Origin of the sequence: Streptomyces sp. NPDC046859, from assembly GCF_040645135.1 — a bacterium.
Taxonomy (GTDB): domain Bacteria; phylum Actinomycetota; class Actinomycetes; order Streptomycetales; family Streptomycetaceae; genus Streptomyces.
In genome coordinates, this window is the sequence record NZ_JBEYXR010000040.1 from 1 (window position 1) to 49,724 (window position 49,724).

General features: G+C 72.8%; 44 protein-coding genes and 2 pseudogenes. 26 read left to right on the top strand and 20 right to left on the bottom strand.

What is annotated here, in order from left to right:
• On the bottom strand, nucleotides 1-1,185 hold a 1,185-nt coding region (locus ABZ899_RS34335), incomplete at its 3' end, for a transposase (protein ID WP_361354205.1).
• A gap of 14 nt (nucleotides 1,186-1,199) precedes the next feature.
• Here ABZ899_RS34335 and ABZ899_RS34340 point away from each other — a divergent pair.
• From ABZ899_RS34340 to ABZ899_RS34365, 6 genes and pseudogenes are all read left to right on the top strand, one after another.
• Nucleotides 1,200-1,358: an Arc family DNA-binding protein gene (locus ABZ899_RS34340; protein ID WP_361350634.1), complete on the top strand. Its 159-nt coding sequence runs from the start codon at nucleotides 1,200-1,202 to the stop codon at nucleotides 1,356-1,358.
• A 216-nt stretch (nucleotides 1,359-1,574) separates the two neighbouring features.
• Nucleotides 1,575-2,181, top strand: a pseudogene (locus ABZ899_RS34345) (molybdopterin-dependent oxidoreductase).
• A gap of 2 nt (nucleotides 2,182-2,183) precedes the next feature.
• The gene (locus ABZ899_RS34350) at nucleotides 2,184-2,894 is read left to right on the top strand and encodes a ferredoxin reductase (RefSeq protein ID WP_361354207.1); all 711 of its coding nucleotides are present in this window, start codon (nucleotides 2,184-2,186) and stop codon (nucleotides 2,892-2,894) included.
• Nucleotides 2,895-2,932: 38 nt separating this feature from the next.
• Nucleotides 2,933-3,208, top strand: coding sequence for a DUF6510 family protein (locus ABZ899_RS34355; RefSeq protein ID WP_361354210.1), 276 nt, complete (start codon nucleotides 2,933-2,935; stop codon nucleotides 3,206-3,208).
• Between the two features lie 32 nt (nucleotides 3,209-3,240).
• Nucleotides 3,241-3,417, top strand: a complete 177-nt coding sequence (locus ABZ899_RS34360; RefSeq protein WP_361354213.1) for a hypothetical protein — start codon at nucleotides 3,241-3,243, stop codon at nucleotides 3,415-3,417.
• 474 nt (nucleotides 3,418-3,891) lie between these two features.
• Nucleotides 3,892-4,776, top strand: a complete 885-nt coding sequence (locus ABZ899_RS34365; protein WP_361354215.1) for an NAD-dependent protein deacetylase — start codon at nucleotides 3,892-3,894, stop codon at nucleotides 4,774-4,776.
• A gap of 27 nt (nucleotides 4,777-4,803) precedes the next feature.
• On the opposite strand, the gene ABZ899_RS34370 is transcribed toward ABZ899_RS34365, so the two are convergent.
• From ABZ899_RS34370 to ABZ899_RS34385, 4 genes are all read right to left on the bottom strand, one after another.
• A complete protein-coding gene (locus ABZ899_RS34370; protein WP_361354218.1) occupies nucleotides 4,804-5,061 on the bottom strand; it encodes a hypothetical protein in 258 nt (85 codons plus the stop codon).
• 111 nt (nucleotides 5,062-5,172) lie between these two features.
• The gene (locus ABZ899_RS34375) at nucleotides 5,173-6,003 is read right to left on the bottom strand and encodes a MerR family transcriptional regulator (RefSeq protein ID WP_361354221.1); all 831 of its coding nucleotides are present in this window, start codon (nucleotides 6,001-6,003) and stop codon (nucleotides 5,173-5,175) included.
• A 46-nt stretch (nucleotides 6,004-6,049) separates the two neighbouring features.
• Nucleotides 6,050-6,472: a nuclear transport factor 2 family protein gene (locus tag ABZ899_RS34380; protein ID WP_361354224.1), complete on the bottom strand. Its 423-nt coding sequence runs from the start codon at nucleotides 6,470-6,472 to the stop codon at nucleotides 6,050-6,052.
• A complete protein-coding gene (locus ABZ899_RS34385; protein ID WP_361354227.1) occupies nucleotides 6,469-7,242 on the bottom strand; it encodes an SDR family oxidoreductase in 774 nt (257 codons plus the stop codon). Before ABZ899_RS34385 ends, ABZ899_RS34380 begins: the two co-directional genes overlap by 4 nt.
• Before the next feature lie 123 nt (nucleotides 7,243-7,365).
• Between ABZ899_RS34385 and ABZ899_RS34390 the strand changes: the two genes are divergently transcribed.
• A complete protein-coding gene (locus ABZ899_RS34390) occupies nucleotides 7,366-7,935 on the top strand; it encodes a DUF6328 family protein (RefSeq protein ID WP_361354230.1) in 570 nt (189 codons plus the stop codon).
• 88 nt (nucleotides 7,936-8,023) lie between these two features.
• On the opposite strand, the gene ABZ899_RS34395 is transcribed toward ABZ899_RS34390, so the two are convergent.
• Nucleotides 8,024-9,085 (bottom strand): LacI family DNA-binding transcriptional regulator, encoded by a 1,062-nt coding sequence (locus ABZ899_RS34395; protein ID WP_361354233.1) that lies wholly within the window; start codon nucleotides 9,083-9,085, stop codon nucleotides 8,024-8,026.
• 301 nt (nucleotides 9,086-9,386) lie between these two features.
• On the opposite strand from ABZ899_RS34395, the gene ABZ899_RS34400 reads away from it, so the two are divergent.
• The 4 genes from ABZ899_RS34400 to ABZ899_RS34415 all read left to right on the top strand — a co-directional run bounded on the left by ABZ899_RS34400 (nucleotide 9,387) and on the right by ABZ899_RS34415 (nucleotide 14,251).
• Nucleotides 9,387-10,697 (top strand): extracellular solute-binding protein, encoded by a 1,311-nt coding sequence (locus tag ABZ899_RS34400; RefSeq protein WP_361354236.1) that lies wholly within the window; start codon nucleotides 9,387-9,389, stop codon nucleotides 10,695-10,697.
• Between the two features lie 86 nt (nucleotides 10,698-10,783).
• Nucleotides 10,784-11,779, top strand: coding sequence for a sugar ABC transporter permease (locus tag ABZ899_RS34405; RefSeq protein ID WP_361354239.1), 996 nt, complete (start codon nucleotides 10,784-10,786; stop codon nucleotides 11,777-11,779).
• 12 nt (nucleotides 11,780-11,791) lie between these two features.
• Nucleotides 11,792-12,715 (top strand): carbohydrate ABC transporter permease, encoded by a 924-nt coding sequence (locus ABZ899_RS34410; RefSeq protein ID WP_361354242.1) that lies wholly within the window; start codon nucleotides 11,792-11,794, stop codon nucleotides 12,713-12,715.
• A 96-nt stretch (nucleotides 12,716-12,811) separates the two neighbouring features.
• Entirely contained in the window at nucleotides 12,812-14,251 is a 1,440-nt protein-coding gene (locus ABZ899_RS34415; protein WP_361354244.1) for a GH1 family beta-glucosidase, read from the top strand.
• A 184-nt stretch (nucleotides 14,252-14,435) separates the two neighbouring features.
• On the opposite strand, the gene ABZ899_RS34420 is transcribed toward ABZ899_RS34415, so the two are convergent.
• Complete coding sequence (locus ABZ899_RS34420; protein ID WP_361354247.1) at nucleotides 14,436-15,458, bottom strand: LacI family DNA-binding transcriptional regulator; 1,023 nt, start codon at nucleotides 15,456-15,458, stop codon at nucleotides 14,436-14,438.
• A gap of 138 nt (nucleotides 15,459-15,596) precedes the next feature.
• Between ABZ899_RS34420 and ABZ899_RS34425 the strand changes: the two genes are divergently transcribed.
• The 4 genes from ABZ899_RS34425 to ABZ899_RS34440 are packed head-to-tail and all read left to right on the top strand — an operon-like array spanning nucleotide 15,597 to nucleotide 21,058.
• The gene (locus ABZ899_RS34425) at nucleotides 15,597-16,898 is read left to right on the top strand and encodes an extracellular solute-binding protein (protein ID WP_361354250.1); all 1,302 of its coding nucleotides are present in this window, start codon (nucleotides 15,597-15,599) and stop codon (nucleotides 16,896-16,898) included.
• A 10-nt stretch (nucleotides 16,899-16,908) separates the two neighbouring features.
• Complete coding sequence (locus ABZ899_RS34430) at nucleotides 16,909-17,865, top strand: sugar ABC transporter permease (RefSeq protein ID WP_361354253.1); 957 nt, start codon at nucleotides 16,909-16,911, stop codon at nucleotides 17,863-17,865.
• On the top strand, nucleotides 17,862-18,680 hold the full coding sequence (locus tag ABZ899_RS34435; RefSeq protein WP_361354256.1) for a carbohydrate ABC transporter permease: 819 nt from the start codon (nucleotides 17,862-17,864) through the stop codon (nucleotides 18,678-18,680). The genes ABZ899_RS34430 and ABZ899_RS34435 overlap by 4 nt, the downstream gene beginning before the upstream one ends.
• On the top strand, nucleotides 18,677-21,058 hold the full coding sequence (locus ABZ899_RS34440) for a glycoside hydrolase family 3 N-terminal domain-containing protein (RefSeq protein ID WP_361354259.1): 2,382 nt from the start codon (nucleotides 18,677-18,679) through the stop codon (nucleotides 21,056-21,058). Before ABZ899_RS34435 ends, ABZ899_RS34440 begins: the two co-directional genes overlap by 4 nt.
• A 71-nt stretch (nucleotides 21,059-21,129) precedes the next feature.
• Here ABZ899_RS34440 and ABZ899_RS34445 read toward each other — a convergent pair whose 3' ends face one another.
• A complete protein-coding gene (locus ABZ899_RS34445; protein WP_361354262.1) occupies nucleotides 21,130-21,300 on the bottom strand; it encodes a hydrophobic protein in 171 nt (56 codons plus the stop codon).
• Nucleotides 21,301-21,984: 684 nt separating this feature from the next.
• Between ABZ899_RS34445 and ABZ899_RS34450 the strand changes: the two genes are divergently transcribed.
• Nucleotides 21,985-23,169 (top strand): type III polyketide synthase, encoded by a 1,185-nt coding sequence (locus ABZ899_RS34450; RefSeq protein WP_361354266.1) that lies wholly within the window; start codon nucleotides 21,985-21,987, stop codon nucleotides 23,167-23,169.
• Between the two features lie 12 nt (nucleotides 23,170-23,181).
• Here the strand turns inward: ABZ899_RS34450 and ABZ899_RS34455 are convergent, their stop codons facing one another.
• Nucleotides 23,182-25,338, bottom strand: a complete 2,157-nt coding sequence (locus ABZ899_RS34455) for a SpoIIE family protein phosphatase (protein WP_361354269.1) — start codon at nucleotides 25,336-25,338, stop codon at nucleotides 23,182-23,184.
• Nucleotides 25,339-25,556: 218 nt separating this feature from the next.
• Between ABZ899_RS34455 and ABZ899_RS34460 the strand changes: the two genes are divergently transcribed.
• From ABZ899_RS34460 to ABZ899_RS34470, 3 genes are all read left to right on the top strand, one after another.
• Nucleotides 25,557-26,513, top strand: coding sequence for a helix-turn-helix domain-containing protein (locus ABZ899_RS34460; protein WP_361354272.1), 957 nt, complete (start codon nucleotides 25,557-25,559; stop codon nucleotides 26,511-26,513).
• Nucleotides 26,514-26,623: 110 nt separating this feature from the next.
• Entirely contained in the window at nucleotides 26,624-27,622 is a 999-nt protein-coding gene (gene gap / locus ABZ899_RS34465; RefSeq protein WP_361354274.1) for a type I glyceraldehyde-3-phosphate dehydrogenase, read from the top strand.
• A gap of 407 nt (nucleotides 27,623-28,029) precedes the next feature.
• On the top strand, nucleotides 28,030-28,689 hold the full coding sequence (locus ABZ899_RS34470) for an NAD(P)-binding domain-containing protein (RefSeq protein WP_361354277.1): 660 nt from the start codon (nucleotides 28,030-28,032) through the stop codon (nucleotides 28,687-28,689).
• Nucleotides 28,690-28,705: 16 nt separating this feature from the next.
• On the opposite strand, the gene ABZ899_RS34475 is transcribed toward ABZ899_RS34470, so the two are convergent.
• The 9 genes and pseudogenes from ABZ899_RS34475 to ABZ899_RS34515 form a co-directional block, all read right to left on the bottom strand.
• On the bottom strand, nucleotides 28,706-29,053 hold the full coding sequence (locus tag ABZ899_RS34475; RefSeq protein ID WP_361354280.1) for an SRPBCC family protein: 348 nt from the start codon (nucleotides 29,051-29,053) through the stop codon (nucleotides 28,706-28,708).
• Nucleotides 29,054-29,169: 116 nt separating this feature from the next.
• Nucleotides 29,170-29,400 (bottom strand): annotated as a pseudogene (locus ABZ899_RS34480) (oxidoreductase); the annotation flags it as partial.
• Nucleotides 29,401-29,455: 55 nt separating this feature from the next.
• On the bottom strand, nucleotides 29,456-29,971 hold the full coding sequence (locus ABZ899_RS34485) for a flavodoxin domain-containing protein (protein ID WP_361354283.1): 516 nt from the start codon (nucleotides 29,969-29,971) through the stop codon (nucleotides 29,456-29,458).
• Nucleotides 29,972-30,000: 29 nt separating this feature from the next.
• Nucleotides 30,001-30,732 carry a CBS domain-containing protein gene (locus tag ABZ899_RS34490; protein ID WP_361354285.1) on the bottom strand — a complete coding sequence of 244 codons (732 nt, stop codon included), beginning with the start codon at nucleotides 30,730-30,732 and terminating at the stop codon, nucleotides 30,001-30,003.
• Nucleotides 30,729-33,440, bottom strand: coding sequence for a GNAT family N-acetyltransferase (locus tag ABZ899_RS34495; protein ID WP_361354288.1), 2,712 nt, complete (start codon nucleotides 33,438-33,440; stop codon nucleotides 30,729-30,731). The genes ABZ899_RS34490 and ABZ899_RS34495 overlap by 4 nt, the downstream gene beginning before the upstream one ends.
• A gap of 75 nt (nucleotides 33,441-33,515) precedes the next feature.
• Nucleotides 33,516-34,421 carry a universal stress protein gene (locus ABZ899_RS34500; RefSeq protein WP_361354291.1) on the bottom strand — a complete coding sequence of 302 codons (906 nt, stop codon included), beginning with the start codon at nucleotides 34,419-34,421 and terminating at the stop codon, nucleotides 33,516-33,518.
• 162 nt (nucleotides 34,422-34,583) lie between these two features.
• The gene (locus ABZ899_RS34505) at nucleotides 34,584-35,192 is read right to left on the bottom strand and encodes a hypothetical protein (protein ID WP_361354294.1); all 609 of its coding nucleotides are present in this window, start codon (nucleotides 35,190-35,192) and stop codon (nucleotides 34,584-34,586) included.
• A 227-nt stretch (nucleotides 35,193-35,419) separates the two neighbouring features.
• Nucleotides 35,420-35,593 (bottom strand): hypothetical protein, encoded by a 174-nt coding sequence (locus tag ABZ899_RS34510; protein WP_361354296.1) that lies wholly within the window; start codon nucleotides 35,591-35,593, stop codon nucleotides 35,420-35,422.
• A 219-nt stretch (nucleotides 35,594-35,812) separates the two neighbouring features.
• Nucleotides 35,813-36,739 (bottom strand): DUF1918 domain-containing protein, encoded by a 927-nt coding sequence (locus ABZ899_RS34515; RefSeq protein ID WP_361354299.1) that lies wholly within the window; start codon nucleotides 36,737-36,739, stop codon nucleotides 35,813-35,815.
• 307 nt (nucleotides 36,740-37,046) lie between these two features.
• On the opposite strand from ABZ899_RS34515, the gene ABZ899_RS34520 reads away from it, so the two are divergent.
• From ABZ899_RS34520 to ABZ899_RS34545, 6 genes are all read left to right on the top strand, one after another.
• A complete protein-coding gene (locus tag ABZ899_RS34520) occupies nucleotides 37,047-37,367 on the top strand; it encodes a carcinine hydrolase/isopenicillin-N N-acyltransferase family protein (protein WP_361354302.1) in 321 nt (106 codons plus the stop codon).
• Between the two features lie 102 nt (nucleotides 37,368-37,469).
• Nucleotides 37,470-39,014, top strand: coding sequence for a PH domain-containing protein (locus ABZ899_RS34525; protein ID WP_361354305.1), 1,545 nt, complete (start codon nucleotides 37,470-37,472; stop codon nucleotides 39,012-39,014).
• Nucleotides 39,015-39,318: 304 nt separating this feature from the next.
• Nucleotides 39,319-40,704, top strand: coding sequence for a lectin (locus ABZ899_RS34530; RefSeq protein WP_361354308.1), 1,386 nt, complete (start codon nucleotides 39,319-39,321; stop codon nucleotides 40,702-40,704).
• A 68-nt stretch (nucleotides 40,705-40,772) separates the two neighbouring features.
• Nucleotides 40,773-42,098, top strand: a complete 1,326-nt coding sequence (locus ABZ899_RS34535; protein ID WP_361354311.1) for a ThuA domain-containing protein — start codon at nucleotides 40,773-40,775, stop codon at nucleotides 42,096-42,098.
• A 136-nt stretch (nucleotides 42,099-42,234) separates the two neighbouring features.
• On the top strand, nucleotides 42,235-44,100 hold the full coding sequence (locus tag ABZ899_RS34540; RefSeq protein WP_361354322.1) for a Na+/H+ antiporter NhaA: 1,866 nt from the start codon (nucleotides 42,235-42,237) through the stop codon (nucleotides 44,098-44,100).
• A 90-nt stretch (nucleotides 44,101-44,190) separates the two neighbouring features.
• A complete protein-coding gene (locus ABZ899_RS34545; protein WP_361354313.1) occupies nucleotides 44,191-45,681 on the top strand; it encodes an esterase in 1,491 nt (496 codons plus the stop codon).
• 23 nt (nucleotides 45,682-45,704) lie between these two features.
• On the opposite strand, the gene ABZ899_RS34550 is transcribed toward ABZ899_RS34545, so the two are convergent.
• Nucleotides 45,705-47,774, bottom strand: a complete 2,070-nt coding sequence (locus ABZ899_RS34550; RefSeq protein ID WP_361354316.1) for a SpoIIE family protein phosphatase — start codon at nucleotides 47,772-47,774, stop codon at nucleotides 45,705-45,707.
• 306 nt (nucleotides 47,775-48,080) lie between these two features.
• Between ABZ899_RS34550 and ABZ899_RS34555 the strand changes: the two genes are divergently transcribed.
• The gene (locus tag ABZ899_RS34555; RefSeq protein WP_361354319.1) at nucleotides 48,081-49,013 is read left to right on the top strand and encodes a Rieske 2Fe-2S domain-containing protein; all 933 of its coding nucleotides are present in this window, start codon (nucleotides 48,081-48,083) and stop codon (nucleotides 49,011-49,013) included.
• 176 nt (nucleotides 49,014-49,189) lie between these two features.
• On the opposite strand, the gene ABZ899_RS34560 is transcribed toward ABZ899_RS34555, so the two are convergent.
• Nucleotides 49,190-49,582 (bottom strand): glycoside hydrolase family 76 protein, encoded by a 393-nt coding sequence (locus ABZ899_RS34560; protein WP_361354325.1) that lies wholly within the window; start codon nucleotides 49,580-49,582, stop codon nucleotides 49,190-49,192.
• Between the last annotated feature and the right edge of the window lie 142 nt (nucleotides 49,583-49,724).

Genomic DNA, 49,724 nt, shown 5'->3' on the forward strand with positions numbered 1-49,724 from the left:
CTCGGCACCAGCCGGGTTGAGACCAGCCCGGACGAGCATCACGCGGGCGGAGTTCTTGTCCCTGGGGGACACGACTCCGCACGCGGTGCAGGTGTAGGTACGTTCCGAAAGAGGAAGTGCGTGCTTGGTTCTCGCTCCGCACGACGCGCAGTCCATGGTGGTATGTGCGGGATTGACGAGGCGGACGTCCCGCCCGTGCTTGCGACCCATCTCGATCAGGGCCGTCTTGGTGGCGCCGATCGCGGCGTCCGCCGCCTTGCGCGCCATCGTGGACTTGGCGAGGAACTTCGGCCGGAAGTCCTCGACGGCGATCGCGTCGTGGTCGCGGACCACGGACTTGGCCCATTTGCGGGCGGTGTCCTGCCGCTGCCGGGCGACCTTCTTGTGCAGCTTCGCGGCCCGCAGCTGCGCCTGCCGGTAGCCCCTGGACGCGGCCTGCCCGCGTGCGGCCTTGCGGCGGGCCATCATCCGCTGGTAGCGGGCGAGTTTGTGTGCGGCGTTCTTCCCATGCTGGGTGTGGGGGAGGTCGTGGGCGTCGGACGTGGTGGTCGCGGTCTCCTTGACGCCCCAGTCCACGCCGAGGACACGGCCCGTGGCCGGGAGCGGCTGGGCTTGGGTGGCGACGACGAACGACGCGTACCAGTGCCCGACGCTGTCGCGGTACACGCGCACCGAGGACGGTGCGCAGGGCAGGTCCCGCGACCACACCACCGTGAGCACGATCCCGCCCGCGAGGTGCAGACGTTTGTCCTTCAGCCGGAATCCCCGCGTGGTGTAGTTCAGCGTCGGCAGCGCCTCACGCTTCTTCTTCACCCTGGGCATGCCCGCGCGCTGGCGGGCCGGCAACCGCTTCTCGATGTCCTTCAGTGCCTTGGACCTCGCCTTGGCGAAGTCCCGGACGGCCTGCTGCTGCGGCACCGAAGCACCGTCGCGGAGCCACGACAATGTGGCGCGGGCTTCGGTCAGCATCTTGTCGAGCTGGGCCGGGCCGCACGTCAGCTTGTCGTCCGGGTGTGCGCGGTTGTGGGCGTGTATCTGCCGGGACTTGGCGACGCATTCGTTCCAGGTCCACCGGCAGCGGTCCCACTCGGCGAGCAGGGCGGTGCGGGCGGTCGACGACACGCGCAGTCGGTAGGTGTACCGAGCGTGCCCGGCAGCCTCCTGCTGCTTCCGTGGTGTCGTCATGGCATGATTTTAGCATGGACGATGAGAAGCGGATCTCTCTCCGCCTGCCTACGGAACTGCACGCACGCCTCGTTGAAGCGGCCCGCGCCGACCGGCGGTCCCTCAACTCCGAGATCCTGCATCTGCTTGAGGTCGCCCTCACCACCGTGGACGGCGACGACCAATCGCCCTGACGGCGATGGCTCCTTCCTCGCCCTGCTCCGCAGGGGTCCGATTCCTCCAGGCCTGAAGGCCGGGGCATCCTCGGAGGTATCAGGTGACGGAAGTCTGACGCCGCCCGTCCCGGACGGGGGCCGGCCGGCGAGTGGCCGACGGCGGCCGCCTGCCCAATAGTGTGAGGAACGGGTCCTTCGCGCGGGCTGACGTGTCACCGTTCAGGGAGACAAGTCGTGAGTTCATTTTCACCCGGATTCCACGGCCGCAGGCGTTCCACGTCGCCCACCGACCGCCTGCCGCCCGGGCAGTACCCGACGGAGTCGTTCCCGGTCCTCTCGGCGGGACCCACCCCCGCGGGTGCCCACGGAGGCCTGGACGTTCACGGTCACCACGGAGAGCGGCGAGGAACGCCGGTGGACGTGGGACGAGATGATGGCCCTCGCGCAGGAGGAGTCCGTGCACGACATCCACTGCGTGACCCGCTGAACGAAGTTCGACACCCGATGGCGCGGGGTCAGCCTCGACACGCTGCTCGAGGAGGTGGAGACCGCCGCCGAGTACGCCGTGGCCCACAGCTTCGGCGGATACACCACCGATCTGCCCCTGGAGGACCTCCTCGACGGCAAGGCGTGGCTCGTGCACGGCTACGACGACTACCCTCTCTCCCCCGAGCACGGCGGCCCGGCCCGTCTGCTGGTGCCGCACCTGTACTTCTGGAAGTCCGCGAAGTGGGTGCGCGGTCTGCGGCTGACGCACGACGACGAGCCGGGGTTCTGGGAGACCGCCGGCTACCACGACTACGGCGACCCCTGGCGGGAGCAGCGCCACTGGGGGGACTGACCATGCCCCTCCCCTGGCGCACGGCCCGGCTCGTCGGGCGTGAGGACCAGACGGCCACCGCCCGCACCCTGGTGTTCGATGCGCCGGGCTGGCCGGGGCACCTGGCCGGGCAGCACCTCGATGTGCGGCTCACCGCCGACGACGGCTATCAGGCGGCGCGCAGCTACTCGCTGGCCGCGCCGGCCGACGGCGACCGTGTGGAGCTGGGCGTGCAGCCCGTGTCCGGCGGTGAGGTGTCCCCCTATCTGGCGGACGATCTGCGGATCGGGGCGTCCGTGGAGGTGCGCGGCCCCCTCGGGAACTGGTTCGTGTGGCGGCCCGGGCAGGACGAGCCCGTCCTCCTGGTGGCAGGCGGCTCCGGGGTCGTCCCTCTGATGGCCATGGTCCGCGCCCACCGGCAGGCGGCCTCCGCGAGCCCGTTCCAGCTGGTCCACTCCGTGCGCGGCGAGCCCGACGTCTGGTATCGCGAGGAGCTCGGGCGCCCCGGTCCCGCCCTAGACGTCCGCTTCCTCTACACCCGGCAGGCTCCCTCCGGCGGCACCCGAGCCGCGGGGCGGCTCATGGCGGCCGATCTGGAGCCGGTGCTCGAGCGGCTCACGCCGGCCGGGACCGTCCACGTCTGCGGGCCCACCCGTTTCGTCGAGGCCGCCGCCGATCTGCTGACGTCGGTGGGGCAGGACCCCGCCACGATCCGTACCGAACGGTTCGGGTGAGCCCCGCTCCCCCGGCCGGCCGCGCCTGGAGGCACCACATGACAGAGCTCTCCCCGCATCTCGACGGCAACAGCCTGGCCGGACCGCTGTCGGACCTCTTCTCCGTCGATGTGACCCAGGCCTGGTGGCGCTGCCCGGACTGCGGCTCGACCGGCCCCCTGGCCGAGCTGCACGTGTACGGGCCGGACCCGGGTCTGACCGCGCGGTGCGCCCACTGCTCCCGGGTGGCGCTGCGCCTGGTCCGGCACGAGGAGGACACCTGGCTCACGCTGGGCGGCGCGGAGGGCGCCTTCCGCTTCCGCACCGCGCGGTAGGCACCGGGGCGGCCGGGGCCCCTGCCCGGCCGGTGGCACTGGTCCTCCGCTACGCCGTGGCGGGGACGTCCGTCGCGGGTGCGGTGGCCGCGGTGGCGTCCCAGGTTGTCCTGGAGTGCCTGCGCCTGCGCCTCGGCGGTGGCGAGGCGTGCGAGTCCGAGCCGAGCGGCAGGCGCAGCGGTCCCTCACCGGCCACCACGCGGTGGTGACGGCGGCGGCCCCCTGCCGGAGAACCAGCACGAGATCGTCGTCCGTGACGCGAGGGACCCGCCGTCCGGCCACCCGCCCAGCCGGTCGGCCCGACCATGCCCCACGGCCTGGTGCCCGCCCTTGTGGAGACCGCCTTCGGGATCGAGACGGCTTCCGGCGAGCCGCGGCTCGCGGCGCGACCTGTCCGGGGCTCCTGCTCGTCCCACCCGGCCGGCACCGGCGCTCCGGGCTGAAGACGCCCCGCCGCGACCGTGACGCCGTACGGCCGCCGGCCTCCGCGTGAACCGGGCCCACCGGATCTCGCGGGGACCGGCCACGGAGGGCCGCGCGGTCGCTCCCGCCCCGCTCGACGCGGACGAGCCGGCCAGGACCGGACCTCGGCTGGACGCCGGGCCGCCGTCCCGGGTGGGCGGGGAGCCCCTGCGGCGCCGGGGCACGGACCGTCGGGCGGCGCCGCTGCGTACTCTTGCGGCATGCGGATGCGCCCCACTCTCGTCTGGACGCCGGCCGAGGACTGGCCGGCCGGCACCACGGACCTCGAGCCGGTCGTCGACGCCCTGGACACGGGCGGGGTACTGGTGCTCAGCGGGGCGGGCATCTCCACCGAGTCCGGCATCCCCGACTACCGGGGCGAGGGCGGCAGCCTCAGCCGCCACACCCCGATGACGTACCAGGAGTTCACGTCCAGCGCCCCGGCCCGGCGCCGTTACTGGGCGCGCAGCCACCTCGGCTGGCGCACCTTCGGGCGGGCCCACCCCAACGCCGGCCACCGGGCCGTCGCCGCGTTCGGGCGGCACGGTCTGCTGAGGGGCGTGATCACCCAGAACGTCGACGGTCTGCACCAGGCCGCGGGCAGCGCGGACGTCGTGGAGCTGCACGGGAGCCTCCAGCGGGTGATCTGCCTGTCCTGCGGGACGTACAGCCCGCGCGCCGAACTCGCCCTCCGGCTCGAGGAGGCCAACGCGGGCTTCGACCCGGTGGCCGCCGCGATCAACCCGGACGGTGACGCCGACCTCACCGACGAGCAGGTCCGGGACTTCCAGGTCCTGCCCTGCACGCGCTGCGGCGGCGTCCTCAAGCCGGACGTGGTGTTCTTCGGCGAGAACGTGCCCCCGGCGCGGGTCGGGCACTGCCGCACGCTGGTCGACGAGGCGGCGTCGCTGCTGGTCCTGGGCTCCTCGCTGACGGTGATGTCCGGGCTGCGGTTCGTACGGCGGGCCGCCGAGGCGGGCAAGCCGGTCCTGATCGTCAACCGGGACCCGACCCGCGGCGACCGGCACGCCGTCACCCGGGTCGCACTCCCCCTGGGCCCGGCCCTCACCTCCGTGGCCGCTCGCCTGGACGTCCAGGTCGTCTGAGTCGGGGCGGCGGGCTCCCCTCGGCTGCTACGCGCGGTTCCGCTCGGCCAGTTCCTCGGCGTAGTTGTACGCCGCGGCGCTGCCCTGCCTGCCGGGCGAGAGCTTCACGACCGCCTTGTCGGTCTTCGGGTTCCCGCTCAGATACGCCTCGGTGAGGACGTACGGCAGTCCGTCCACGCTGAAGCGGATGCTGCCGTCGGGGTAGGCGCTGACGCGGATCCGCCGGCCGTCGGGAAGCTCGATCGGCTCGGCCACGAAGTGCGCTCCAAGGGGCTGTTCGGCCATGAGGGCCTCCTGGTCGTACCGGCTCGGTGGGAGCCGACAGTACCGGCCGGACGGGCACCCCGCGCCCGGTTCGGCGAGGCGCTCGCGGGCGAGGTCGCGGTATCCGTCCGGTCAGTCGGGGTCGACCAGCCAGGCGACCAGGGTGCGCCAGTGCTCGGGCTCGTCGGTGTCCCGTGGGCCCACCAGGTAGACCTCCTCGATGAGGCTCTGGGTGCGCAGTCCGTTGCGGGCGGCGTAGGAGCCGAGGGCGCTGTAGGTCAGGTCGAGGTCGTCGTGGGGCCCCGCGTGGGTGGCGACGACCGCGCTGCGCGGGGGCAGCCGGAGTTCACGGACGGTGGCCGGCGCGTCCGCGGGCAGCGGCAGCTCGGCGGGCGCGTAGACCGTGGCGTGGCCGTGGCCTTCCGTGAACAGCTCGTGCGCGTACCGGCCGCCCGGCGGCAGCACCGGGCGCCGGCCGGCCGCCGCGTCCAGGTCCCGCATGGCCGCGTCGTACCAGCTCAGGTCGGCGCCCGGCGGGACGTCGAGGGACACGGCGAACACCTGCTGCGGCGGCAGGTCGTCCCGGCTCACCGTGCGTTCGGCCTCCGGGTCGAGGAGTTCGCGCAGCGCCTCGACCGCCCGCTGGGTCCGGCCGAGCCGGTCCTCCAGCCGGCGCAGGTGGGCCGACACCACCTGCTGTGCCGTCTCGTGCCCGGCCGCGCTCGCGCCGGCGGACTCGGCGCGCAGGAAGCGCCGCAGGTCCGCCAGTGGGAGGTCGAGATCGCGGAATCGCCGGATGGTCAGCGCGGGCCGCACCTGCTCGGGCGCGTAGTACCGGTAGCCCGTGACCGGGTCGACCTCCGCCGGGACGAGCAGGTCCTGTTCGTGGTAGCGGCGCAGGGCACGGATGCTCACATGCGTGATGCGCGAGAACTCGCCGATCGTCAGTCTGTCGCCGCCCACGGGTCCTCCTCGTCCTCGGCGTCGTCCCCCGGCACGGGTGCCGGTGTCAGGGTGTGATCTCCAGCCGGGTGATCCTGCCCTGCTCGTCGCGTTCGAAGGTGAAGCACAGGGTGGCCGGGCTGCCGGGGAAGTCACCGGCGACCTCGGTGAGGGCCCGGAAGGCCGCCGGTGTGCCGGTGACCTCGCGCAGGTCGTAGCGGACCGGCGGGACCTCGTCCCGCCAGCGCCGCACCGCGGCGAGCCCTTCGTGGCTGCGCCCCTCGTCGTGGACGACGGCCCTCGCGCCGAACAGCGAGAGGTGCCGCTCCTGGTCAGGGCCCTTCGCGGCCGCGAAGTACGTCTCCACGAATTCCCGTGGTTCTTGCACCGTGCCGTCCGCGCCGTGCGGGGGCGGGGTGTCGTCGTTCGGGGTGTTCGCCGTGGTCTCGTGTCTCCTCCTCTGCGGGTCGCTGTGCTCGGCGGGCGTCACAGGGCGCGGACGGTGCCGCCGTCCACGGCGTACTCGGTGCCGGCGACCGCTGCGGCGCGGTCCGAGGCCAGGAAGGCGATGACCTCGGCGACCTCCTCCGGTTCCGCGGGCCGCCCCAGCGGGATGCCGCCCAGTGACCGCATCAGCTCCTCCAGCGCCGCCTCCCGGCTCAGACCGCTCTCCCGCATGTGCCGGGCCAGGAACCGCTCGGCGGCGTCGGTGCGGATGAAGCCGGGGGCCACCGAGTTGACCCGTACGCCGCTCGGGGCGACCTCGTTCGCCAGGCCCTTGCTGTAGGCGGCCAGGGCCGCCTTCGCGGACGCGTACGCCAGGGTCGACTCGTACAGCGGCATCCGGCGCTGGATCGAGGTCACGTGCACCACGGCGCCCGAGCCGCGGTCCGCCATCGCGGGCACCAGGGCCCGGTCCAGGCGCACCGAGGAGAGCAGGTTGAGCGCCAGTTCCTCCGCCCAGTGTTTCTCGGTGAGCGCCGTGAAGCCACCGGCCGGGGAGCTGGAGCCGCCCACGACGTGGATGAGGACGTCCGGCACCCCGATCCGCTCCACGGCCTGGGCGGCGGCGGAGGCGGCGCCTTCCTCGGTGCTCAGATCGGCCGCTACGAAGAGCGGGTCCGGGGTTTCGGGTGCCGTGCGGGCCATCGTGACGACCCGCGCGCCGGCCTCCCGCAGCCGGTGCGCCGTCGCCCGTCCGGTGCCCTGGGTCCCGCCCGTCACCACGGCGGTGCGTCCGTCGAATTCGTTGCTGTTCATGACCCCAGCGTGGACCCTCTCCCAGGGAGAGACTCAAATCCGCGCGGCCGGCAGCAGAAAGGCTCCCACCTGCATGAAGACGCGCGCGTGGGGCAAAAGGACTCCCTGACCAGGGGAGGATGCATGACAATCACCGAGCGGTCCGTCGAGCCCGGATCCACCGACGGCCCCGGCCGCGGAGGGCACGACAGCCCGCCTGCGACGCCTGGCACCGATGCGCCCGAGACGGCGCAGGAGCGGGTCAACCGCCGCTGGAACGAGGTCCTGCAGGAGACGCGCGTCGCCCAGACCGGGGTGCAGATCCTCTTCGGCTTCCTGCTCAGCGTGGCGTTCACCCCCCTGTTCCGGGAGCTGGGGACGCTGGACCGCGGCATCTACGTCGCGACCGTGGTGCTCGGCGCGTCGGCCACCGGATCGCTGATAGCGCCCGTGTCCATCCACCGCTTCCTGTCCGGTCAGCGCATGAAGGACGAGATGGTGGAGGCCGCGGGGCGTCTGATGATGTGCGGCATGGTCCTGCTGGCGCTGACCATCGGCTGCACGCTCCTGCTGATCCTCCGCTTCGTCGTGCCGGGCGTGCTGGCGGAGATACTCGTGGGCGGCGTCATGCTGTGGTTCGGCCTGTGCTGGTACGTACTGCCGCTGCACCTGCGCCGCCGCGCCGAGCGCCGCTCCCGTACGCAGGACGCCTAGGCCGTGTGCGGCAAGCCCCGCCTGCGGTCCGGACACCGGACGGCAGGCGGGGCTCGACGGACACGGCCTACGGGCTGACGGGAAGCCGTCACCGCCCGCCGTCGCCGGCGCCGTCCGTCCTGTCGTCGGAAGACCCCCCGGACGACTCCCGCACGACCAGCTCCGTCGGCAGCATCAACTGCTGCCGGGCGGCGCCCGGTTCGGTGATCTCGGAGAGGATGCGGACCATCGCGCCGCCCAGTTCCTCCACCGGCTGACGGACCGTGGTCAGCGGCGGGTCGGTCCAGCGGGCGTGCGGGGAGTCCTCGAAGCCGACGACCGCCACGTCGTCCGGCACCTTCCGCTTCTGACGGCGCAGTTCCTCCAGGGCGCCGATCGCCATGAGGTCGGAGGCCGCGAAGACGGCGTCGAGATCGGGGGCTCGTTCAAGAAGCGAACGCATCGCCCGGGATCCGCTCTCCCAGCTGAAGTCGCCCACCTCGACGAGGTCCTGGCGGACGGGCACACCGGCCTCCTCGTGCGCTGTCCGCCAGCCCTCCAGGCGGCTGCGGCCGACGTCCATGTCCAGCGGGCCGGCGATCGTGGCCACCTTTTTCCGGCCACTGCCGAGGAGGTGGCGGACCGCCTGTGTCGCACCGCCGGTGTTGTCCGCGTGCACGTAGCTCAGCGCCTCGTCGGCGTCGCGGCGGCCGGCCAGGACCGTGGGCAGGCCCATCTCCTCCAGCATGGCGGGCAGCGGGTCGTCGGAGTGCACGGACACCAGCAGGACACCGTCGACGCGGCGGGTCGCCACCGACTCGGTCAGCTGCTCCCGCTCCGCCTGGTCCCGGACGAGCATCAGCTGGAGCTGGATGCGGCTGTCGGCGAGGGCCTGGCTGACGCCCCTGATGAGGGCGGCGAAGAAGGGCTCCGAACCGAGCCGGCTCGCGGACTCGGGGATGACGAGCGCCACCGCGTCGGTCCGGCTGGTCACCAGACCGCGGGCGACGGAGTTCGGCACGTAGTTGAGCTCCTTGATCGCCGCGAGGACCCTGGAGCGCGCCTCGGCGCTGACCAGTTCCGAGCCGTTCACGACGCGGGACACCGTCGTCCGCCCCACACCGGCACGGGCGGCGACCGTCTTGATGGTCGGACGGCGGTTCCCAGCCATGCGCTCCCCTCCCTGCATCCGCGGCAGTCTCCTGTCGCGTAGGTGACCAGCGCCAATTCTGGCAGACGGCAGGGCCTCGGAGGGGGCCCGCCCAGCATGCGACAGGAACGCAAATCGCGCGGGAGGGCCGTTCGTTGCGTTCAAGTCATTGACAGACGAGCTCGCTGCGGCGAGTCTGCCATCCATCGCTGGGAACGTGCCCACCCAGAGTTGGGCACGTTCCCACCACTCGCCGGAGCCGCTGCGGTCATCGTTTTCGTGTCCGTCCGACACGTCTGCGCAGGCCGTTGGGAGGAGAACCATGAGCAGTCTCGGATCGTTGCGCGGAAAGAGGCTGGCGGCAGCAGCTGCGGCCGTCAGCGCGCTGGCCCTCGTCGCTGGATGCAGCAGCGGCGACGACTCGGTCACGGGCGGCGGCAAGAAGAACGGCAAGGTCACCATCACCATGGGCCTGTTCGGCGTCATGGGCCTGAAGGAGACCGGCCTGCTCGAGCAGTACGAGAAGGAGAACCCCGACGTCACGATCAAGGCGGAGATCGCCGGTGACGAGCAGACCTACTACACCGCGCTGCAGACCAGGCTCGCCGGCGGCAAGGGCCTGAAGGACATCCAGGGCATCGAGATCGGCCGGGCCAAGGAGATCACGCAGACCCAGGCCGACAAGTTCGCGGACTTCTCCGACGTGGCGGGCACCGACCACTTCCTGCCGTGGAAGGAGTCCCAGATCAGCACCGAGGACGGCAAGGTGCTGGGCCTGGGCACCGACATCGGCCCGATGGCCGTCTGTTACCGCAAGGACTACTTCGAGAAGGCCGGCCTGCCCACCGACCGCGAGGACGTCGGCAAGCTCTGGGCGGGCGACTGGAGCAAGTACGTCGAGGTGGGGCGCACCTTCAAGAAGGACTTCAAGGGCGGCAAGGTCGCCTACATGGACTCCTCCAGCGGCCTGTTCAACGCCATGGTCTACGGCCACCCGGAGCAGTACTACAACGAGAAGGGCGACCTGATCTACGAGACGAACCCGGTCGTCCAGGACGCCTGGAAGCTCTCCGCCGACGCCGCCGAGGGCGGGCTGACGGCCAAGCTCCGCCAGTTCCAGCCGGGTTGGGATCCCGGTCTGGCCAACGGCACGTTCGCGACGGCCGTGTGCCCCGCGTGGATGCTCAGCCACATCAGTGAGAAGGCCGGCGACGCCAACAAGGGCAAGTGGGACGTCGCCCGGGCTCCCAAGGGCGCCAACTGGGGCGGTTCCTTCCTCGGTGTGATCGAGCAGAGCCCGGTGAAGGAGGAGGCCAAGAAGCTGGTGGCCTGGCTGACGGCGCCGGAGCAGCAGGCCCACATCTTCAAGGAGATAGGCAACATCCCCTCCTCCAAGGAGGCCCTGGAGAACCCCGACGTGAAGAACGCCAAGTCGGAGTACTTCAGCAACGCGCCGATCGGCGAGATCTTCGGCGCCGCCGCGCAGGAGATCCCGGACAAGCAGGTCCTCGGCCGCAAGGACGGCACCATCAAGGACACCTTCTCCCAGGGCCTGGCCCTGATCGAGCAGGGCACCGAGCGTGACGAGGCGTGGGAGACCACCACGGGGCGCATCGAGAAGGCCGTCGGCTGACCCGGTGCCCCGCAGCCTCCCGGGCCCGCGCGCTCGCCGCGGGCCCGGGAACCGGCTGACCCACCCCCTCTCAGGAAGGAAGTCCGGTGGCCACCTCCACCACCAAGGCCCTGGCCGGCGAGGAGCCGCCGGCCCCGCCCGGCCCCACGGGCGACGGCTCGTCCACCCGGCGGCGCGGCTCCCTGCTGCACCGGCTGGACGTCAAGGGCGCGCCGTACGCGTTCGTCGCGCCGTTCTTCGTGGTCTTCGCGGCGTTCAGCTTCTACCCGCTCGTCTACACCTCGTGGATCTCCCTGCACCACGTGGAGCTGGCCACGCTCGACGTGCGGGAGTGGGTGGGCCTCGACAACTACACCGAGCTGTGGAAGGACGAGCGCTTCTGGAACGCGCTCACGAACACGATCACCATCGGTGTCCTCTCGACGGTGCCGCAGTTGCTGATGGCGCTCGGTCTGGCGCACCTGCTCAACTACCGGATGCGCGCCTCGCTGTTCTTCCGGGTCGCGTCCCTCGTCCCGTACGCCACGTCGGTCGCCGCCGCCGCGCTCGTCTTCACCATGATCTACGAACGTGACTTCGGCATGATCAACTGGGCGCTCGGCTCGGTGGGCATCGACCCGCTGGACTGGGAGGCCGAGAAGTGGCCCTCGCAGTTCGCGATCTCCACCATCGTCATCTGGCGCTGGACCGGGTACAACGCACTGCTCTACCTGGCGGCGATGCAGGCCATCCCCGCCGAACGCTACGAGGCGGCGTCCATCGACGGCGCCTCCCGCTGGAAGCAGTTCACGAACGTCACCGTGCCCGGGATCCGTTCCACGATCGTCTTCACGATCGTGCTGTCCACGATCGGCGCCACCCAGCTCTTCGGTGAGCCGCTGATCTTCGGCCAGGGCCCCAACGGTGTGACCGGCGGTGCCGACAACCAGTACCAGACGCTGGGTCTGCTGCTGTACGAGGAGGGCTGGAAGAACTACCAGATGGGCCGCTCGGCGACCGTCGCCTGGGCGATGTTCCTGCTGCTCGTCCTCGCCTTCGCCGTGCAGCGCCTGATCAAGCGCCTGCGGGCCCGTTCGTCCTGACCTGGAGCCCACATGACCACTCAGAGCCTCCCGGTCCGGACGGACACCCCGGCCCGGACCCCCGTACCGCCGACCGGCCGCGGCGTCCGCCGACGGCTGCTGCGCATGCGCGCCGGCCGACAGCACCACGCGGGACCGCTCGCCTACGTCCTGCTCGCCGTCATGGCGATCCTGTCGATCTTCCCGCTGTACTGGACGATGGTGGCGGCGTCGACGGACAACACCCGGGTCAGCCAGACCCCGCCGCCGTTCCTGCCCGGCCCCAACCTGTTCAGCAATCTCGCCCGCGCGTGGGACGAGGCGGCCATGGGCAAGGCCATGATCAACAGCCTGATCGTGGCCGGGGTGATCGCCCTGTCCACGGTGATGTTCGCGACGCTGGCCGGATTCGCCTTCGCCAAGCTGCGGTTCAAGGGCCGCAACATCCTGCTGATGCTGGTGATCGGCACGATGATGGTGCCGCCGCAGCTCGGTGTCGTCCCGCTGTTCATGATGATGTCCGAGCTGGGCTGGTCGCAGCAGCTGCCCGCCGTCATCTTCCCGACGCTGGTCAGCGCGGTCGGTGTGTTCTTCATGCGCCAGTACCTGTCGGAGGCGCTGCCGGACGAGCTGGTCGAGGCCGGACGCGTCGACGGGGCGCACTCGCTGCGCATCTTCTGGAGCATCGTGCTCCCGGTGGCGCGGCCCGCCATGGCCGTCCTGTTCATGATCACGTTCGTGCACGCGTGGAACGACTTCTTCTGGCCGTTCGTGGTCCTCGACATGACCAACCCGACGGTTCCGGTCGCCCTCACCCAGCTCAGCGCGGGCTACGTCCGCGACCAGTCGCTGATCATGGCGGGCGCGCTGCTCGGCACGCTCCCGCTGCTGGCGATGTTCATCGTCTTCGGACGGCAGATCGTCAGCGGCATCATGGCCGGCGCCGTCAAGGGCTGACCCCCCGCACCCCGGCCCGGCCGCACCCCGCCGGGCCCGCTCATCCGTGTCGGCCCTTCGCGCCACGCGAACGGCCCCACTTCTGAAAGGACTTACGTGGTCACCGCTGCACAGCAGAGCGAGTCCGGCATCGACGGCACCCGCACCTTCCCCGCGGGCTTCCTCTGGGGCTCCGCGACCGCCTCGTACCAGATCGAGGGGGCGGCCGCCGAGGACGGGCGCACTCCGTCGATCTGGGACACCTACGCCAGGACGCCGGGACGGGTCCGCAACGGCGACACCGGTGACATCGCCACCGACCACTACCACCGCTGGCGCGAGGACGTCGCACTCATGGCCGAACTCGGCCTGGGCGCCTACCGGTTCTCCCTGGCCTGGCCCCGGATACAGCCCACCGGGCGCGGTCCGGCCGTGCAGAAGGGGCTGGACTTCTACCGGCGTCTGGTCGACGAGCTGCTCGAGAAGGGCATCCAGCCCGTCGCGACCCTCTACCACTGGGACCTGCCGCAGGAGCTGGAGGACGCCGGCGGCTGGCCGGAGCGCGCCACCGCCGAGCGCTTCGCCGAGTACGCGGCCCTCGCCGCCGACGCCCTCGGTGACCGGGTGAAGACCTGGACCACCCTCAACGAGCCCTGGTGCAGCGCCTTCCTGGGCTACGGCTCCGGGGTGCACGCCCCCGGCCGCACCGACCCGGTGGCCGCGCTGCGCGCCGCGCACCACCTCAACCTGGCCCACGGCCTCGCCGTCCAGGCGGTGCGCGACCGGACGCCGACCGGCACGCAGTGCTCCGTCACGCTGAACATCCACCACGTCCGCCCGCTGACCACGCGGGAGGCCGACGTGGACGCGGCGCGCCGCATCGACGCCCTCGCCAACCGGGTCTTCACCGGCCCGATGCTCCAGGGCGCCTATCCGGAGGACCTGTTCAAGGACACCGCGAGCCTGACCGACTGGTCCTTCGTGGCCGACGGGGACCTGGAGCGGATCCACCAGCCGCTGGACTTCCTCGGCGTCAACTACTACACGCCCACGCTGGTCTCCGAGACGGACGGCAGCGGCACCCACAACTCCGACGGGCACGGCAACAGCCCGCACAGCCCGTGGCCGGCCGCCGACAGGGTCTCCTTCCACCAACCGCCCGGCCCCACCACCGCCATGGGCTGGGCCGTCGACGCCACCGGGCTGTACGACCTGCTGCGCCGGCTGTCGGACGACTTCCCGCGCACGCCCCTGGTCATCACCGAGAACGGCGCGGCGTTCGACGACTACGCCGACCCGGAGGGGCAGGTCAACGACCCGGCCAGGATCGCGTACGTCCACGACCACCTGGCCGCCGTCCACCGGGCCATCGCGGACGGCGCCGACGTCCGGGGGTACTTCCTGTGGTCCCTGCTGGACAACTTCGAGTGGGCGCACGGCTACAGCAAGCGTTTCGGAGCGGTCTACGTGGACTACCCGACCAGCACGCGGATCCCGAAGGCCAGCGCCCGCTGGTACGCCGAGGTGGCCCGGACGGGTGTCCTGCCCGGCGCCTGACGGGAATCCGCGGCGGGGAACCTCCCCGCCGCCCGCCGGGTCCGCCCCCGCGCCTAGGAGGGGACGGGGGCGGACCCGGCTCCGGGCGGTCCGCGCGTGGGCGCGGCCCCTCCCGCCTGCGTACGACCCACAGCACGGGTGGCCTGCGGCTCCCGCCGACCGGAGCCGTCGCGCCGGTCGTGCGTCAGCTCCTCCGCGGCGGGGCCGTGCTCTGACGCACCACCAAGTGGGTGGCCAGTTCGATGCGCTGGGCCGCGGCGCCGGGGGCGTCGGGGCGGAGCAGCATGCGGGCGGCCTCCTCGGCCATGGTCCGCAGCGGCTGGTGGACCGTGGTGAGCGGCGGGCTCGACCACTGCGCGAGCGGCACGTCGTCGTAGCCGACCACCGACAGGTCCTCGGGCACGCGCAGTCCCCTGACCCGGGCCGCCTCCAGGACGCCGAGTGCCTGGAGGTCGCTGCCCGCGAAGACGGCCGTGGGGCGGTCGGGTCCCTCCAGCAGGTCCATGGCGTGCTCGTAGCCGCCCTGCACATGGAAGTCGCCGAAGCGCATCAGCCGCGGGTCGCACTCCAGGCCCGCCATCGACATCGCCGAGCGGTAGCCGTCCAGGCGGGCCAGCGAGCACAGCATGTCCTCGGGCCCGGTGACGATCGCGATGCGCTCGTGCCCGAGGTCCGTGAGGTGGCGGGTGGCGGCCAGGCCGCCCGACCAGTTCGCGGAGCCGACCGAGGGCACGTCCGGGTCCGGGTCGCCCGCCGGGTCGACGATGACGATCGGGATGGCCGCCGCCCTGAGCCGTCGTTTGACGTCCTCCCGCAGGGTCGAGAAGACCAGTACCACGCCGATCGGCCGGCGTTGCAGCACACCGGGCAGCCAGTCGGGGCCGGGGGTGTGCCGGGTGCCGCTCTCCGTGAGCGCCACGGTCGCCCGGTTGTCCCGGGCGACGTTCTCCACCCCCCTGATCAGCTCCATCGCCCAGACGCTCTCCAGTTCGTGGAAGACGAGCTCGATGAGCGGGGAGCGCGACGCCGCCTGGGCCCGCCGGCGGTAGCCGTGGACCTCCAGCAGATGCTCCACCTTGGCGCGGGTGGTGCGGGAGACGTCCGAGCGTCCGTTGAGCACCTTCGAAACTGTCGGCATGGAGACACCGGCTTCTTTCGCTACCGCCGCCAATGTGACTCTGCCGCTCACCTCTTCGTCTTCGTGCATGAACGCAGGATAGGTCACGGCCGATCGGTAACGGTTCGGTCGAGTAGCGACTCGACCGTTGACCGGATGTGGGCTCTGACCTACTGTCCCACCGCATGGACTTTCGGCGATGATGCCGAAACTTTCGAAAGGCGAACGATGAAGACACGTGCGCGCTTGCCCAGACTGGTCGCCTGCGGTGCGACGCTCACCCTCGCGCTGACCCTCTCGGCCTGCGGCGACGGCGACGGGGGCTCGGGGTCCGACGGCAAGATCCATGTCCTGGTCTACGGGGACGCCACCAACAAGGTCGAGAAGCAGCTCGTCGAGAAGTTCAACAAGACGTCCGACGTCAAGGTCGTCCTCGACACCATCCCCGGTGCGGACTACCAGAAGAAGCTGCAGACGATCATCAACACCCCGCAGGCCCCGGACGTCTTCTTCAACTGGGGCGGCGGCAGCATCAAGCCGTTCGTCAAGGCCGGTCTCCTGCTGCCGCTCGACGACTTCATCAAGAAGAACCCGGAGCTGGAGAACAAGTTCCTGCCGTCCGTGTTCAACAACGCGGTGGTCGACGGCAAGCCGTACGGCGTCCCGATGCGCGGCACCCAGCCCGTCCTGCTCTTCCACAACAAGAAGGTCCTCGACGAAGCGGGCGTGCAGCCGCCGAAGACCTGGGACGAACTCCTCGACGCCGTCGGCAAGCTGAAGGACAAGGGCGTCACCCCGATCGCGCTCGGCGGCGGCGACGTCTGGCCGACCCAGATGTGGTTCCAGTACCTCTACGACCGCGTGGCCGGCCCCGAGCTGTTCGCGAAGGCCGTCGGCGGCGACAAGAGCGCCTGGGAGAGCCCGGACAGCAGGAAGGCACTGGACATGATCAGGGAACTGGTCGACGCCGGGGCCTTCGGCAAGAACTACGACTCCGTGAAGTACACCAACGCCGGCTCCGTCCAGCTCGTCGCCTCCGGCAAGGCCGGCTTCGAGCTGATGGGCTCCTGGTACTACTCCCAGCAGCTCACCGACCACCCGGAGTTCGCCGAGAAGAGCCTCGGCTACACCGCCTTCCCGACCGTCGCCGGCGGCAAGGGCGACCCGAAGAACGTGGCCGGCAACACCAACAACTACTACTCGGTCATGAAGAAGACCAAGCACCCCGAGGCCGTCGCCGAGTTCCTGAAGCTCATGTACTCCGACGACTTCGTCAAGGCGCAGTTGGACCTCGGCAACCTGCCGACGACCACCAACACCAAGGACTTCCTCGACCAGGCCGCCGACCCGAAGTACTCCCGCTTCCAGTACGACCTGGTCGCCGACGCCCCCTCCTTCCAGCTGTCCTGGGACCAGGCGTACCCGCAGAAGGCCAGCTCGGACATGTACAAGGCCATCCAGCAGTTCTTCAACGGACAGCTCGACACGGACGGCTTCATCAAGGCCATGCAGGCCCTCCCGACCGACTGACGAACGGCTCATGACCACACAGATCACGAGCGCCCGGCCCGCCGCCGGACCCCGCAAGGGGCCCCGGCGGCGGCCGCCCGCCTCGTCCGCGACGAAGGTGGGCCGCCCGAGCTTCGCCTGGGCGCTGCCCGCCGCAGTGTTCTTCGCCCTCTTCGCGATCACCCCGCTCGTCATGGTGGCGGTGCTGTCCTTCATGACCTGGGACGGCCTCGGCTCCCCCCAGTTCGTCGGCATGGACAACTGGTCGCGTCTGATGGACGACCCGGTGATGCTCGACAGCATCTGGCTGACCCTGCTCCTGACCGTGCTCGGCGTCGTCATCCAGACACCGCTGAGCGTCGTCCTCGGAGTCTGGGCCGCCGGCAACCAGCGCAACCGCGCGGTGCTCTCGGTCATCTACTTCATTCCGCTGCTGCTGTCCGCCACCGCCGTCTCCGTGCTCTGGCGGGCGCTGCTCGACCCGAACTTCGGCATCCCGGCCGAGGCCACCTGGCTGTTCGGGGACGGCAACCTGTTCGGTGAACAGGCCACCGCCATCGGGGTCCTGGCGTTCGTCGCCACCTGGCAGTTCACCCCGTTCCACACCCTGATCTACCAGGGCGCCGCCCGGGCCGTCCCGGAGGTGCTCTACCAGGCCGCGGAGATCGACGGGGCAGGCCGCTACCGGCAGTTCTTCCACATCACGCTGCCGCAGCTGCGCAACTCGATGATCACCTCGATGATCCTCATGATCGTGGGCGGGCTGACCACCTTCGAGACGGTGCTGATCCTCACCCAGGGCGGCCCCGGCACCGACACCACCATCAGCGCCTACTACATGTACGACAAGGCGTTCAAGGGCTTCGACTTCGGCACCGGCTCCGCCATCGCCCTGGCCCTGGTGGTCGCGGCCACGATCATCTCGCTGATCGTCGTGCGGGTGTCCGGCTACGACAAGATGCGCAGCACCATGGAGGGTGTGTCATGAGGCGCCGCCCCAACTACCTGGCCGGCGCCGGCTCGCTCTTCTGGCTGTTCGTCGTCGGCCTGCCCCTGTACGTGATGCTCGCCGCGACGGTGCGCACCCGGCAGGACTACGCCGAGAACGGCCCGGTCTCGATACCCGACAGCTTCACCCTGGACAACTACGCCGGCGCCTTCGACTCGGGCTTCGGCCGGTACTTCCTCAACACGCTCGTCGTCACGGGCTGTGTGATCGGCATCGTGCTGCTGCTGGTCCCGCCGCTCGCCTACGCGATCGTCCGCAGCCGGGGCCGGACCACGTCGGCGATCTTCCGGCTGTTCCTGCTCGGCCTCGCCATCCCGGCCCAGGCCGTCATCGTGCCGATGTTCTACCTCATCAGCGAGGCCGGGCTCTACGACAACCTGCTGGGCGTCATCCTGCCCACGGCGGCGTTCTGCCTGCCGATGTCGGCGCTCATCCTCAGCGGCGCGATGCGGGACATCTCCCCGGAGCTGTACGAGGCCATGGCCATGGACGGGGCGAGCCCGCTGCGCATGTTCTTCCAGCTGGTGCTGCCGCTGTCCCGGGGCGGGCTGTCCACCATCGTCGTGTTCTCCGCGCTCCAGGCGTGGAACGGATTCCTGTTCCCGCTCGTCCTGACCCAGTCCGACTCCACCAAGGTCGTCACGCTGGGCCTCTACAACTTCCAGACCGAACACGGCATCGACATCCCCGGTCTGCTGGGAGCCGTGGTGCTGTCCATGGTGCCCATCCTGCTCGTCTACCTGTTCGCCCGTCGCGCCCTCGTCCGGGGCCTGATGGGTGTCGGAGGAAAGTGAACACCGACGTGGCCGTAGAGACCACCCCCGAGACCCCCCTCTGGAACGACCCCGCCCAGCCCGTCGCCGCCCGCGTCGACGCGCTGATCGGCGCCATGACCCTGCAGGAGAAGATCGCCCAGCTGTACGGCGTGTGGGTCGGCGCCTCCGACCAGGGCGGCGAAGTGGCCCCGCACCAGCACGACATGGAGGAGGCCGTCGACCTCGACGCCCTGCTCCCCGCCGGTCTGGGCCAGCTCACCCGCCCCTTCGGCACGGTGCCGGTCGACCCCGCCCTCGGCGCGCTGTCGCTGATGCGCACGCAGGCCCGGATCGCCTCCGCGAACCGCTTCGGCATTCCCGCGCTCGCCCATGAGGAGTGTCTGGCCGGCTTCGCGGCCTGGGGCGCCACCGCCTACCCCGTCCCGCTGTCCTGGGGGGCCACGTTCGACCCCGCACTGATCCGCTCGATGGCCGGGGCCATCGGCCGGGACATGCGGTCGGTCGGCGTCCACCAGGGCCTGGCACCCGTCCTGGACGTGGTGCGCGACGCGCGCTGGGGCCGCGTCGAGGAGACCATCGGCGAGGACCCCTATCTCGTCGGCACCATCGGCACCGCCTATGTGAGCGGCCTGGAGTCGGCCGGCATCGTCGCCACCCTCAAGCACTTCGTCGGCTACTCCGCCTCCCGTGCCGGACGCAACCTCGCGCCCACCTCCGTGGGCCCCCGCGAACGCGCCGACGTGCTGCTGCCGCCGTTCGAGATGGCGATCCGCGAGGGCGGCGCCCGCTCGGTGATGCACGCCTACACCGACACCGACGGTGTGCCCTCCGCCGCGGACGAGGCGCTTCTCACCGGACTGCTCCGCGACACCTGGGACTTCGGCGGCACCGTCGTCGCGGACTACTTCGGCATCGCCTTCCTGAAGACGCTGCACGGTGTCGCCGGTGACTTCGGGGACGCCGCCGGCACCGCCCTGAAGGCCGGCGTCGACGTCGAACTGCCCACCGTCAAGACGTTCGGGGCGCCCCTCGTCGAAGCCGTCACCGAGGGCCGCGTACCCGAGGAGGCCGTCGACCGCGCCCTGCGCCGCGTCCTCACCCAGAAGGCCCACCTCGGCCTGCTCGACCCGGACTGGAGCCCCGTGCCGCCCGCGCTCGACGGCGCCGACCTGGACGACACCGAGGCGCTGCGCGGCAGGATCGACCTGGACCGCACCGCGAACCGGGAGCTGGCCCGGCGGATCGCCGAGCAGGCGGTCGTCCTGCTCGCCAACGACGGCACCCTGCCCCTGACCCGCCCCCGCCGCATCGCCCTCGTCGGCCCCAACGCGACCGAGGCCACCGCGGTCCTCGGCTGCTACTCCTTCCCGCTGCACGTCGGCGTGCAGCACCCGGAGGTCCCCGTCGGCCTCGAACTGCCCACCCTGCGGGAGACCTTGACGGCCGAGTTCCCGGACGCGGAGATCACCGCCGTCCGCGGCACCGGCGTCGACGACGGGGACCTCTCCGGCATCGGCGCGGCGGTCGACGCGGCCCGCGACGCCGACGTCGTCGTCGCCGTCCTCGGCGACCGCGCCGGCCTGTTCGGGCGCGGGACGAGCGGTGAGGGCTGCGACGCCGAGTCGCTGGCGCTGCCCGGCGCCCAGCAGCGGCTGCTCGACGCGCTGCTCGACTCCGGCACACCGGTCGTCACCGTCCTGCTCGCCGGGCGGCCGTACGCCCTCGGCCGGGCCGTCGCCGAGTCCGCGGCGATCGTCCAGTCGTTCTTTCCGGGCGAGGAGGGCACCCATGCGATCGCCGGGGTGCTCAGCGGCCGCGTCAACCCCTCCGGGCGGCTCCCGGTCAGCGTGCCGCGCGGCCCGGGCGCTCAGCCGTCCACGTACCTCGGCGCACGGCTCGCCCAGGCCAGCGAGGTCTCCAACATCGACCCGACCCCGGCGTTCGGCTTCGGCCACGGCCTGTCGTACACCACGTTCGCGTGGGGCGATCTCACGGTCGGCACCGGACAGGCGCCCACGGACGGCGAGTTCACCCTGGCCCTGACGGTCCGTAACACCGGTGACCGCGCGGGCGCCGAGGTGGTCCAGCTCTACCTGCACGACCCGGTCGCCTCCGTCGTCCAGCCCGTCCAGCGCCTCGTCGGCTACACCCGCGTGCCGTTGGAGGCGGGCGAGGCGCGCCGCGTCCAGGTCACCGTCCCGGCGGACGTCGCCTCCTTCACCGGGCGCGACGGACACCGCGTCGTGGAGCCCGGCGCGCTGGAGCTCCGCCTGGCCGCGTCCAGCAGCGACACCCGGCTGACGGCGACGGTCACCCTGACCGGCCCCGCACGCCGGGTGGACCACACCCGGCGCTTCCACGCGGTCCTCTCCCAGGACCCCGCGGAACAGGTCTGAGCCTCACCGGGAGCGCACAGCGAAGGGCCCGGCCGGAGCCGGGCCCTTCGCTGTAGAGGTGGTGTGCTAGGTCACCATCGGTACCAGCGGCCGCGTCCGCCACCTGACGTGGTGGAGCGCATGACGAAGCCGAGCAGCCACAGGACCAGCACGATGATCGCGATCCACCACAGGGCCTTGACGGCGAAGCCCGCACCGAACAGGACGAGGGCGAGAAGCAGGACAAGAAGCAGGGGAACCATAGTTATCAACCTCCTGACCGTCGATTGCCCTGCGATCCTCAATCCATACACCGAGGATGCCTTGTTTATGCAGGAGAAGCTGGGGCACACGGTGACGTTGCTCAACGGCGGGCAATGAGTGTCGTCCCATACCAGATTTTACAAGAACAGCACCACCCTCGCACCCGGAGACCGCCTTGCCGATGGCCGCCGGGCTCGCCGGACCGGGCCCAGGTGACACCGCTCCGGTGATCACGGGCAGGACCGGACCCCGCCTTCCGGGGCGCGGCCGGCTTCGACCTCGAACCGATCGGCCACCGCCCGCTCGACGGCCGCAGCCAGGCACTCACCCACCGGCCGACCCCGCATCCCTGATCCCCCCCGCACCTCGACATGCCCCGGACCCCGGAGGGTTCGGGGCACTTCTGCGTTCCGGATACGACAGCCGCCCCGCCTGACGCCCGGTCAGTTCGCCGCTCCTGTGCGCGGTGTCACAGACTTCACCCGGCATCCAAGTTGCCCACATCACAGCGGAAATGCCCGAAATAGCCCAAGCTCGACCAGGACACAGAGGTCCGAACTGGGCCTTGTCGGCGTCGATTTGGATACGCCCACACAAGTGACCCAGACCACAGCGCTGGTGAAGGACGCCCCGCGCCCGCCGCAGACACGTACGCCCCCGCTTCCCCCAAGAGAGGTGCCACCATGCCCGCGTTCCTGTGCCCCCCGGCCGTGATCCACGGCGAACACAGCGTGAAGACCAGCGAGATCGTGGCCGAGGTCCACGACCGGCATCCCGACGCGGCCTGGGCCCCGCGCGCCGAGAGCATCGCCGCCGGCACGGGGATCGAGGCCCGCGGCTGGATGCTGCCGCTCCAGTCCGCCGTAGCCCCCGGCCGGGGGAACGGTCTCCCGGCCGCCGGTGCCGGCGCGGCACGTGCCGCACTGGCCCGCGACGGGTTCACCGAGCAGGACGCGGACCGGGTGATCGCCGCCCTGGAGGCCATACCCGCGCCGCAGACCGTCCAGGAGCGCACCGCGCCCGCCTGGGAGGCCGTGCAGGCGTACGGCGAGCGCGCGGCGCGCGGCGCCCTCCAGATCGCCGGGCTCGACGCCTCGGACGTCGACTGCGTGATCACCAGCAACTCCACCACTCCGGCCCTGCCGGGTCTCGACGTCTCCCTCGCCAACCGGCTCCCGCTGCGCCAGGACGTGCTGCTGCTCCCCGCCACCCAGTGGGCCTGCATCGCCGGGACCCGCTCGCTGGCCCTGGCCGCGGACCTCGTGGCCGCCGACCCCGACCGGGTGGTCCTCGTCGTGATCTCGGAGGCGCTGAGCACCACCTACCAGCCCGCGGACGACACCCTGGAGTCGCTGATCGTCCGGCTGCTGTTCGCGGACACCGCGGTCGCCGCCGTCGTCACCGGCCGCCCGAGGCCCGAGTCGGTCCTGCGGCTGGACTCCGCCTGGAACCACACCCTGCCCGGCACCCAGGACCTGCACCGCCTGGACACCCGCGCGGACGGCACGCACTTCGTGATGGACCGGCGCGGCCCGCGCGCCGTTCAGGAGACGGTAACCGCCATGTGGCGGTGGCTCCAGGAGCGGTACGGCGAGCACCCCGAGGCCTGGCACCCCGACGTGCTGCTCGCGCACCCCGGCGGGACGCGGGTGCTGGAGTACATGGAGCAGACGATGCCCGAGGCGTGGCCGTCGGGACTGCTGAAGTACAGCCGGGACAGCTACACGTCCGGCAACCGCGGAGGCGCCGCCGTGTTCGACATCATGCGCCGGGCGCACGACGCCGGGCAGGCGGCGGGCAGCCGCGCGGTCCTGTACGCGGCGGCGCCCGGTCTCACGGCCACCGCGCTGGAAGGCGAATGGCTCTAGACCCTGCCCGCCTCACCGCCCGACCGACGCCCAGACCACCTTGCCGTCGTCCGTCCAGCGCACGCCCCACCGGGTGGTGAGCCCGTGCACGACGTGCAGACCGCGGCCGCCGTCCCCGAGGAGGTCCATGCGGCCCAGCCGCGGCCTGCCGTTGCCGGTGTCCCCCACCTCGCACAGCAGCTGCCCGTGGCCGGTCCTGATCAGCCGTACCGTGAGGGGGCCGCGGGCGAAGCGGACCGCGTTGGCGACCAGCTCGCCGACCACCAGCAGCACGCTGTCCCGGGTGTCCTCCCGGGTCCCCCACCGCTCCAGCAGCCCGGTGACCAGCGCCCGTGCCCGGGCCGGGGCGTCGCCTCGGGCGGGCAGCCGCCAGGTCGCCGTGTCCTCCTTGCGGTAGCCGATCATGCGGGCGAGCAACAGGGTGACGTCGTCGCGCAGGTGCGAGGGCGCCAGCGAGGCGACGACCCGCCGCGCCGCCTCCTCCAGGCCGTCCCAGGGGTGCACGGCGGACACCGCGTCGGACAGCCGGCCGATGCCCTCGTCGATCGACGTCGCGGGGTCCTCCACCAGTCCGTCGGTGTAGAGCGCCAGCATCGAGCCGGGGGGCACGGCGAACGTGTACACGTCGAACGGCTCGCGCAGCGCGAACTCGGCGCCCAGCCCGGGGTGCGGGCGTACCGCGACCGGTCCCGCACTCCCGTCCGGGGTCACCAGGACCGGGGGCAGGTGCCCGGCGCTGGCCATCTCCACCCGGTGACTGACGGGGTCGTACACGGCGATGCAGCAGGTCGAGCCCAGGGCGCTGTAGCCGGCCGCAAGGCCGGACTCCGCGTCGTCCAGCAGCGACACCGTCTCGTCCAGGTGCTCCAGCACCTCGCCGGGCGCGAGCCCCGCGGACAGCAGCGCGCGGGCCTCCATGCTGAGCTGGCCCATGGTCGCCGCCGCTCCCAGGCCGTGCCCGACGACGTCCCCGACGACCATCGCGGTGCGGCCGTCGGGCAGCGGGAAGCTGTTGACCCAGTCCCCGCCGACGCCGGCGCTGTCCGGGGTGGCGGGCTGGTAGACGCTGGCGGTCTCGATGGTGTCGCCCGCGGACCGGGGCAGCAGGCGGCGCTGCAGGGCCAGGACCTGGGTGTGCTCGCGCTGGTGCTGCCGGGCCAGGTCGACGTGGTGGGCGGTGCGGGCCACCAGTTCCTGCAGGTCGAACAGCTCGCTGTCCTCGAAGGGGCGGTCCGCGCGCCGCCAGACCTCCGCGACGCCCAGGACGACGGGCGGCTCGTCGTCCAGTACCAGGGGTACGCACGCCACACAGGCCGCCTGGTCGCCGGGGACGAGGGCCCGGGCGAGGCGCGGACTGCCGAGCACCTGCTCGATGGCCGCCCGGTCGGGCAGGACGACGGCCTGCGCGAGGTCGTCCCGCCGGATCGCGTGGGCCAGCAGGCGGCTCGCGTCGCCGGGAAGGTCGTCGCCGGGCGTGACGTAGCCGTCGGGCCACGCCCGGTCGGGGACGAGGGCGGCACGGCGCAGCCGGATGCGTCCCTGCGGGCGTCCGGTGACCACCTCGCCGGTCCACACGGCGAAGTCGAGGTCGACGGCGGCCACGTCGCCCCAGGCCAGCAGCGACTCCGCCAGCGACTGCGCGGTCTCGCCGATGTCCAGCGAGGTGCCGATCGCGGTCTCGGCGGCGTACAGGTGCAGCCGCCTCGCCATGGCGATCAGGGAGACCGTCAGGCCGTCCTGGGGCGGGGCGGCGGCCAGGATGCTCATGGAGACGACCAGTTCGGAGCCGTCGCGGCGGCGCAGCCGCTGCACCCGGGCGACGTGCGGCTCCCCGGTGTCGAGGACCTGCCGCAGCCTGCGGGTCACCGTGGGGACGTCCCAGGGCGGCAGGAGATCGACGAAGGAGCTCCCGGGGACCGCGTCGACCCCCTCGAAGACGGGGGCGTCCAGGTTGGAGTCGGTGATCCTCAGGTCCCGGTCCAGGTTGACGGCGCCGAGTATCTGCTCCGGCCGGCCCGCCCCCCGCCGGGGCCGCTCGCGCTGCCCGTTCTCGCCGCGCGGCGCTCCGGGCCCGGGCTCCTCCTCGTCCCCGCGCGGGATGTACTCCCCCAGCGCACCGCTGACCATGTCGCACGGTGACGCAGACGACGGGGGAGGCGTGGAGTCCATGCCGTTCTCTCAGCTCGCTCGCCGGCCACGGCACCGCGCCGGGGCCGTACCGGAACCAGGGTGACGGGATCCCGAGATCTCTCGCCGCACATCTCATTCAATAACACGCGGCTGCGCTTCGCCCACGGCAGCGGGCCGGACAGCGGCCACACAGAGTGACGGACGTCCGGGCCCGCGGGGAGACCGCAGGGGTCCGGGGCCTCCGTATCCTCGTCCCCGTGTCACTCCCCCGTCTGCACCGTGTCGCCGTCCTCGTCAGCGAGGGCGCCAAACCGCTCGACGTCGGCATCCCCGCCCAGGTCTTCACGACCCGGGCGAGCATGCCGTACGAGGTACGGGTGTGCGGGGCGACGCCCGGTCCCGTGACCGGCGGGGACGGCCTGTCGTACGCGGTCGCCCACGGCCTCGACGCGCTCGCCTGGGCGGACATCGTCTTCGTGCCCGGCTACCGCCATCCGGACCGCGACGACCCGCCGCGGCCGGTCGTCGACGCCCTCATCGAGGCGCACGCCCGGGGCGCGCGGCTCGCCGCCATCTCGACCGGGGCCTTCACGCTCGCCGCCACCGGCCTGCTCGACGGCCGCCGCGCCACCACGCACTGGCACTACACCCGGGCCCTCGCCGCCCGGCATCCGCAGATCCAGGTCGACGAGAACGTCCTGTTCGTCGACGAGGGCAGCGTGCTGACCTCGGCCGGTGCCGCCTCCGGTATCGATCTGTGCCTGCACATCCTGCGCGGCGACCTCGGGGTGGCCGCCTCCAACCACGCGGCCCGCCGGCTGGTCGCCGCGCCGTACCGCAGCGGCGGGCAGGCCCAGTACGTCCCGCGCAGTGTGCCCGAGCCGCTCGGCGAGCGGTTCGGCGCCACGCGGGAGTGGGCGCTGCGCCGGCTCGGCGAGCCGTTGACCCTCGACGTCCTGGCACGGCAGGCAGGGGTGTCGGCGCGCACGTTCTCGCGGCGGTTCGTGGAGGAGACGGGCTACACGCCCATGCAGTGGGTGATGCGGGCCCGTATCGATCTGGCCCGTGAGCTGCTGGAACGTTCGCAGCGCGGGGTCGAGCAGATCGCCGCCGACGTCGGGCTGGGCACCGGCGCGAACCTGCGCCTGCACTTCCAGCGCATCCTCGGCACGACGCCGAGCGACTACCGCCGCACGTTCACGCGAGGCGAGTGAAACGTGACCGCCCCGCTGGCGGGATGCTTGCGAACCATGGCGGTCCCGCCACTGTCCGGCGGGGGCGGCGCGCGCGAGCCTGGTGGTGGCAACAGGAAGGGACACCACTCATGACTCGCATCGCCATCAACGGTTTCGGCCGCATCGGACGCAACGTGCTGCGCGCCCTGCTGGAGCGCGACAGCGCCCTCGAGATCGTCGCCGTCAACGACCTGACGGAGCCCGCGACGCTCGCCCGGCTGCTGGCGTTCGACAGCACGGCCGGCCGGCTCGGGCGACCGGTGACGGTCGACGGGGACACCCTCGTGGTCGACGGGCGGCGCATCAAGGTCCTGGCCGAGCGTGAGCCGGCGCAGCTGCCGTGGGCCGAGCTGGGCGTGGACATCGTGCTGGAGGCGACCGGCCGGTTCACCTCGGCGAAGGCCGCCCGCGCGCACCTGGACGCCGGGGCCCGCAAGGTGCTGGTGAGCGCGCCGTCGGACGGCGCGGACGCCACCCTCGCCTACGGCGTCAACTCCGACTCCTACGACCCGGACCTGCACACCATCGTCTCGAACGCCTCATGCACCACGAACGCGCTCGCGCCGCTGGCCAAGGTGCTGCACGAGCTCGCCGGGATCGAGCACGGCTTCATGACGACGGTGCACGCCTACACCCAGGAGCAGAACCTCCAGGACGGTCCGCACCGCGACGCCCGGCGCGCCCGCGCCGCCGGCGTCAACATCGTCCCGACGACGACCGGCGCCGCCAAGGCGATCGGCCTGGTCCTGCCGGACCTCGACGGCAAGCTGTCCGGCGACTCGATCCGGGTGCCGGTGCCGGTGGGCTCGATCGTGGAGCTGAACACGACGGTCGCGCGGGACGTGACCCGTGAGGACGTGCTCGCCGCCTACCGCGCCGCGGCCGAGGGCCCGCTCGCCGGTGTCCTGGAGTACTCCGAGGACCCGCTGGTGTCCTCCGACATCACCGGCAACCCCGCCTCCTCGATCTTCGACTCGGCCCTGACCCGCGTCGACGGCCGCCACATCAAGGTGGTCGCCTGGTACGACAACGAGTGGGGCTTCTCCCACCGGGTGATCGACACGCTGGAGCTGCTGGCCGCTCGCTGAGCGACGACATGTGTGGAGCGCCGGGCGGACGAGAACCGCCCGGCGCTCCACGCGTCGGGGCGGTGTGCTCGACGCCTTCCATCTGACCGCCCACCCGGTCCCGTGGACATGGGGCGCGCCGACCGGATGCGTCGGGGACCCCCGGGATGTCGCCGGCGTGCCCGGCTTTCGGGAACCGGGGCGCGCCCGGACGGGTGAGGAGCCGGGCCCGGGCGGCGTTTCGAGGTGCGGCGTGTCCCTCGGCGGCGCACCGTCGAGCGGGTGGCGGCCCGGTCCGTGGCCGGAACCGGTCGCCCGCGGGTGCTCCAGGGCGAGCGACGGCCCCCGCCCCCCGAAGTGCCGGAATAGGCCTCCGGGAAGGCGGGTTGGTGCCGTGGTCAGGACTCTACTGCGACGGAAGGCATGTCATGAAGATCGGCATCATCGGCGCCGGCAACATCGGCGGCAACCTCACACGTCGCCTCACCGCACTCGGGCACGACGTCTCGGTCGCCAACTCCCGTGGCCCCGAGACCTTGACGGACCTCGCCGACGAGACCGGGGCCACCGCGGTGCCCGCGACGGAGGCGGCTCGGGACGCCGGGATCGTCGTCGTCACCGTCCCGCTCAAGGCGGTCCCGCAGCTGCCCTCCGGTCTGCTGGACGGGGCGGCCGACGGTGTGGCGGTCATCGACACCGGCAACTACTACCCGCAGCGTGACGGGCGGATCGCGGGGATCGAGGACGAGGGTCTGACGGAGAGCCGCTGGACGGAGCGTCACCTCGGGCACCCCGTGATCAAGGCGTTCAACGGCACCTTCGCCCAGGACCTCCTCGACCGCGCCCGGCCCGAGGGCGCCCCCGACCGGATGGCGCTGCCCGTGGCGGGCGACGACGAGGCGGCCAAGCGCAAGGTGCTGGCGCTGGTCGAGGAGCTGGGCTTCGACGCCGTCGACGCCGGCGGTCTGGACGACTCCTGGCGCCAGCAGCCCGGCACCCCCGTCTACGGCCTGCGGGGCGGGGTCAAGGAGGTCGAGGATGCCCTGGCGGCGGCCTCGCCGGAGCGGCAGCCCGACTTCCGCGGCTGAGGCTCCGGCGTTCCCCTCACGCGCCGAGCGTCTGCCGCAGGGCCGCCAGGCCGTCGCGGTAGATGCCCTGGAACAGGGCTGCCGCCTCCTCCTCGCTCACCCCGGCCGGGGTGAAGGTCCCGGACCACTCGACGCGTGATCCGCCGCCGTCCACGTCGTGCACGGTGAGGGTGGAGCGGTATCCGGTCACGGGGAAGGGCGCGTCCACGATCGAGTAGGTGTAGGTGCGCGCGTCGTCGTCGAACCGCTCCAGGCGTTCGACGATGACGCCGCCCTCCTCGTTCGTCAGGACGCGGACGCGGCCGCCCTCCCTGAGTTCGCTGACGGGGATGTACGGCAGCAGGAGATCAGAACTGGCCGGCACTGTGTTTTCGTGATGCATGTGCACTTGGTCTTCGTGACGAAATTCCGGCACAAGGTGTCCACCCATGCCCACTTGAGGCGTATGGAGGAGATCATGCAGTCGGTGTGTGCGGACTTCTCGCGCGGATGCGCCACCGACGAGGTGCCGGCGATCCGTCAGCAGGATGTCCGGCGATCGCCGCGGCGGGCGGGCGAGGACGACGGACGTCGGGGGCGCGTCCAGCCGGGTGGCCACGGGCGGGGGCGCGGAGGCCTGCGGCGGCGTGAAGCCGCCGAGGGGAGGAACGGCACGCGGGCGATGCCCTCGTGGGCGAGTTCGCCGATCAGCTCGTACGTCGCGCGGTGGGCAGGTTGCGCGTGTTCCGCCCACCGCGCGACGTACGGCGCGGACACCGCCCGGCGCTCACAGCCGTCCCGCCCGCACGTCGGCCGTGAGGTCCGCGGCGACCGAGCGGGCCCAGTCCTCGATCCTGTCGAAGTCGCGGAAGTCGCCTCCCTTCCCGCTGCTCAGGATCATCCGGGCGACGCGGCCCCGGGCGCCCTCCTGCAGGCAGCCTCCGAAGGTGATGTGCCCCTGGGCGTCCAGCCGGGCCATGGCCCGTAGCACCCCGGGCACCGGCGGGATGTCGCGCTCGGAGGCCGACGGGTCCAGCGGGCCGCTGCTGAACAGCCACACCGGACGGGCGGCCAGGTCCTCGCGGTGCCGCCGGACGAACCGGCGGGCGTCCTTGTGCCAGCGTCCGGCGTACAGCCCACCGCCGACCACGACGGCGTCGTAGCCCCGCACACTCCCGATGGTGCGGGCGGGCAGCGCCTCGGCGGTCAGGCCCTCCTTGCCCAGCACCTCGGCGACGGTCTCGGCGATCCGCGCCGTCGACCCGTTCGTCGTCCCGTAGGCGACGAGCACCTTGGCGATCATGGCACTCGGCCCTCCTTCGTCCTCCTAGGTCACGGCCGGCGCGGCCCGTGGTCGGCGACGCCGTGCGGTGACGGTTCCCCGGGGCGGGTGTGCGCGTCGTCCAGCCGGTAGGACAGCTTGTTCACGACGCCCACCACACCATCGATCTGACGGGTCATCGACAATGCGATCTCCGTCTCGCTCCTGCGCTCCATATGGCCGGCCAGCATGACCACGCCTTCCACGACGGTGACCGTGATGCTGCCCGGCGGCAGCCACAGGGCACGCACCAGCACCTCGTCGACGACCTCGGCGCGGATGTCCGCGTCCGGCCGCAGGAAGACCTGGAGCAGGTTCCGGCGGGTGACGATGCCGACGAGGCGGTCCTCCTCGTCCAGGACGGGCAGCCGTTCCACACGGTGCCGTGCCATGGTCCTGGCCGCCTCGACGATGGTGTCCTCGGCGTACACGGTGACCGGGGGTTCGGTCATCAGCTGCCCGGCGGTGCGGGCCCCGGCCTTCGCGGCGCGCCGACGTCCGGCGCGGGTCAGCCGGTCGAGGCCGAACCGGCTCCCGGTGCCGGGCGGGCCGGGCGTGGCGGCCCGGCGGGCGAGCAGGTCGGTCTCGGAGAGGACGCCGAGGACCATCTCGTCGTCGTCCACGACCGGGAGGCCGCTGATGCGGTGTCCGCCGAGCAGCCGGGCCACCTCCTTGAACGGGGTGCCGTACTCGGCGCGGACGACGTCCGTCGTCATGACCGAGCCGACCTTGTCGTGCTTCATGGGGGGCCTCCTGAGCGGAGTCGGCGCAGATACGGATCGCGGGGCGCGCGGGGCACCAGGCGCACCCGTGCGTCGAGCACGGTGACGCCGCCCGGTGTCGCGAGCACGGGGTTGAGGTCGGCCTCGGCCAGTTGCGGCAGGTCGGCCGCCATCCGGGACAGGCGCAGCAGCAGTTGTTCGAGCGCGGGGAGGTCGACGGGCCGGGCGCCGTCCGCACCGAGGAGGAGCGGCGCGCAGCGGGGCGACGTGATCAGGTCGTGCACGTCGTGGTCGGTGAGCGGGGCGAGGCGGGCCGCGTGGTCGGCGAGGACGTCGGTGGCGGTGCCGCCGAGCCCGAACAGGAGGAGCGGGCCGAAGACCTCGTCCCGCACGACCCCGGCGAAGAGTTCGGTGCCGCGGTCGGCGAGGGGCTGGACGAGGACGCCCTCCAGCAGCCCGGCGAAGCGTGTCTCCAGGTCGCGGAAGGCGGCCCGGACCTGGGAGTCGCCGCGCAGGTCGAGATGGACGGCGTGCGCGGCGCTCTTGTGCACCAGACCGGGCCAGTACCCCTTCATCACGACGCGCCCGTCGAAGCCGCGCAGCCGCTCGGCGGCGAGCACGGCGTCGTCCTCGGTCTCGGCCCAGGCCCAGGGCGCCTGCGGTATGCCGTAGCAGCCGAGGAGTTCGGCGCACTCGCGCGGGTGCAGCAGGCCGCCGTCCGGGTGGCGGGTGAGGAAGGCGTCGGCGACGGTACGGGCCCGGCCGGTCTCGACGCCGTCGAGGTCGGGGACCGTGCCGACGGGGCGGGCGAGCCACGCGGCACGACGGGCGGCGTGGGCCAGGGCGCGGGCGGCCGCCTGGGGTTCGGCGTAGGACGGGACGGTGGCGCCGTCGGCGGCGGGCAACAGTTCGACGGGCAGGGCCTGTTCGAGCCGGACGGCGACGACGGGCTTGGGCCGCCGTCCGGACCGGGTGAGGGCCCGCACGGGGTCGTCCCCGGTGGCGGCGGCGAGCGCCGTGGGGACGAGGGCGACGACGACCGCGTCCACGGCACGGTGGCGCACCAGCCGGTCCACGCAGGTGGTGAGCTGGTCCTCGGTGACGGCGGCGCCGGTGTCGACGGGGTTGCCGGCGACGGCGTCGGCGGGCAGGGCGGCGAGAAGGCCGGCCGCCAGGTCCGGGGTGGGTTCGGGGAGCTGGAGTCCGGATTCCGCGCAGGCGTCTGCGGTGAGGACGCCGGCGCCGCCCGCGTTGGTGACGATCGCGACGCGCGGCCCGGCCGGCAGGGGCTGGGAGTGCAGCAGGGCGGCGGCTTCGAGGAGTTCGCCGCAGGAGCGGGTCGCCGTGACGCCGGCCTGCGTGAACAGGGCGGCCCGCGTCATGGTGCGGGTCGCGGCGGCCGCGCTGTCGGAGGCGGCGGCGCGCCGGCCGGCCTCGGTGCGGCCGGCGTCGACGGTCAGGACCGGCATCCGGCGGGTCACGCGCCGGGCGGTGCGGGAGAAGGCGCGGGGGTTGCCGAAGGACTCCAGGTGCAGCAGGGCGAGGTCGGTGCGGCCGTCGCTCTCCCACCACTGGAGCATGTCGTTGCCGCTGACGTCGTACTTGTCGCCCAGGGAGGCGAAGGAGGAGACGCCGATGCCGAGCCGGGACAGCCCGTCGAGCAGGGCGATGCCCACCCCGCCGGACTGCACGGCGACACCGGCCGTGCCGGCGCTCGGGGGGCGCGCGGCGAGCGTGGCGTACAGACGCTGTCCGGGGTCGGTGTTCGCGAGGCCGAGGCAGTCGGGGCCGACCAGCCGCATCCCGTGGGACCGGCAGGTGTCCAGCAGGTCGCGGCCCTGCCCGGCGTCCAGCCCGCCCGTGACGACGACGAGCGCCCGTACGCCTGCCTTGCCGCACTCCTCGGCGGCCGCGGGGACCTCAGCGGCGGGGACGGCGAGCACCGCGAGGTCGGGTGTCGCGGGCAGCGCGGCGACGGACGGGTGGCAGGGGACGCCGAGGATCGAGCGGACGGCGGGGTGCACGGCGAACAGGCGGCCCGCACGGCCGCCGGAGCGCAGCTGGTGCAGGATCGCCCGGCCGGCCGAGCCCGGCCTGCGCCCGGCGCCGATCACGGCGACGGTCCGCGGACGCAGCAGGGGGTCGAGGCTGACGACGTCCGCGGTGCGGGCGCGTTCCTCCACGGCGGTCAGATAGGTGTCGCTCTGGTCGAGGGCGATGGTGCAGCGCACTTCGGGGCCGTCGAAGTGGCGGGCGGTGCGCAGGCCGAGGCCGGCGAAGAGCCGCAGCACCTCGTGGTTCTCGCTGAGCGCCTCGGCGGTGAACGTGGTGATGCCGGCGGCGCGGGCGGCGGAGACGAGGTGTTCGACGAGCAGGGTGCCGACGCCCCGGTGGTGCAGGTGGTCGGCGACCGCGAGGGAGACCTCGGCGGTGTCCGCGTCCGGGGCGTCCGGCGCGTCGTACTCGGCGAGGCCGACGAGCTGTCCTCCGGTCTCGGCCAGCAGGGCCAGGTGTCCGGGGCGGGGTGCGCCGCAGGCCCGGTCGGCGGCGGTCCCGGCGGAGCCGGGGGCGGCGGTGAAGAACCTCAGGCGCAGGTTCTCCGGGGACATGGCGTCGTACAGGGCGCGGATCCGCTCGTGGTCGGCCGGCCGTACCGGGCGGACGCACACGGTGGTGCCGTCCGCCAGGAGGGCGTGGGTGGCGGACCGGCCGAGCGTGCCGTCCTTCATCGCTCCCCCTGCTGTTCGAGTTCGCCGCGTCCCGGGTCGGGGAGCGGCCGGCGGGTTCCGGTCCGTGTCCGTCCGTCAGTGGTGCGGGACCACGGCGACCGGTGCCACGGCGTGGTGGAGGACGGCGTGGGTCACCGGGCCGATGTGGGTGCCGAACGGGCGGCGGCGGATGCGGCGGCCGACAACCACGAGGGACGCCTCGCGGGAGACGTCCACGAGCCGTGCTCCGGGGCTGCCGACGGGGACTTCCTCGATCACCTCGACGTCGGGGAACTTCTGGCGCCAGGGTTCGAGGACGTCGGCGAGCAGGACGGCCTGCTGCCGGACGATCTCGTCGTGCAGCTCGACGTCGACGGACAGGCCGTAGACGTAGTACGGCGGGAGGTTCCAGCCGTGGAGGACGCGCAGGCGGGTCCCGCGGCGGGCGGCCTCCTCGAACGCGAACTGGATCAGCGTCCCGTCGGGGCTCGCCGCGTCGAGCCCGAGGACGACGGGCCGGTAGGCCGTCTGCGTCGACGGCAGTCCCTCCGCGTCCGGCTCGTGCTCGTCGGCGGCGTGATCACCGGCCCGGACGAGCACGACGGGGTGTTCCGCGCGGGCGACCACCGCGAGTCCGACGGAACCGACCATGAACCCGCCGAGCCCGCTCAGCCCGCGCGAGCCGAGCACCAGCAGTTCGGCGTTCTCCGCCGCGTCCAGCAGGGTGCCGGCGGCGTCGCCCGTGCGTTGCTCGACGGTCAGTTCCATACCGGGGTGGCGCAGCCGGATCGCCTCGGCGGCCTCGCGCGGAACCCGCTCGGTCCAGTGCTGCTGCGTCTCGGCACCGAGGAGCGGGGCCTGGGCCATGGGCTCGGGGACGGGCTCCCAGACATGGACGATCTGCAACGGCAGTCCGCGCAGCCGCGCTTCGCGGGCCGCCCACTCGGTCGCGGACCGGCTCTCGGGCGAACCGTCCAGACCTGCGACAACGGTGCGGAACATGATGCTGCCTCCTGATCGGATCTCTGATTCCAGCGTCGGCCGTGCGGGGCCGCGGGGGCAGGGGCCGCTGGTCCCCGGCCGGGGCCGACCGGCCCAACGGCCCCGTCGGGTCAGCGCAGCCGCCGGCCCGGTCCGGTCAGCGCGGCCGCCGGCCCCGTCCGGTCAGCGCAGCCAGCGGTGTCGGCCGACGAACGGCAGCCGGGCCCAGGCGTCGCCGAGCCCCCAGACGGCGCCGGACCCCGCGGCGGCGAGCGCGATCAGGACCACGGCGTACACGACGTGGTAGTCGGCGAAGGGATTGGTCGACATGCTCGGCGACCCGTCGGACAGGTGCCGGGCGGGAGGCCACTCGGCCATCCACATCAGGGCCATCATCACGGTGCCCGCGACGGCGGCGAGCCGCAGTCCGACGCCCAGGACGAGGGCCGTACCGACGCCGAGGAGCCCGAGCATGAACAGCCAGTCCGCCCAGGCGTCACCGGCCCAGGAGTGGAACGTCGACTCCAGCGGGCCGACGGCGACCGAACCGAGGAAGCCCCGTGTCGGTGAGCCCCCGTCGATCCAGCCCTTGCCGGACGGGGTGGCGTAGCCGAGGCCGAAGGTCTTGTCGAGGAAGGCCCACAGGAAGACGAAGCCGGTCAGCAGCCGCAGTCCGGCGAGGACGTACGCGCTCGCGGCCGTGGTGCCTGCCGCCTCCTCGGCGGTGGCGGCCCCGCGTGCGGCCGGGAAGCGGAAACCGAGGTGCCGGTGTGACGGATCGTGCACTGCCATGATCTTCATCCCCCTCGGGACGGATACGCCGTTGACGTCCTCCACTGTCGCGGTGGCGACATGACGTGGCGCGGTGCCGAAGGGGGCCTCCGAGGGGCTGAACGGCCCTATTGCTTCGGTCCGTTGGGCCTGCCGAAGGTGGACATACCCTGTCCGATGCCCGACATGACGGATCATCAGGCACAGCTCACGGCTCGGAGGGGTGGTGTCTCGGACCGGCTCGGGAATCACGGCGACGGGGCAGCGTGAAGGGGGCGGCAGGCGTGGGCGGTGCGGCCCAGCTGCAGGCCGGGGTGGCCGTGTCCGCGCACGACGCCCACGACGGTCGGGTCGGCATCCGCCGACTGCTCCGTGAGGACGTGGTGGGGCGGGCCCTCGACGGCCCGGCGGTGCACCTCCATGCCGGGGTCCTCCCGGACGGCCTCGCGCGGTCCGTCGTCCAGGTAGGCCGCCGCCGACTCGGCACCGTCGCGGCCGGACTCCTCCCCGCGCTCCTGCGGGCGAGCGGTCGGCCGCTCACAGGGACCCCTGCCTTCACCGTCGCACCGCGCCGGCGTCCCCGCGACCGAGCGCCGGAGGCGGACGCGGGAGCGCGAACCCGCCTGGGCGGGGCCGGTGCCTCAGCGGGCGCCGGCGTCCTGCCGGTCGGCCGGGGTGATACGGCGGCCTGTGAGCCGTGCGGGCCGGAGCGTGACCCACAACTCCCGTTCCCCGCCGACCCAGGGGGCGGAGTGGGCGCGCTCGGTGAGCCGGCGGGCGGTGTCCGGGTCCGTGACCGCGCTCGCGGGTCCCACCGCCAGCACGCTCCAGCCCTGGCTCATGGTCTCGTCCACGTGGTCCACCTCGAAGGCGGCCTCCGTCCCGACGGCCGACGCCGCGACGGAGCCGGGTTCCGTCCGGAAGGCGATCATGTCGTCGACGACCTCGTAGTTGACCGGGACGATCGCCGGGCGACCGTCGGACTCCGTCACCCCGACACGCCCGACTCCATGCGTCGACAGCAGGGTGCGGCACTCGTCCGGGTCCAGCTCGTGCACCCCGGGGTGGAGCAGGGCGTGGCCCTGGCCGGGCGGCAGGTCCATGCCCGCGCCGCGCAGCGCGGTCGCCGTGGTGCCGAGGACGTCGGCGAGGCGGGTCAGAGTGGCCGCGGTCGGGTCGGCCGGGTGTTCCTCGAGGTAGGCCAGGTAGTCCGGGGACATATGGGCCCGTGCGGCCGTCTCCTCACGGCTGAGCCCTTGCCGGCGGCGCTCGGCGACCAGACGCCGGCCCATGTCGCCGGGGTTAGGGGTCCTCCCCCGTGGCGCGGCGCCGGGCTCGCTCACGGTGGGCTCCGGGCCGGCGGGGGCCTCCGGCGCTTCGGGGTCGGGGTGGTGGACGTGTGCGTCGGGGCCGGGGAAGACGAGCGTCACCTCGTCCGTGTCCGACCAGCGCACGTCGTACGGTGGCGTCCCGTCCTCGTGGTGCAGTCCGACGATCTCGCCGTCGCGCCGCGCGGCGCCGGTGGACGGGCTCTCGATGACGAGTTGATCTCCGACGTGCGCTCGCATGGCCGTCGCCCTTCCTCGCGGTGGTGCGCGATGGTGCTGTATCCAACGTCGCACGCACGGCCGGAGCCCGCATGGGTCGACCGGCCCTATGGGGAGTGTCCCGTCGATCAGGCCGGACTCCCGCTCGGGCGGGGCCCGGCACTCCATCTCGTCCGGTGCCACCGGCTCCCGCCGGGCGCTCTGGGCGACACGGGCGAGCGGACCGCGCGGCTGCTCGGCCTCCACGTCGGCGAGATCGGCCGGGGGGCGCGCCTCGGCGATGGCGAGACTGCGCCGCACCTCGACGAGGCAGGCCCGGCCAGGGTCGATGAGAACGATCTGCCGCGCCCGCCGGTCGCGGTGGAGACCATGCGGATCGCCCGGTCCGGGTCGCTGTCCGCGGCCCGGGCTTCCGCGCCCGCTCGTCCTGCGCCACCTGCTGGAGACGTGCACGACCGTCGACGAGGCCGTCGGCAGATCGAGCTCGATACCCATCGCCCTCCCGCAGAACGTCAGGCTGGTCGACGCCAAGCAGGCACGGACGGTGTTCGCGGCACGGGACATCACCCCGACCGAGGCACCGGCCGCCTGCGCCGCCGACCACCAGCACCTGCCGGTACCCAACGACCTTGGCCCGCGCGTGAGGTGATGCCGTCCGGTGCGGGTGTGCCGACCCGGCAACCTCACCCGCCCCAACGCTGCCGTGGACCGGACAAGCGGGTGTGGGCCGGGCGGTGGGACGCTTGCGCGCATGAGCAGCCTGCCTGAAGTGACGTGCCGTACCCGGTCCAGGCGGCTCCCCTGGTTCTTCGTCGGTCTCGGCGCGGCCGGGCCGGTCCTCGCCGCGGCCCGCGTGGCGGGTGCGGGCGAGGTCCCCGACGCGTGGGTCCTCGCGGGATGCGTGCTCGCGTCGCTGGGTGTCGCGGGAGCGTACGGTCTCGTCGTCCGGGTGCGCGCCGACGCGAGCGGGCTGTCGTACCGGACGTTGCTGCACCGCCGCCGCGCGCCCTGGGCGGACCTCGCCGATGTGCGGGTGCGCGTGCGGTACGTGCGTCACAGCGAGATCTTCCGCGTCCACGTCGTCACCCGCGGCGGACGCACCTGGCGTCTCCCGCTGCCGGCGAGCGCGTCCGCCGAGGACCGGCCCGCCTTCGACGCCACGGTGGAGGCGCTGCGCGCGCTGCACCGGCGGCACGGCACACCGGAGTCGGACCACCTCGCCGTGATCTCCAAGGGCACGGCCGGGCGCGGCATCGGGCTGCCTGTCCTCCTGTGCGCCGTGTTCCTCGCGGGTGCCGCGTCGGCCGCGTGGTTCGTCCCGGTGGTGGCGGCGGAGAAGGCGGCGTGGACGTCGGCCGTCCCGTGCGCCGCGGAGACCGCGGGGCGTGACGAGGACTGCCTCACGACCCTGCCGGCCGTGGTCTCGCGCACCGAGGTGGCTCGGGGGAAGGGCCGGAGCTGGGTGTACTTCGCCGACGGGCGGCCGGTGGACCGGGTCCCGGTGTCGAAGGAGGGGGCCGGCGGCTTCCGGCCGGGAGACCGCGTCGAACTCACCGTCTGGCGTGGGCAGGTGCGGGAAGTGGTGGGTGAACACCACGTGTGGCGCGAGCACTTCCCCGCCGCCGGAGAGGTCGCCGTGATCGCCGCGATCTGCGTGCTCGCCGCCGGCCACCCGGGCGCTCTCATCGTGCTGCGCCTGCGCGGGCGCCGTCGGCCCGCCGACGAAGTCCTGCCGTCGCCGCTCCCGTTCGCCGGTGCCCTCGTCGGTACGGCCGTGTGGTCGCTGCCGTACTGCTACGCGCATCCGACCGTGGTGCCGGGCTCCGCGGGGGGCGTCGCCTGGGCGGACATCGGATCGGCGGCCACGCTCGCCCTGTTCGTCCGGGCCTGGCGCGCGACGCGCCTCCACGCACCCGGGGCGGTTCTCGTGGCGCCGGTGGAGGCGGGCGACGAGGATGTCTTCCTGCCGGCCCGGTTCCTGGAGTCCACCGAGTACAACCCGCACGGCTTCGGCACGCACATCGTCCTCGGTGACAGGGGCCCCGCCGTGCTCCCCCACTCGGGTCCGGGCCGGTTCGCGGCGCGGCCGATCCCGGTGGAGCGTCTTGCCCTCAGGACCGTACGGCGGCCGCGCGGCGGCGACGGCGACGGCGTGCCGAGCAACTGGGACATCGCCGAACTGGACGACGGGGTCCGGCTGGTCCGGCTCGCGGCCGCTCCGGCCGACCTGGCCCGCATCCTGCGCGCGTTCACCGCCGACGACGTACCCGCGGTCGCCGCCTGTTCGGACGGGTGAGCGGCGGGGACCCTTGGGGACACCCCGGACGAACCCCCTCCCGGCCACCCGGAGCACCTCTGCCGCATTGGACTGGACCAAACCCGGTCCGATGTCTTGACAGGGGTTTTCCGCGGCTCCTTAAATTCACGGTGTGAAGTAACCCTGTTTTCCCCCACCCTCGTTCAGCGGTCGATGACTTCACAGCCCCCACTTCCTGTCTGTCATGAGCATGCCCGCGCTGAGCGTGCCCGCCTGCTCTCCCGACGCGGTCGTGGACGAGCCGTGAGGCGCTCCGAGCGCCGACGACAGAACAGGACACCGAATGACCTCTCCTTCCCTCCCCAGGCCCGCGAGGCGCGGCGCGGTCGGCACGGCCCTCGCCGCCCTCCTCCTCGCCCCGCTCACCTCCCTCCCCGCGCACGCCGTCGCCCAGGCCACCGGGCAGATCACCGGCCTCGGCGGCAAGTGTCTGGACGTGGCCGGCGCGGCCACCGCCAACGGCACCGCCGTACAGCTGTACGACTGCAACGGCACCGCCGCCCAGCAGTGGAATGTCGGTTCCGACGGCACCGTCCGCGCGCTCGGCAAGTGCCTGGACGTCGCGTCCGCCGGCACGGCCGACGGCACCCGGGTCCAGCTGTGGGACTGCAACGGCAGCGCCGCCCAGCGCTGGAACGTGACCACCGCCCGCGACATCGTCAATCCGCAGGCGAACAAGTGCCTCGACGTGAAAGGCGCGAGCTCCGCCAACGGGACCCCGGTGCAGATCTGGAGCTGCACCGGCGCCGCACAGCAGAAGTGGACCGCTCCCGGAGCCGACACCCCGGCACCCGGGCCGGGCGCGATGGCCGTCGCCCCGTACCTCTACAACGGCTGGGGCGACCCGCCGAACCCGACCACCGTGATGAACGCGACCGGCGTCAAGTGGTTCACCCTCGCGTTCGTCCTCAGCAACGGCTACTGCAACCCGCAGTGGGACGGCGGCCGTCCGCTGACGGGCGGGGTCGACCAGCAGACGATCAACGCGGTGCGCGGCGCCGGCGGCGACGTCATCCCGTCCTTCGGCGGCTGGAGCGGCAACAAGCTGGAGAGCTCCTGCGCCGGCGCGGGCGAGCTCGCCGCCGCGTATCAGAAGGTCATCGACGCCTACCGGCTCAAGGCCATCGACATCGACATCGAGGCGGCCGCCTACGACAGCCCGACCGTGCAGCAGCGCACGGTCGACGCTCTGAAGACCGTCAAGGCGAACAACCCCGGCATCAAGGTGTACGTCACCTTCGGCACCGGCCAGAACGGGCCCGACAGCAGCCTGATCGGCAAGGCCGCCGCGTCCGGGCTGACCGTGGACAGCTGGACCATCATGCCGTTCAACTTCGGCGGCGCCGGCCAGAACATGGGGCAGCTCACCGTCCGCGCGGCCGAGGGCCTGAAGACCGCCGTGAAGAACGCGTACGGCTACAGCGACGACCAGGCGTACCGGCACACCGGCATCTCCTCCATGAACGGCATCACGGACAACGACGAGACGGTGACCGTCGCCGACTTCCGGACGATCCTCGCCTACGCGCAGCAACGGCACCTGGCGCGGCTGACGTTCTGGTCCGTCAACCGGGACCGGCCGTGCACCGGCGGCGGCGCGGACAGCTGCTCCGGGGTGGCCCAGCAGCCCTGGGAGTTCACCCGCGTCCTCGCCCAGTACACCGGCTGACCGTGCGGCCCACCCCTCCTCTCCCCCACTCCCCGACCCGCGCCGCCCCGGCGGCAGGAGGAGCAGACATGCCCCGACCCACCCGGCCGACCCGGCCCGGACGTCGCCGTACCGTGCCCTGGCGGCACCTCGCCGCCCGCCTGCTGGCCGTGTCGGCCCTCGTCTGGGGGCTCACCGCCCCGGCGGGCGCCGCGTCAGCCGCCCCGCAGGCGGCCCCTTTCAAGGTCATCGCCTTCTACAACGGCACCTGGGACGCCGCGCACATCGACTTCGTCAAGGAGGCCAACCAGTGGTTCCCGCAGGCGGGGGCCGAGAACGGCTTCACCTACCGGGCGACCACCGACTGGAACCTGCTCGCGAACGGCGGGGTGAACGAGTACCAGGTCGTCCTGTTCCTCGACGACGCGCCGCGGACGGCGGCCCAGCGCTCCGGGTTCGAGCGGTACGTGCGCGGCGGCGGGGGCTGGATGGGCTTCCACGTCTCGGCGTTCACCACGGACGCGGGCTCCTGGCCGTGGTACTACAACTCCTTCCTCGGCAGCGGGAACTTCAGGTCGAACACCTGGGGACCCACCACGGCGGTGCTGCGCACCGAGGACCGCACGCACCCCGCGACCACCGGTCTGCCCGCCACCTTCACCTCGGCCGTCAGTGAGTGGTACAGCTGGTCCAACGATCTGCGCGCCAACCCGGACATCAAGATCCTGGCCTCCGTCGACCCCAGCAGCTTCCCGCTGGGCACCGACCCGAACCAGTCCTGGTACAGCGGCTATTACCCGATCCTGTGGACCAACACCCAGTACCGGATGCTGTACGCGAACTTCGGGCACAACGCGATGAACTACGACACCGGCACCCGCCTGTCGTCGACGTTCGCCAGCGCCACCCAGAACCGTTTCCTCCTCGACGGCCTGAAGTGGCTCGCCCGGGCGGCCGACGGCCCGGCGCCCACCGATCCCATCGACCCGACGGCGTGGTACACCCTGACCGACAAGGCCTCCGGGACGTGCGTCGACGCCCGGGCGGCCGCCACGGCCAACGGCACGCCCGTCCAGCAGTACACCTGCAACGGGACCCTCGCCCAGCAATTCCAGTTCCGGCCCACCGACGGCGGACACGCGCGCATCGCGATCCGCGGCAACCCGAACCAGGTCGTCGACGTCACCGGCGTCTCCACCGCCGACAACGCGCCTGTCCAGCTCTGGGCGTACGGCGGAGGCGGCAACCAGCAGTGGCTGCCGGTACGCGAAGGGGACGGCGCCTACCGCTTCACCGCCCGGCACAGCGGCAAGTGCCTGAGCACGTCCGGCGGAGCGGCGAACGGTGTGCGGCTGGTGCAGCGGCCGTGCGACGGCTCGGCCGCCCAGAGCTTCCGGCTCACCGCCCAGCCCTGACCGCCGGCCGCGACGGCCGTCCGGGTGAGCGTCGCCGGGCCGTACGGGACCGGGGCAAGCCGTCCCCGTACCCGGGCGGTCCGGCGGCGATAATCGGCCGGTGAGCGGCTACGAGTCCAGTGATGCCAGCGAGACGATGTCCAGCCAGACCCCGGCGCGCTGGCGGACGTTCGTGCAGACCGAGACGGGCAGCGCCGCCCTGCTGCTCGCGGCCGTCGCGGTGGCCCTGCTGTGGGCCAACGTGGACGCGCACTCCTACGAGGCGGTGTGGGGGGCGACCTTCACCATCGGATTCGACACCTACCACCTCGCGCTCGACCTGCACGAGTGGATCAACGCCGGATTGATGAGCCTGTTCTTCTTCGTCGTCGGCCTGGAGGCGCGCCGCGAGTTCGACATGGGCGAGCTGCGGGACCGGCGCTGGGTGCTGCTCTGCGTGGTGGCCGGGCTCGGCAGCATGGTCGTGCCCGCGGCGATCTACGTCGCGATCAACGCCGGCCATGACACGGTGCACGGCTGGGGCACGGCGATGTCGACGGACACGGCCTTCGCCCTGGGCATCCTCGCGGTGTTCGGCCGCCGGCTGCCGGCCGCACTGCGCGCCTTCATGCTGTCGATCTCCGTGGTGGACGATCTGGTCGCCCTGGTGGTGATCGCCGTCTTCTACAGCGACGGCATCCACGTGCCCGCGCTGCTGGTGGCGCTCGGCGGTCTGCTGGCCATCGAGGTGCTGCGCCTGGCGGGCATCCGCAAGGGCATCTACTGCGCCCTGCTGTCACTGCTCGTCTGGATCGCCCTGTACGAGGCGGGCGTCGATCCCGTGGTCACCGGACTCGCCGTGGGAGCCCTGGTGGTCGCCTACCCGGCGCCGCGCAGCGACCTGGAACGGGCGAGCCGGCTGTTCCGTTCCTTCCGCGAGCAGCCCACGCCGGAGCTGCAGCGCGACGCGGTGAAGGGGCTCGCCGCCGCGATCTCCCCCAACGAGCGGCTGGAACAGAAGTTCCTGCCCTGGGTGAGCTACGGCATCGTGCCGCTGTTCGCCCTGGCCAACGCGGGCATCGAACTCAGCGGCGCCAAGCTCGCGGACGCGTTCACCTCGCCGGTCACCCTGGGCATCGTGGTGGGCTCCGCGGTGGGCAAGCTGATCGGGATCGTCGGCTCCATGGCGGGCGCGCGGCTGCTGACGGCCGGACGTCTGCGCCCCAACGTGGGCTGGGGTTCGGTCACCGTGGGCGGGGCCGTCGCCGGGGCCGCCTTCACCGTCTCCCTGCTGATCGCGGCCATCGCGTTCGAGGGCGAGGAGCTGGAGCAGGCCCGGATCGGCATCCTCGCCTCCCTGCTGGTGGCTTTCGCGCTGACCTGGCTGGTCTCCGGAGCGATCGCACTGCTGCCGGAGGACCTCCGGGCGCGTGCGCTGCTGGGCACGTCCGAGACGCAGGTGGATCTGGCGGTGCCCGTCGACCCCCATCACGACCGGGTGCGCGGGCCCGAGGACGCGGCCGTGACCGTGGTGGAGTACGGCGACTACGAGTGCCCCTACTGCGGTCAGGCCGAGCAGGTGGTGCGCGAGCTGCTGGGCGCCGACTCCGACGTCCGCTACGTGTGGCGGCATCTGCCGCTGCCGGACGTGCACCCCAACGCCGAGCTGGCGGCGGAGGCCGCGGAGGCCGCCGCACGGCAGGGCGCGTTCTGGGAGATGCACGATCTGCTGCTGACGCGTCAGGACGCGCTCACCGGACGGGACCTGCTGGACCACGCGCGAGCGCTGGGATTGGACGTGGCGCGGTTCCGCGACGACATCGAACGGGAGCGGGGGGCGCGGCGGATCGCGGAGGACGTGGACTCGGCGGACCTGAGCGGAGTGTCGGGCACCCCGACCTTCTTCATCAACGGCCTGCGCCACCAGGGTGCCTACGACATCGAGGCGCTGACCCGGGCGGTCGAACAGGCGCGGCAGCGCACCCTGGCCGCGCAGACCGCGGGCCGCGAACCGCGGGGCTGAACCCCGTCCCCTTCGGCTACAACTCTCACGGCCTCTCGCGGGTCCAACCCCCGCACAGGCCACACAGGTGCGAGTCCAGGGGAAGACACCATGACGCACAGGAACCCGGCGGCCGTCGCCGCCGCCTCCTTCCTGCTCCTGACGGGCGCGGTGATCACCGCGGCCCCGGGCGCCCACGCGGGCACACCCGGCGGGGCGCACGCCGTCGACCGCGGCAGCGACTTCGACGGCGACGGGTACGCCGACATCCTCATCGGGGCGCCGACCGGGACCGACGGCAGCCGCGGGAACGCCGGCTACGTCACCGTCCAGTACGGCGGGCCGCGCGGCATCGGCACGGCCGGCGGGGCACGCGAGGCACGCACCGCGGTCTTCGGGCAGAACACCCCGGGTGTGCCCGGCGGCGCCGAGTCCGGTGACGGGTTCGGCGCGGCCGTGGCCGGCGGGGACCTGGACGCCGACGGCTACGACGACGCGATCGTGGCCGTACCAGGCGAGGACGTCGGCGGTGCGAAGGACGCGGGCCGGGTGACCGTCCTGTTCGGCTCGCGCACCGGGCTCAGGGCGGCGGGCAGCGTCACCGTGGGGGCGGCCACGCCCCGTGCGGACGCCGGGTTCGGGCTCGCGGTGGCCGCCGCGCGGCTGAGCGGCGCCACACCCGGCGACATGCTCGCCGTCGCCGACCGGCAGGGCGCGCACCTGTTCACCCACGCCGCCGGCGCGCTGCGGCCGGCGGGCCGCCTCGACACGGTGGGCGCGCCGGGCGACGAGAAGATCCAGCCGGCGTCGCTGACCACCGGCGACTACGACGACGACGGCTACGCCGACCTGATCGTCGCCGGCCGCAGCCTGGAGGAGGACGGCACGGGACGCTCGGCCGTCTACCGCGGCGGGGCCGGCGGCCCCATCTACGTCCGCGACCTGCCCGGCGGCCCGGCGACGGCCTCCGGGGACATCGACCACGACGGGTACGACGACCTGGTCGTGGGGCGGCCGGACCGGCTGGAGGACGAGTACGAGCCGCTCACCGGCGGCACCGTCCTCGTGTACCTGGGCGGTCCGCAGGGCTTCGCCGACGCCGATCCGTACGGCACGCCCGACCAGGTGTGGGCCCAGTACACGCCCGGGGTGCCGGGCACCGCCGAACTCGGCGACGCCTTCGGCCACGACGTGTCGCTGGGCGACGCCGACGGGGACGGCTTCGCGGACCTCGCCGTCGGGGTGCCCGGGGAGGACGTCGGCACCGTACGGGACGCGGGCACGGTCGTGGTCCTGCGCGGCTCGGCCCGGGGGCTGACCGCGACCGGTGCGGTCTCCTTCACCCAGAACACCGCGCACGTTCCGGGCACGGTGGAGAAGGACGACCGCTTCGGCGCGCAGGTCCGGTTCGCCGACACCGACCGCGACGGCCGCGCCGGACTGCTGGCCACGGCGCCCGGCGAGAACAGCGCCGACGGGGCGGCCTGGCACGTCCCCGGGTCGGCCGCCGGCCCGGGGACGCGGGGGTCGTGGTCGTACGGTCCGCGTTCCCTGGCGGCGCCGCCGGCCGACGCGCGGTTCGGGACCGCCGTCGACGAGTGAGCGCTGGGCCCGTCACGCCGCCCTCACCGGGTGGCCTGGGCGATGAGGAGGGCCACGTCGTCGTGGTCGGAGGGCTTGCGGAGCGAGCGCAGGAGCCGGTCGCACCGGTCCTCCGGGTTGCGGGGCGGGCCCACCAGCAGGCGCTGCAGATGGGCCAGCCGCTCGTCGATGGGATGGTCGCGGGTCTCGACCAGCCCGTCGGTGTAGAGCACGAGCTGGTCGCCGGGCTCGAGGGCGACGGTGGTGGTCTCGAAGGAACCCCCGCCCACCCCGAGCGGGGTGCCCGAGGGCAGGTCGAGAAATCTCGGCGGGCCCCCGTCCGGCACCAGCACGGGCGGCAGGTGCCCGGCGGACGCGATGTGCAGGAGATGCAGATACGGGTCGTACACGGCGTACACGCAGGTGGCGAAGAAGGGGTCCAGGTCCTGGGTGATCCTGTCGAGGTGGGTGAGGATGCGGGCCGGGTCGAGGTCGAGGTCGGCCAGCGTGGACGTCGCGGTGCGCAGCCGGCCCATGGCGGTGGCGGCCGGGATGCCGCTGCCCATCACGTCGCCGACGGCGAGGGCCGTACGGTCGCCGTCGAGGGGGATGATGTCGTACCAGTCGCCGCCGACCTCGCTGAACGCCTGCGCGGGCCGGTAGCGGGCGGCGATCTCCAGGCCGGGGTGGCGCGGTGAGAGCTGCGGCAGCAGGCTGCGCTGGAGGGTCTCGGCGGCGCTGCGGATGTGCTGGTGCAGGATCGCGTTGTCGATGCTGAGCGCGGCGGCCGAGGCCAGCTCGCAGGCGAGGGTGAGGTCGTCCTCGTCGAAGGGCCGGGGGTTGCGGGCCCGGGTCAGGCCCATGACGCCGATGACCTCGTCGCGGGCGATCAGCGGAACCGCGATGTCGGTGTGCACACCGGCCTGGGCGAACACCCGCGCGGCCGCGTCGTCGGCCGCGACCCGGATGAGGTCGGCTCCGTCCAGGTGGGCGATCAGCTGGGCTTCCCGGGTACGGAAGCAGTGCGCGGCCGGGTGGTCTGCGTGGTAGGTCGTGAGGTGGCCGGGCTGGATGATCGCCTCGGAGGCGTCGGTCGGATAGGCGGTCTTGACCGCCAGGGCGCGGAACAGCGGCAGTCCGTCGCCGGTGTCGGGGCGTCCCGACTGGAGCAGGGAGTCGACGATGTCGATGGCGATCATGTCGGCGAGGTCGGGGACGAGGACGTCGGCGAGTTCCTGCGCGGTCCGCTCGACCTCCAGGGTGGTGCCGATACGGGCCGTGCCCTCGGCCATCATGCGCAGGCGCTGCTGCGCCCGCTCGGCCGCCCGCGCCGACTCGTAGCGGTCGGTGACGTCGACGATGACGTTGGCGATGCCCAGGACCTGCCCGGCGTGGTCCTCCAGGCGGTACAGGGAGACGGCCCAGGCGTGGTCGCTGTCCGGGTGGGCCCGGGTGCGTCCGACCACCTGGCGGTCGACCACGGGCCGGCCGGTCTCCAGGACCTCGCGCATCTGGGCCTCGGTGGCCGCGAACGGCTCGCCGGGCAGGATCTCGCGGTAGGCGCGGCCCATGTGGTCGGCCTCGGGGACGCCGTGCATCGCCGCCAGGGCGGGGTTGACGGCCACGTAGCGCAGTTCGGTGTCGAGGACCGCGAGCCCGATGGGCGCCTGGGTGACGAGCTGGCTGGACAGGGCGACCTTGCGCTCCACCTGGCGGAGCGTCGCCCGGTCCGTGGCGAGTCCCAGCGCGTAGTGGTCGCCGAGGTTGTCCGTCAGCCGCATGTTGCGGAACTCCACCAGGCGGACGCCGCCGTCCTTGTGCCGGACGGGGAAGACGCCCGCCCAGTCCTCACCGCTCTCCATGACCGTGGCGAACAGCCTGAGGGCCTCGGCGCGGTGCTCCGGGTCGATGAGCAGGGGGGCCGCGAACTGTCCGGCGGCCTCCGCCCTGCTGTATCCGAACAGCGCCTCGGCCTGGGGGCTCCACATGTCGATCCGGCCGTCGGCCTCGAGCAGCACCGCGGCGACGCCGAGCAGGTCCATGAGCCCGCTGGCGCCGGAGGTGGCCTCCTGCGGAAAACCCGGCTGCGCCGGACGCTGATTCGCTCGGCCCATCACACTTGCCCCTCTTCCCGTCCCACCGGCGTACCGCTGTCCGCACCCCGCCGATGACGGCGTTCCCACAGGTCGGCGACCCGTTCACGATGCGGCAAGGGACGTACGACGGCCAGGGGACGCGCCGGGGCCGCCGCGCGCCGTCCGTCCTCCCGGCGGTCCGGCACGCGGTACAGGACCCACATCATGATCACCCCTCGTCCCGGTCAGCACGTCACTCCTGCTCTCCATGGTCCGCCCGACGGCCGCGCCGGGGGCGGTCGACCGCCCGTTTGCCTCGTCGCGCGGGTGGGGACCCGGGCCGGCATGAGCGAATCGCCACGCCGTCCACCGGGACGGAACCGCGTCCTGTCGTTGCTGGATCGTCTGGAGCGCGAGCCCGCGGCCGACAAAGTCATCGAGGTGCTGCGCTCGGGGGTGCGGGCCCTGCCCCTGGGGCGGGGCCGGGATGTGCTGCACGGCCGGTGGCTGGGGCATCCGCTGCATCCGCTGATGGTGCAGGTGCCCATCGGCAGCTGGATGTCGGCGGCGGTCCTGGACCTGCGCCCCGGCCGCTCGCGTGAGTCCCGGGTGCTGGTCGGGCTCGGGCTGGTGGCCGCGGCGCCCGCCGCGCTCGCCGGCTGGGTCGACTGGGCCGAGCTGCACCGGCAGCAGCAGCGCGTCGGTCTGGTCCACGCCCTCTCCAACATCGCCGCCGTCGGCCTGTACGCCACCTCGTTGAGCCGCCGTGTCCGGGGCCGCGAGGCGGCGGGCCGGGCCTACGGCTTCCTCGGTCTGACGGCGGTCGGGGTCGGGGGCATGCTGGGCGGCCATCTGGCCTACCGGCAGGCGTCCGGCGCCAACCACGCGGAGGAGGTGCCGCACGTCGTCAGCGAGGGCTGGCACCGGGTGGGGGCCGTCGCCGACTTCCCGGCCGGGGAGCCGGTCCGGCGCAGCGTCGACGACGTACCGGTGCTCGTCGTGCGGGAGCCCGGCGGGCAGGTCCACGCGCTGGCCGAGCGGTGCAGTCATCTCGCCGGGCCGCTCGCCGAGGGCACGGTCGCCGACGGCTGTGTGCGGTGCCCCTGGCACGGCAGTGCGTTCCGGCTCTCGGACGGCTGGAACGTGAGCGGCCCCGCCACCGCCCCGCAGCCCTCCTTCGAGATCCGGATCGTCGACGGGTACGTCGAGGTGCGGCTGCGCCACCAGGACGGCGGGCGTCCCGCCCGCAAGCGGATGACCCACACCGCGCGTCGCTAGGGGGCGTCAGCCGCCCTCTCCCGTCCCCTTGCGGGACCGTGCTTCCCGGGTGCGGTCCACGAGCGCGGCCACCGGGCGCCGTGTTCGCCGGCCCGGGCTCCCCTCCCGGTCGAGGGCGGCGGCCGGTGTCTCCTCGGCCGCGTGTTCTTCGGCGATCCGGCCCCTCCACGACCGTCTCACCGTGGGGGCTCCACCGCGGTGAGGGCTTCCAGGGCGCTGGCCTGGGTCCGCCAGTCCGCCGGGTCGGGGGCGGTGCCGGCCCAGCGCTGGCCCAGCCGGTTGAGGGAGTCCCGGTCCCGGTCCCAGACGGAGTCGGCCTGGCGGGCGAGGTAGGCGCGGTAGGCGGCCGAACCGGTGGCGTCGGCGAGGTCGGCCAGGTGGCGGACGAAGATCCCCTTGAACTGCTTCTGGTTGTCGTCGCAGGACGCGGTGCCGACGTCGCAGGACTCGGTCAGGACGCCGTCGCGGGTCAGTGGCGGGGAGGAGACGGCCGCGTCGGCGAGGCGCCGGGCGGTGTCGAGGTACCGGCTCTCACCGGTGGTGCGCCACAGCTGAGTGAAGGCGCCGATCGGCCGCCGCCGCTGGCCAGTCCCTGGTTTTGACTTGCACCTCGGGCTGAAGCCCGGGGATTCTGGCCTTCCTGACCGGTTGCTGTGCCGCTATGCGGCACGGTTTCCGGTGGGGATTCCGTGGCTTCCTGTTTCTTCGCGC

Excerpts from the sequence above, each read along its gene's own strand:
- ABZ899_RS34485 (WP_361354283.1), bottom strand. The coding sequence starts at position 29,971 with ATGATCGCCAAGGTGCTCGTCGCCTACGGGACGACGAACGGGTCGACG.
- ABZ899_RS34545 (WP_361354313.1), top strand. The coding sequence starts at position 44,191 with ATGACGCACAGGAACCCGGCGGCCGTCGCCGCCGCCTCCTTCCTGCTC.
- ABZ899_RS34430 (WP_361354253.1), top strand. The coding sequence starts at position 16,909 with ATGACCACACAGATCACGAGCGCCCGGCCCGCCGCCGGACCCCGCAAG.
- ABZ899_RS34395 (WP_361354233.1), bottom strand. The coding sequence starts at position 9,085 with ATGGCTGGGAACCGCCGTCCGACCATCAAGACGGTCGCCGCCCGTGCC.
- ABZ899_RS34385 (WP_361354227.1), bottom strand. The coding sequence starts at position 7,242 with ATGAACAGCAACGAATTCGACGGACGCACCGCCGTGGTGACGGGCGGG.
- ABZ899_RS34490 (WP_361354285.1), bottom strand. The coding sequence starts at position 30,732 with ATGAAGCACGACAAGGTCGGCTCGGTCATGACGACGGACGTCGTCCGC.
- ABZ899_RS34390 (WP_361354230.1), top strand. The coding sequence starts at position 7,366 with ATGACAATCACCGAGCGGTCCGTCGAGCCCGGATCCACCGACGGCCCC.
- ABZ899_RS34420 (WP_361354247.1), bottom strand. The coding sequence starts at position 15,458 with ATGCACGAAGACGAAGAGGTGAGCGGCAGAGTCACATTGGCGGCGGTA.
- ABZ899_RS34510 (WP_361354296.1), bottom strand. The coding sequence starts at position 35,593 with ATGGAGGTGCACCGCCGGGCCGTCGAGGGCCCGCCCCACCACGTCCTC.
- ABZ899_RS34410 (WP_361354242.1), top strand. The coding sequence starts at position 11,792 with ATGACCACTCAGAGCCTCCCGGTCCGGACGGACACCCCGGCCCGGACC.
- ABZ899_RS34520 (WP_361354302.1), top strand. The coding sequence starts at position 37,047 with ATGAGAACGATCTGCCGCGCCCGCCGGTCGCGGTGGAGACCATGCGGA.
- ABZ899_RS34470 (WP_361354277.1), top strand. The coding sequence starts at position 28,030 with ATGAAGATCGGCATCATCGGCGCCGGCAACATCGGCGGCAACCTCACA.
- ABZ899_RS34500 (WP_361354291.1), bottom strand. The coding sequence starts at position 34,421 with ATGTTCCGCACCGTTGTCGCAGGTCTGGACGGTTCGCCCGAGAGCCGG.
- ABZ899_RS34435 (WP_361354256.1), top strand. The coding sequence starts at position 17,862 with ATGAGGCGCCGCCCCAACTACCTGGCCGGCGCCGGCTCGCTCTTCTGG.
- ABZ899_RS34530 (WP_361354308.1), top strand. The coding sequence starts at position 39,319 with ATGACCTCTCCTTCCCTCCCCAGGCCCGCGAGGCGCGGCGCGGTCGGC.
- ABZ899_RS34495 (WP_361354288.1), bottom strand. The coding sequence starts at position 33,440 with ATGAAGGACGGCACGCTCGGCCGGTCCGCCACCCACGCCCTCCTGGCG.
- ABZ899_RS34340 (WP_361350634.1), top strand. The coding sequence starts at position 1,200 with ATGGACGATGAGAAGCGGATCTCTCTCCGCCTGCCTACGGAACTGCAC.
- ABZ899_RS34455 (WP_361354269.1), bottom strand. The coding sequence starts at position 25,338 with ATGGACTCCACGCCTCCCCCGTCGTCTGCGTCACCGTGCGACATGGTC.
- ABZ899_RS34515 (WP_361354299.1), bottom strand. The coding sequence starts at position 36,739 with ATGCGAGCGCACGTCGGAGATCAACTCGTCATCGAGAGCCCGTCCACC.
- gap (WP_361354274.1), top strand. The coding sequence starts at position 26,624 with ATGACTCGCATCGCCATCAACGGTTTCGGCCGCATCGGACGCAACGTG.
- ABZ899_RS34400 (WP_361354236.1), top strand. The coding sequence starts at position 9,387 with ATGAGCAGTCTCGGATCGTTGCGCGGAAAGAGGCTGGCGGCAGCAGCT.
- ABZ899_RS34525 (WP_361354305.1), top strand. The coding sequence starts at position 37,470 with ATGAGCAGCCTGCCTGAAGTGACGTGCCGTACCCGGTCCAGGCGGCTC.
- ABZ899_RS34450 (WP_361354266.1), top strand. The coding sequence starts at position 21,985 with ATGCCCGCGTTCCTGTGCCCCCCGGCCGTGATCCACGGCGAACACAGC.
- ABZ899_RS34540 (WP_361354322.1), top strand. The coding sequence starts at position 42,235 with ATGTCCAGCCAGACCCCGGCGCGCTGGCGGACGTTCGTGCAGACCGAG.
- ABZ899_RS34370 (WP_361354218.1), bottom strand. The coding sequence starts at position 5,061 with ATGGCCGAACAGCCCCTTGGAGCGCACTTCGTGGCCGAGCCGATCGAG.
- ABZ899_RS34535 (WP_361354311.1), top strand. The coding sequence starts at position 40,773 with ATGCCCCGACCCACCCGGCCGACCCGGCCCGGACGTCGCCGTACCGTG.
- ABZ899_RS34355 (WP_361354210.1), top strand. The coding sequence starts at position 2,933 with ATGACAGAGCTCTCCCCGCATCTCGACGGCAACAGCCTGGCCGGACCG.
- ABZ899_RS34550 (WP_361354316.1), bottom strand. The coding sequence starts at position 47,774 with ATGGGCCGAGCGAATCAGCGTCCGGCGCAGCCGGGTTTTCCGCAGGAG.
- ABZ899_RS34350 (WP_361354207.1), top strand. The coding sequence starts at position 2,184 with ATGCCCCTCCCCTGGCGCACGGCCCGGCTCGTCGGGCGTGAGGACCAG.
- ABZ899_RS34555 (WP_361354319.1), top strand. The coding sequence starts at position 48,081 with ATGAGCGAATCGCCACGCCGTCCACCGGGACGGAACCGCGTCCTGTCG.
- ABZ899_RS34365 (WP_361354215.1), top strand. The coding sequence starts at position 3,892 with ATGCGGATGCGCCCCACTCTCGTCTGGACGCCGGCCGAGGACTGGCCG.
- ABZ899_RS34445 (WP_361354262.1), bottom strand. The coding sequence starts at position 21,300 with ATGGTTCCCCTGCTTCTTGTCCTGCTTCTCGCCCTCGTCCTGTTCGGT.
- ABZ899_RS34505 (WP_361354294.1), bottom strand. The coding sequence starts at position 35,192 with ATGGCAGTGCACGATCCGTCACACCGGCACCTCGGTTTCCGCTTCCCG.
- ABZ899_RS34425 (WP_361354250.1), top strand. The coding sequence starts at position 15,597 with ATGAAGACACGTGCGCGCTTGCCCAGACTGGTCGCCTGCGGTGCGACG.